The 55,951-nt window shown below is 72.1% G+C and carries 48 protein-coding genes, 8 tRNA genes and 1 CRISPR repeat array (2 of these 57 only partly in view); of the genes, 32 read left to right on the top strand and 24 right to left on the bottom strand.

The features are described 5' to 3' along the window. Both FHS13_RS05830 and FHS13_RS05825 read right to left on the bottom strand, forming a co-directional pair. Nucleotides 1-574: the 5' portion of a DUF4126 domain-containing protein gene (locus tag FHS13_RS05830; RefSeq protein WP_184288640.1), read on the bottom strand. 59 nt of this gene lie to the left of the window's left edge; the window shows 574 of its 633 coding nt (coding positions 1-574); its start codon is at nt 572-574; its stop codon lies off the left edge, out of view. Nucleotides 575-693: 119 nt separating this feature from the next. Next, a complete protein-coding gene (locus FHS13_RS05825; protein WP_184288637.1) occupies nt 694-939 on the bottom strand; it encodes a DUF2630 family protein in 246 nt (81 codons plus the stop codon). A gap of 353 nt (nt 940-1,292) precedes the next feature. Here FHS13_RS05825 and FHS13_RS05820 point away from each other — a divergent pair, with 353 nt between their 5' ends. Then, nucleotides 1,293-1,583, top strand: coding sequence for a metal-sensitive transcriptional regulator (locus FHS13_RS05820; protein ID WP_184288634.1), 291 nt, complete (start codon nt 1,293-1,295; stop codon nt 1,581-1,583). A gap of 33 nt (nt 1,584-1,616) precedes the next feature. On the opposite strand, the gene FHS13_RS05815 is transcribed toward FHS13_RS05820, so the two are convergent. Together FHS13_RS05815 and FHS13_RS05810 are read right to left on the bottom strand one after the other, a co-directional pair. Beyond that, entirely contained in the window at nt 1,617-2,990 is a 1,374-nt protein-coding gene (locus FHS13_RS05815; RefSeq protein WP_184288631.1) for an NAD(P)/FAD-dependent oxidoreductase, read from the bottom strand. Between the two features lie 65 nt (nt 2,991-3,055). After that, the gene (locus FHS13_RS05810) at nt 3,056-3,688 is read right to left on the bottom strand and encodes an SACE_7040 family transcriptional regulator (RefSeq protein ID WP_184288628.1); all 633 of its coding nucleotides are present in this window, start codon (nt 3,686-3,688) and stop codon (nt 3,056-3,058) included. A 120-nt stretch (nt 3,689-3,808) separates the two neighbouring features. Between FHS13_RS05810 and FHS13_RS05805 the strand changes: the two genes are divergently transcribed. The 5 genes from FHS13_RS05805 (at nt 3,809) to FHS13_RS05785 (ending at nt 9,957) form a co-directional block, all read left to right on the top strand. After that, the gene (locus FHS13_RS05805; protein ID WP_184289189.1) at nt 3,809-5,419 is read left to right on the top strand and encodes a carboxyl transferase domain-containing protein; all 1,611 of its coding nucleotides are present in this window, start codon (nt 3,809-3,811) and stop codon (nt 5,417-5,419) included. A gap of 8 nt (nt 5,420-5,427) precedes the next feature. Further along, nucleotides 5,428-7,485, top strand: coding sequence for an acetyl/propionyl/methylcrotonyl-CoA carboxylase subunit alpha (locus tag FHS13_RS05800; RefSeq protein ID WP_425491138.1), 2,058 nt, complete (start codon nt 5,428-5,430; stop codon nt 7,483-7,485). After that, nucleotides 7,482-8,639, top strand: coding sequence for an acyl-CoA dehydrogenase family protein (locus FHS13_RS05795; RefSeq protein WP_184288625.1), 1,158 nt, complete (start codon nt 7,482-7,484; stop codon nt 8,637-8,639). Before FHS13_RS05800 ends, FHS13_RS05795 begins: the two co-directional genes overlap by 4 nt. A gap of 430 nt (nt 8,640-9,069) precedes the next feature. Beyond that, on the top strand, nt 9,070-9,759 hold the full coding sequence (locus tag FHS13_RS05790; protein ID WP_184288622.1) for a hypothetical protein: 690 nt from the start codon (nt 9,070-9,072) through the stop codon (nt 9,757-9,759). Nucleotides 9,760-9,798: 39 nt separating this feature from the next. Beyond that, complete coding sequence (locus FHS13_RS05785; RefSeq protein WP_184288619.1) at nt 9,799-9,957, top strand: hypothetical protein; 159 nt, start codon at nt 9,799-9,801, stop codon at nt 9,955-9,957. A 66-nt stretch (nt 9,958-10,023) separates the two neighbouring features. Here FHS13_RS05785 and thrS read toward each other — a convergent pair whose 3' ends face one another. After that, nucleotides 10,024-11,997, bottom strand: coding sequence for a threonine--tRNA ligase (gene thrS / locus FHS13_RS05780; RefSeq protein WP_184288617.1), 1,974 nt, complete (start codon nt 11,995-11,997; stop codon nt 10,024-10,026). Nucleotides 11,998-12,505: 508 nt separating this feature from the next. Between thrS and FHS13_RS05775 the strand changes: the two genes are divergently transcribed. Next, nucleotides 12,506-12,805, top strand: coding sequence for a PGPGW domain-containing protein (locus FHS13_RS05775; RefSeq protein WP_184289183.1), 300 nt, complete (start codon nt 12,506-12,508; stop codon nt 12,803-12,805). Between the two features lie 79 nt (nt 12,806-12,884). Here the strand turns inward: FHS13_RS05775 and FHS13_RS05770 are convergent. Next, nucleotides 12,885-12,958 (bottom strand) — tRNA-Val (locus FHS13_RS05770). 479 nt (nt 12,959-13,437) lie between these two features. On the opposite strand from FHS13_RS05770, the gene FHS13_RS05765 reads away from it, so the two are divergent. Next, nucleotides 13,438-13,860: an SsgA family sporulation/cell division regulator gene (locus tag FHS13_RS05765; RefSeq protein ID WP_184288614.1), complete on the top strand. Its 423-nt coding sequence runs from the start codon at nt 13,438-13,440 to the stop codon at nt 13,858-13,860. 70 nt (nt 13,861-13,930) lie between these two features. On the opposite strand, the gene FHS13_RS05760 is transcribed toward FHS13_RS05765, so the two are convergent. Continuing rightward, nucleotides 13,931-14,773 carry an aminotransferase class IV gene (locus FHS13_RS05760; RefSeq protein WP_184288611.1) on the bottom strand — a complete coding sequence of 281 codons (843 nt, stop codon included), beginning with the start codon at nt 14,771-14,773 and terminating at the stop codon, nt 13,931-13,933. A gap of 361 nt (nt 14,774-15,134) precedes the next feature. On the opposite strand from FHS13_RS05760, the gene FHS13_RS05755 reads away from it, so the two are divergent. From FHS13_RS05755 to FHS13_RS05735, 5 genes are all read left to right on the top strand, one after another. Then, entirely contained in the window at nt 15,135-15,566 is a 432-nt protein-coding gene (locus FHS13_RS05755; RefSeq protein WP_184288608.1) for a roadblock/LC7 domain-containing protein, read from the top strand. A 155-nt stretch (nt 15,567-15,721) separates the two neighbouring features. Next, nucleotides 15,722-15,794, top strand: a tRNA-Gly gene (locus FHS13_RS05750). Between the two features lie 69 nt (nt 15,795-15,863). Continuing rightward, nucleotides 15,864-15,936: transfer RNA gene (locus tag FHS13_RS05745), tRNA-Gly, on the top strand. Between the two features lie 50 nt (nt 15,937-15,986). Further along, nucleotides 15,987-16,061, top strand: a tRNA-Cys gene (locus FHS13_RS05740). A gap of 17 nt (nt 16,062-16,078) precedes the next feature. Beyond that, nucleotides 16,079-16,155, top strand: a tRNA-Val gene (locus FHS13_RS05735). 90 nt (nt 16,156-16,245) lie between these two features. Here the strand turns inward: FHS13_RS05735 and FHS13_RS05730 are convergent. Together FHS13_RS05730 and lhgO are read right to left on the bottom strand one after the other, a co-directional pair. Continuing rightward, nucleotides 16,246-17,094, bottom strand: a complete 849-nt coding sequence (locus FHS13_RS05730) for a siderophore-interacting protein (protein WP_184288605.1) — start codon at nt 17,092-17,094, stop codon at nt 16,246-16,248. Nucleotides 17,095-17,326: 232 nt separating this feature from the next. Next, nucleotides 17,327-18,532: an L-2-hydroxyglutarate oxidase gene (lhgO, locus tag FHS13_RS05725; RefSeq protein ID WP_184288602.1), complete on the bottom strand. Its 1,206-nt coding sequence runs from the start codon at nt 18,530-18,532 to the stop codon at nt 17,327-17,329. Nucleotides 18,533-18,740: 208 nt separating this feature from the next. Here lhgO and FHS13_RS05720 point away from each other — a divergent pair, with 208 nt between their 5' ends. Further along, nucleotides 18,741-19,337 (top strand): HD domain-containing protein, encoded by a 597-nt coding sequence (locus FHS13_RS05720; RefSeq protein WP_184288598.1) that lies wholly within the window; start codon nt 18,741-18,743, stop codon nt 19,335-19,337. Between the two features lie 268 nt (nt 19,338-19,605). Here the strand turns inward: FHS13_RS05720 and FHS13_RS05715 are convergent, their stop codons facing one another. Both FHS13_RS05715 and FHS13_RS05710 read right to left on the bottom strand, forming a co-directional pair. Continuing rightward, nucleotides 19,606-20,322: a response regulator gene (locus FHS13_RS05715; protein WP_184288596.1), complete on the bottom strand. Its 717-nt coding sequence runs from the start codon at nt 20,320-20,322 to the stop codon at nt 19,606-19,608. A 667-nt stretch (nt 20,323-20,989) separates the two neighbouring features. Beyond that, the gene (locus tag FHS13_RS05710) at nt 20,990-21,334 is read right to left on the bottom strand and encodes a hypothetical protein (RefSeq protein ID WP_184288593.1); all 345 of its coding nucleotides are present in this window, start codon (nt 21,332-21,334) and stop codon (nt 20,990-20,992) included. 270 nt (nt 21,335-21,604) lie between these two features. Between FHS13_RS05710 and FHS13_RS05705 the strand changes: the two genes are divergently transcribed. The 3 genes from FHS13_RS05705 (at nt 21,605) to FHS13_RS05695 (ending at nt 28,763) form a co-directional block, all read left to right on the top strand. Next, nucleotides 21,605-22,426 carry a transposase family protein gene (locus tag FHS13_RS05705; protein WP_184288591.1) on the top strand — a complete coding sequence of 274 codons (822 nt, stop codon included), beginning with the start codon at nt 21,605-21,607 and terminating at the stop codon, nt 22,424-22,426. Between the two features lie 555 nt (nt 22,427-22,981). Then, nucleotides 22,982-23,376: a CRISPR direct-repeat array (repeat unit 29 nt; unit sequence GGACTCACCCCCGCCTGTGCGGGGAGCAC). A 413-nt stretch (nt 23,377-23,789) separates the two neighbouring features. Next, nucleotides 23,790-24,899, top strand: a complete 1,110-nt coding sequence (locus tag FHS13_RS05700) for a DUF6183 family protein (RefSeq protein ID WP_184288589.1) — start codon at nt 23,790-23,792, stop codon at nt 24,897-24,899. Between the two features lie 144 nt (nt 24,900-25,043). Then, the gene (locus FHS13_RS05695) at nt 25,044-28,763 is read left to right on the top strand and encodes an AAA family ATPase (RefSeq protein WP_184288585.1); all 3,720 of its coding nucleotides are present in this window, start codon (nt 25,044-25,046) and stop codon (nt 28,761-28,763) included. 186 nt (nt 28,764-28,949) lie between these two features. Here the strand turns inward: FHS13_RS05695 and FHS13_RS05690 are convergent, their stop codons facing one another. Then, nucleotides 28,950-29,132, bottom strand: coding sequence for a DUF397 domain-containing protein (locus tag FHS13_RS05690; RefSeq protein ID WP_184288582.1), 183 nt, complete (start codon nt 29,130-29,132; stop codon nt 28,950-28,952). Further along, nucleotides 29,129-29,938 carry a helix-turn-helix domain-containing protein gene (locus tag FHS13_RS05685; RefSeq protein WP_184288579.1) on the bottom strand — a complete coding sequence of 270 codons (810 nt, stop codon included), beginning with the start codon at nt 29,936-29,938 and terminating at the stop codon, nt 29,129-29,131. Before FHS13_RS05685 ends, FHS13_RS05690 begins: the two co-directional genes overlap by 4 nt. A 207-nt stretch (nt 29,939-30,145) precedes the next feature. Between FHS13_RS05685 and FHS13_RS05680 the strand changes: the two genes are divergently transcribed. From FHS13_RS05680 to FHS13_RS05650, 7 genes are all read left to right on the top strand, one after another. After that, nucleotides 30,146-30,616 carry an ATP-binding protein gene (locus tag FHS13_RS05680; RefSeq protein WP_184288576.1) on the top strand — a complete coding sequence of 157 codons (471 nt, stop codon included), beginning with the start codon at nt 30,146-30,148 and terminating at the stop codon, nt 30,614-30,616. A 252-nt stretch (nt 30,617-30,868) separates the two neighbouring features. Next, nucleotides 30,869-32,002: a methyltransferase domain-containing protein gene (locus FHS13_RS05675; RefSeq protein ID WP_184288573.1), complete on the top strand. Its 1,134-nt coding sequence runs from the start codon at nt 30,869-30,871 to the stop codon at nt 32,000-32,002. Between the two features lie 145 nt (nt 32,003-32,147). Continuing rightward, nucleotides 32,148-33,398, top strand: a complete 1,251-nt coding sequence (locus tag FHS13_RS05670; protein WP_184288570.1) for a metallophosphoesterase — start codon at nt 32,148-32,150, stop codon at nt 33,396-33,398. Then, nucleotides 33,395-36,892 (top strand): YhaN family protein, encoded by a 3,498-nt coding sequence (locus FHS13_RS05665; protein WP_184288567.1) that lies wholly within the window; start codon nt 33,395-33,397, stop codon nt 36,890-36,892. The genes FHS13_RS05670 and FHS13_RS05665 overlap by 4 nt, the downstream gene beginning before the upstream one ends. Nucleotides 36,893-37,043: 151 nt before the next feature. After that, nucleotides 37,044-37,910, top strand: a complete 867-nt coding sequence (locus FHS13_RS05660) for an NAD-dependent protein deacetylase (RefSeq protein WP_184288564.1) — start codon at nt 37,044-37,046, stop codon at nt 37,908-37,910. Nucleotides 37,911-37,970: 60 nt separating this feature from the next. Next, the gene (locus FHS13_RS05655; protein WP_184288561.1) at nt 37,971-38,552 is read left to right on the top strand and encodes an RNA polymerase sigma factor; all 582 of its coding nucleotides are present in this window, start codon (nt 37,971-37,973) and stop codon (nt 38,550-38,552) included. Next, entirely contained in the window at nt 38,552-39,634 is a 1,083-nt protein-coding gene (locus FHS13_RS05650) for a CU044_5270 family protein (protein WP_184288558.1), read from the top strand. Before FHS13_RS05655 ends, FHS13_RS05650 begins: the two co-directional genes overlap by 1 nt. Before the next feature lie 65 nt (nt 39,635-39,699). On the opposite strand, the gene FHS13_RS05645 is transcribed toward FHS13_RS05650, so the two are convergent. The 5 genes from FHS13_RS05645 to FHS13_RS05625 form a co-directional block, all read right to left on the bottom strand. Further along, a complete protein-coding gene (locus tag FHS13_RS05645; RefSeq protein ID WP_221442415.1) occupies nt 39,700-40,944 on the bottom strand; it encodes a cytochrome P450 family protein in 1,245 nt (414 codons plus the stop codon). Further along, nucleotides 40,941-42,344: a sensor histidine kinase gene (locus FHS13_RS05640; RefSeq protein WP_184288553.1), complete on the bottom strand. Its 1,404-nt coding sequence runs from the start codon at nt 42,342-42,344 to the stop codon at nt 40,941-40,943. The genes FHS13_RS05645 and FHS13_RS05640 overlap by 4 nt, the downstream gene beginning before the upstream one ends. Before the next feature lie 203 nt (nt 42,345-42,547). Next, nucleotides 42,548-42,925: a hypothetical protein gene (locus tag FHS13_RS05635; protein WP_184288550.1), complete on the bottom strand. Its 378-nt coding sequence runs from the start codon at nt 42,923-42,925 to the stop codon at nt 42,548-42,550. After that, entirely contained in the window at nt 42,922-43,995 is a 1,074-nt protein-coding gene (locus FHS13_RS05630; RefSeq protein ID WP_343064918.1) for a serine hydrolase domain-containing protein, read from the bottom strand. Before FHS13_RS05630 ends, FHS13_RS05635 begins: the two co-directional genes overlap by 4 nt. A gap of 62 nt (nt 43,996-44,057) precedes the next feature. Then, on the bottom strand, nt 44,058-44,573 hold the full coding sequence (locus tag FHS13_RS05625; RefSeq protein ID WP_184288546.1) for a helix-turn-helix domain-containing protein: 516 nt from the start codon (nt 44,571-44,573) through the stop codon (nt 44,058-44,060). 202 nt (nt 44,574-44,775) lie between these two features. On the opposite strand from FHS13_RS05625, the gene FHS13_RS05620 reads away from it, so the two are divergent. After that, nucleotides 44,776-45,300, top strand: a complete 525-nt coding sequence (locus FHS13_RS05620; RefSeq protein WP_184288543.1) for a DUF7144 family membrane protein — start codon at nt 44,776-44,778, stop codon at nt 45,298-45,300. A gap of 64 nt (nt 45,301-45,364) precedes the next feature. Here the strand turns inward: FHS13_RS05620 and FHS13_RS05615 are convergent, their stop codons facing one another. Beyond that, nucleotides 45,365-45,814, bottom strand: a complete 450-nt coding sequence (locus FHS13_RS05615; RefSeq protein WP_184288540.1) for a carboxymuconolactone decarboxylase family protein — start codon at nt 45,812-45,814, stop codon at nt 45,365-45,367. A gap of 99 nt (nt 45,815-45,913) precedes the next feature. Further along, nucleotides 45,914-46,549, bottom strand: a complete 636-nt coding sequence (locus tag FHS13_RS05610; protein WP_184288537.1) for a TetR/AcrR family transcriptional regulator C-terminal domain-containing protein — start codon at nt 46,547-46,549, stop codon at nt 45,914-45,916. Nucleotides 46,550-46,681: 132 nt separating this feature from the next. On the opposite strand from FHS13_RS05610, the gene FHS13_RS05605 reads away from it, so the two are divergent. Then, the gene (locus tag FHS13_RS05605) at nt 46,682-47,857 is read left to right on the top strand and encodes an acyl-CoA dehydrogenase family protein (protein WP_184288534.1); all 1,176 of its coding nucleotides are present in this window, start codon (nt 46,682-46,684) and stop codon (nt 47,855-47,857) included. 357 nt (nt 47,858-48,214) lie between these two features. Here the strand turns inward: FHS13_RS05605 and FHS13_RS05600 are convergent, their stop codons facing one another. From FHS13_RS05600 to FHS13_RS05590, 3 genes are all read right to left on the bottom strand, one after another. Continuing rightward, entirely contained in the window at nt 48,215-48,589 is a 375-nt protein-coding gene (locus FHS13_RS05600; RefSeq protein WP_184288532.1) for an FKBP-type peptidyl-prolyl cis-trans isomerase, read from the bottom strand. Between the two features lie 58 nt (nt 48,590-48,647). After that, entirely contained in the window at nt 48,648-49,841 is a 1,194-nt protein-coding gene (manA, locus tag FHS13_RS05595) for a mannose-6-phosphate isomerase, class I (protein WP_184289180.1), read from the bottom strand. Nucleotides 49,842-50,112: 271 nt separating this feature from the next. Next, on the bottom strand, nt 50,113-50,664 hold the full coding sequence (locus FHS13_RS05590) for a TetR family transcriptional regulator (protein WP_184288529.1): 552 nt from the start codon (nt 50,662-50,664) through the stop codon (nt 50,113-50,115). Nucleotides 50,665-50,855: 191 nt separating this feature from the next. On the opposite strand from FHS13_RS05590, the gene FHS13_RS05585 reads away from it, so the two are divergent. Further along, nucleotides 50,856-52,433 (top strand): MFS transporter, encoded by a 1,578-nt coding sequence (locus FHS13_RS05585; RefSeq protein ID WP_184288527.1) that lies wholly within the window; start codon nt 50,856-50,858, stop codon nt 52,431-52,433. A 69-nt stretch (nt 52,434-52,502) separates the two neighbouring features. On the opposite strand, the gene FHS13_RS05580 is transcribed toward FHS13_RS05585, so the two are convergent. Next, complete coding sequence (locus FHS13_RS05580; RefSeq protein ID WP_184288524.1) at nt 52,503-53,675, bottom strand: molybdopterin molybdotransferase MoeA; 1,173 nt, start codon at nt 53,673-53,675, stop codon at nt 52,503-52,505. 219 nt (nt 53,676-53,894) lie between these two features. Here FHS13_RS05580 and FHS13_RS05575 point away from each other — a divergent pair. The 5 genes from FHS13_RS05575 to FHS13_RS05555 form a co-directional block, all read left to right on the top strand. Further along, nucleotides 53,895-53,967 (top strand) — tRNA-Gly (locus tag FHS13_RS05575). A 41-nt stretch (nt 53,968-54,008) separates the two neighbouring features. After that, nucleotides 54,009-54,079 (top strand) — tRNA-Cys (locus FHS13_RS05570). Nucleotides 54,080-54,094: 15 nt separating this feature from the next. After that, nucleotides 54,095-54,171, top strand: a tRNA-Val gene (locus tag FHS13_RS05565). Between the two features lie 540 nt (nt 54,172-54,711). After that, a complete protein-coding gene (locus tag FHS13_RS05560; RefSeq protein ID WP_184288522.1) occupies nt 54,712-54,915 on the top strand; it encodes a cold-shock protein in 204 nt (67 codons plus the stop codon). Nucleotides 54,916-55,150: 235 nt separating this feature from the next. Beyond that, nucleotides 55,151-55,951, top strand: partial view of a DEAD/DEAH box helicase gene (locus FHS13_RS05555; protein WP_184288519.1) — the 5' portion only. Its footprint extends 594 nt past the window's final position; the window shows 801 of its 1,395 coding nt (coding positions 1-801); it begins with the start codon at nt 55,151-55,153; its stop codon lies off the right edge, out of view.

Raw genomic sequence — 55,951 nt, 5'->3', positions numbered from 1 at the left:
TGCGCCGGGCCGCCCACACCCCGGCGCCGACCATGAGCGGGACCACCACGAGGACGAGGACCGGCACCAGGATCGCCAGCAGCGCGGTGAGGAGGCTGACCGCGTCCTCCAGGAAGGAGAGCACCGGCGCCGCACAGCCCCCCGAGACGGTGTTGCCCACGACCCGGCCCAGCGACTTGAGCACGTGGAAGGCCAGTGCGACGAGGACGCCCGCCGCCACCGCGCCCCAGGAGACGCCGCTCCCCGCCTCCGCGCCGGAGGCGGCACCGGTGATCTCGGCCAGTTCGACGGTGGAGGCGCCGGCTCCGAAGGTGATGCCGCCCGCGGTGGGGCGGACCACGGTCTGGAGCACGTCGTTGACGCTGTCGACGACGGGGAACTTGTCGGCCAGGAACTCGACGACGAGCAGCACCGCCAGGGTGACGAGGGTGGCCGGGTGCTCCAGCCACGTCCACGCCTCGCCGAGGGGGAGGAGGTCGGTGAAGCGGGCGACGAGGCCGACCAGCAGCAGGGGGATGTAGGCGTTCAGGCCGGCGGCGGAGGACAGGCCGATACCGGTGAGGGCGGAGAGCATGGGGGTTCCTTCCGTGTTCCCGGGCGCGGAGCGGGAACCGTGCGTGCGCACAGTCCTGCACTCCGGTACCGGTCACCCCCGTTGACGCTCTCCCCGCCCCCGCGGTTCCGGATCGGGGCTCACTGGGGGTAGTCCTCCACCTGGGAGGCGGGCCGGACCTCGGCCTCGTCGGGATCCCGCCCCTGCTCTGCCCGGGCCCTCCGCTGCCGCAGCAGGTCCCAGCACTGGTCGAGGGACCGCTCCACCTCCCTCATCCGGGAGCCCTCCTGCGGGGACAGTCCCCCGGGCGTGGCGCGCAGGGCGCGCTCCTCCTCCATCAGGCTCTCGATGGTGGCCAGGATGTCCTTCTCGGCTCTGTCGCTCATGACGCCATGGTGGGCGCGCCGCGGGAGCCGGACAAGCACCCGGGCCCCGCGATTCGCACCGGGCCCCCGGCGCCCGCGCGGCCGACCGCGGCCCGCCCGCCTCCGGCGCGGGGCCGCGGGAACCGTCCCGGCCGGGGATCACCGCAGGCCAGGGCGGTCCGGTACGCGGCGGGGCCGCAGGAGGGGGCCGAGGAGCCGCACCCGCAAGGCTTGTGCCCCTTTTCGTCTGGGAAAATCCTGCTACGGCCGCCCTCCGGACGGGACGCCGGAATGCGCCGCGACCCTCCGGCGCTCCATACCTGGAGGGGGTATCTTTGACGGCAACCGGGCAGGAACGACAGGGAAGCAGGGCCATGGCCGGGACCCACGGTTACAGCGACGACAAGCAGCGCCACATCAACCGGCTCCGCCGTATCGAGGGACAGGTCCGCGGCCTCCAGCGCATGGTCGAGGACGACCAGTACTGCATCGACGTCCTCACCCAGACCTCCGCGGTCAACAGCGCGCTGCGCTCCTTCGCGCTGTCCATCCTCGACGAGCACCTCAAGCACTGCGTCGCCCATGCCGTGGCGAGCGGCGGCGAGGAGGCCGACGCGAAGGTCAAGGAGGCCTCCGAGGCCATCGCCCGCCTCGTGCGCTCCTGAGGGCTCCGGGCCGGCCCCGCCGGGTCCCGGCCGTCAGTCCCGGCCGTAGCGCTCCTCGAGGTTCTCCATCAGGCGGCGGCCCTCCCGGGCGGCGGACTCGGCGTCCATGTAGTCGACCGCCTCGTTGGAGACGAACGAGGCGGCCTTGACCGCCTCGGCGAACCCCAGCCGCGACGTCTCCCCTCCCGTGAACATCCGGATGCCCCAGTTGGCCAGCACCCGGGCGCGCGCCGTCGGCGACGGTATCGCGGCGAGGTGGTAACCCCGTGTGATCCCCAGCGCGGTCAGTCCGTTGAGCTCGTGGTCCATGACCCTGGCCAGGGCGTCGTTGCCGCTCAGGTCCACCACCAGTCCCATGTCCTTGTGCCGGAACTCCTTCAGCGGCCGGCCGAGGATCGAGGCGATCACGTTCTGGGCCGCCGTGGCCGCCTCCCGGGTCGCGTACTGGGCGGTCGGCGGGCAGTACGGGCTCTCCCCCACGAGATCGGGCACCGCCGCCGCGTCCCCGAGCGCGAACACGTCCGGGATGCCGGGCACCCGCAGTTCGGCGTCGACCTCCAGCCGACCCCTCTGGGTGGGCTTGCCCAGCGTCTCCATGAGCGGGCTGGGCGTCACGCCCGCCGCCCAGATCAGGGTGCGGCAGGGCAGGACCCGGCCGTCGGTGAGGACCACCTTGTCGTCGGTCACCTCGCGCACCGACACCTTGAGCTTGACCTCGATGCCCATGGAGCGCAGCAGGTCGAGCGCCTTGCGGCCGAGCCGGTCCCCGAGTTCGGGCAGGACCTTGGGCGCGATGTCCACCAGATGCCAGCGGATCACCGAGCGCAGCTCGGGGTAGCGCTTGGCGGCCTCCTCGCACAGCCTCATGAGCGAGGCCGCGGTCTCCACCCCGGTGTAGCCGCCGCCGACCACGACGAAGCGGCAGCGCTCCTCCCGCTCGACCGGGTCCCGAGTGTCGTTGGCCAGTTCCAGCTGGGCCAGCACGTGGTCGCGCAGGAGCACGGCGTCGGCCAGGGTCTTGGCCCCGAAGGCGTGCTCGGTCAGACCGGGGATGTCGAAGGCCCGGGTGAGCCCGCCCGGGGCGAGCACCAGCCGGTCGTAGGGCACCGGCGACAGTTCCCCCGTGGGACGTCGCACCACCACGACGCGGTCCGCAGGGTCGACGCCGACCGCGTGTCCGGGAATGAGCCGGGTCCGCTTCATGAGCCGGTGCACGGACATCGCCACCGACTGGGGTGTGAGCAGTCCGGAGGCCACCTGCGGCACCAGCGGACTGTAGAGCATGTAGTCGTTAGGCGCGACGAGGGCTATGTCGGCCATCCCCGCCGGAATACGGCGTTCGAGGTGGCGCAGGGTGTGGATACCGCCGAATCCCGCGCCGACCACCACGATCCGAGGCTGAGCCATGGGTGCACCGCTCCTTCTCCGTGTCAGGTCGCCATCGGAGGCAGCACTACCCAGGACGGTCGGATCTAGGGGCGGGAGTCCGGCGCCTCCCCGCCTTTCCGACCAAGACCTTCCCCGTCCTTTGCCCCCGATTGACCTGTCAGGGCGGCCCGCCCCATGTCCAGCAGCAGCTCCGCCATCTGCCGGCGGGGCAGCGCGCCCCGGCTGTGCGGAGTGGAGTTGAGCAGGCCGAACACGGCGTGCACCGAGGCACGCAGGACCGCGGAGGGGACCGCGGGGCTCAGCTGGGCGAGCACGCCCACCCACTCCTCGACGTAGCCGCGCTGCAGGCGCCGCACCCGGCGCCGGTCGGCATCGGTGAGGTTGCCCAGTTCCCGGTCGTGGACGGTGATGAGCGCCGGCTCGTCGAGGGCGAAGGCGATGTGCCCCCGCAGCAGTGCCTCCAGGGCGGCCTCGGCGCCCGGAGCCGCCCCGACCAGCGTGCGCCCCCGGTCCGCCAGCCTCTCGCTGACGTCGATCAGCACCGCGCCCAGCAGGGCCTGCTTGCCGGCGAAGTGCCGGTAGAGGGCCGGGCCGGTGGTGCCCACGGCCCGGCCCAGGTCGTCGATGGACACGCCCCGGTAGCCGCGCTCCGCGAAGAGCACGGCCGCAGCGCCCAGAATGGCGTCCCTTCGCTCACCTGCCGGTCTGGCTCCCATCGGCCCCTCCCCTTTCGGCCCGCCCGTGACCCTGGACACCCATGTTAGTAGTCACTAACATCGCTGGAGTTAGTGAGTATTAACATCCCTCCACGAGAGGACAGCATGAGCAGGGCACCCGTGCTCGGCTCGGCGGTGGACACCGCCGGGCCCGCCTTCGCCGCCAACGACGCGGCGAACCGCGCCCTCGCCCGGCAGCTGCGCGAGCGGATCGCCGCCGCGGCGCTGGGCGGCCCGGAGAAGACCCGGGCACGACACGTCGAACGCGGCAAACTCCTGCCGCGCGACCGCGTCGACCTTCTCCTGGACCCCGGCTCCCCCTTCCTGGAGATCGCCCCGCTGGCCGCCTACGGGCTCTACGGCGAGGACGGCCAGGACGCGCCCGGCGCCGGGATGATCGCCGGTGTGGGCCGGGTGGCGGGCCGCCCGGTCGTCGTGGTGGCCAACGACGCCACGGTCAAGGGCGGCAGCTACTACCCCATGACCGTCAAGAAGCACCTGCGCGCGCAGGAGGTGGCGCTGCACAACCGCCTGCCGTGCATCTACCTCGCCGACTCCGGCGGCGCCTTCCTGCCCATGCAGGACGAGGTGTTCCCCGACCGCGAGCACTTCGGCCGCATCTTCTACAACCAGGCGACGATGTCGAGGCTGGGCATCCCCCAGATCGCCGCCGTGCTGGGCTCGTGCACCGCGGGCGGCGCCTACGTCCCCGCGATGAGCGACGAGGCGGTCATCGTCCGCGACCAGGGCACCGTGTTCCTGGGCGGCCCCCCGCTGGTCAAGGCGGCCACCGGCGAGGTCGTCACGGCCGAGGAGCTCGGCGGCGGCGACCTGCACTCGCGCGTGTCCGGCGTCACCGACCACCTGGCCGACGACGACGCGCACGCGCTCACCGTCGTGCGCCGCATCGCCGACACCCTGGGGCCGCAGGAGGAACCGGCGTGGGAGGTGCGCGAGCCGCGCCCGCCCGCGCTGGACCCCGAGGAGCTGTACGGCGTGGTGCCCGCCGACACCCGCACCCCCTACGACGTGCGCGAGGTCATCGGCCGCGTCGTCGACGGCAGCGAGTTCACCGAGTTCAAGGCCGAGTACGGAACCACCCTGGTCACCGGGTTCGCGCACATCCACGGCCACCCGGTGGGGATCGTCGCCAACAACGGCATCCTCTTCTCGGAGTCCGCGCTCAAGGGCGCCCACTTCATCGAGCTGTGCGACCGGCGCAGCATCCCGCTGGTGTTCCTCCAGAACATCTCCGGATTCATGGTGGGCCGCAACTACGAGGCCGGCGGCATCGCCAAGCACGGCGCCAAGATGGTCACCGCCGTGGCCTGCGCCCGCGTCCCCAAGTTCACCGTGGTCATCGGCGGCTCCTTCGGCGCGGGCAACTACAGCATGTGCGGCCGGGCCTACTCCCCCCGCTTCCTGTGGATGTGGCCCAACGCCCGCATCTCCGTCATGGGCGGCGAGCAGGCCGCCTCGGTCCTGTCCACCGTGCGCCGCGACCAGATGGCCGCGCGCGGCCAGGAGTGGCCCGCCGAGGACGAGGAGGCCTTCAAGGCCCCCATCCGCGACCTGTACGAGGAGCAGGGCAGCCCCTACTACTCCACGGCGCGCCTGTGGGACGACGGCGTCATCGACCCCGCCGACACCCGCGACGTGCTCGCCATGGCCCTGTCCGCCGCCCGCCACGCCCCGCTGGAGCCGGTGGGCTACGGCGTCTTCCGGATGTGAGGAGCCCCGTGACCGCACCCCAGAACCCCGCACCGCCCGGCAACGGCGCCGCGACCGTGCTCGTCGCCAACCGCGGCGAGATCGCCCTGCGCGTCATCCGCACCCTGCGCCGCATGGGCCTGGGCTCGGTGGCCGTGTACACCGACGCCGACGCCGCCTCCCCGCACGTGGCCGCCGCCGACCTGGCGGTGCGCGTGGACAGCTACCTGGACGCCGAGGCCGTCGCGTCGGCCGCCGCCGAGCACGGCGCGGACATGGTCCACCCCGGCTACGGCTTCCTGTCGGAGAACGCCGCCTTCGCCCGGGCCTGCGCCCGCGCCGGGGTGGTCTTCATCGGCCCGCCGCCCGAGGCCGTCGAGGCGATGGGCGACAAGATCCGCGCCAAGGAGACCGTGGCCGCGGCGGGGGTCCCCGTCCTGGGCGGGTTCACCGAGAAGCCCGGCAGCCCCCTGGACGACGACGCGCTCGCCAAGGCAGCCGAGGCCACCGGGTACCCGCTGCTGATCAAGCCCTCCGCCGGGGGCGGCGGCAAGGGCATGCGCGCCGTGCGCTCCCCCGAGGAGCTGCCCGCGGCGGCCGCCGCCGCCCGCCGCGAGGCCGCGGCCGCCTTCGGCGACCCGACCCTGCTGGTGGAACGGCTCGTGGAGCGGCCCCGCCACATCGAGGTGCAGGTGCTCGCCGACACCCACGGCAACGTCGTCCACCTGGGCGAACGCGAGTGCAGCCTCCAGCGCCGCCACCAGAAGGTGGTCGAGGAGGCGCCCTCCCCGCTGCTCACCGACGCCCTGCGCACCGAGATGGGCCGGGCGGCCGTGGCCGCCGCCCGCTCCTGCGGCTACGTGGGCGCGGGCACGGTCGAGTTCATCGCCGAGACCGGACCCGACGGCGAGCTGTCCTTCTCCTTCCTGGAGATGAACACCCGCCTGCAGGTCGAGCACCCCGTCACCGAGGAGGTCGTGGCGATCCGCGGAGAGCGCGGCATCGACCTGGTGGAACTCCAGGTGCGCGTGGCCCGCGGAGAACCGCTGCCCTTCGGCCAGGACGACATCTCCTGGACCGGCCACTCGGTGGAGGCCCGCGTCTACGCCGAGGACGCCGACCGGGGCTTCCTGCCCAGCGGGGGCCCGGTACTGGCCCTGGCCGAACCCGCGCACGCGCGGGTGGACTCGGGCATCGCCGCGGGCGGCGAGGTCACCTCGGCGTTCGACCCGATGCTCGCCAAGGTCGTCGTCTGGGGACCCGACCGGGCCGAGGCGCTGCGGCGGCTCGACAGCGCCCTGGGCGAGTACCTGCTGCTGGGGTGCGTCACCAACACCGCGTTCCTGCGCCGCCTGCTGCGCCACCCGCGCGTGCTGTCCGGCGACCTGAGCACCGACCTCGTCGAGAACGACCCGCCCGAGGCCGCACCCGAGCAGGTGCCCGACGAGGTGTACGCGGCGGCCGCGCTGGACCACCAGCTCGACCTGGTGCCTCCGGCACCCTCCGCCGACCGCTTCGCCGTCCCCGACGGCTGGCGCATGGGCGGCCCCGCGTGGACGCCGTGGCGCCTGCGCGCACCCGGCCGCGACTCCGCCGTGGTCCGCGTCCGGGCCGACGGCCCCGGCGCCTACCTCGTCCGGATCGGCGAGGGCGGGCCGGTGGCCGCCCGCGCCCGGCGCGACGGCCCGCGCCTGACCGTCACCTACGCGGGCCGCACCCGCACCTACCTGCGGGCCCACGACCCGGCCACCGGATACCGGTGGCTGGGTGCCGGCGGCACCGTGTGGAGCCTGCACGAGGAGCCCGCGGCCGCCGTGCGCCGCGACGGCGACGCGGCCGCCGACGGCACCGTGCGCAGCCCCATGCCGGGCACCGTGCTCGCCGTCCCCGTGGCGGTGGGCGAACAGGTCTCGGCGGGCCAGGCGCTCGCCGTCGTCGAGGCCATGAAGATGGAGCACACCGTCACCTCACCCGTCGACGGGACCGTGGCCGCCGTCGCGGTCCGCCCGGGCGCGTCCGTACCCATGGACGCCGTCCTCGTCACCGTCGAGCCCACCTCCGCCACCAGCGAGGAGAACCCGTCTTGAACCGTCATGAGCTGTCGACCGAGCACGCCGACCTGCGGGCCGCCGTGGAGGAATTCGCCCGGTCCGAGATCGCCCCCGTCATCGGCGAGTACTACGAGAACAACGCCTTCCCCTACGACATCGTCGCCAAGATGGGCCGCATGGGCCTGTTCGGGCTGCCCTTCCCCGAGGAGCACGGCGGCATGGGCGGCGACTACTTCGCGCTGTGCCTGGCCCTGGAGGAGCTGGCCCGGGTCGACTCCTCGGTGGCGATCACCCTGGAGGCGGGGGTGTCCCTGGGAGCGATGCCCCTGTACCGGTTCGGCACCGAGGAGCAGAAGAAGACCTACCTGCCGAAGCTGTGCGCGGGCGAGGCCCTCGGCGCCTTCGGGCTGACCGAGCCCGGCGGCGGCTCCGACGCGGGCGCCACCCGCACCACCGCCCGCCTGGAGGACGGGGAGTGGGTGATCAACGGGACCAAGTCCTTCATCACCAACTCGGGCACCGACATCACGGCGCTGGTCACCGTCACCGCCGTCACCGGCCGCCGCGAGGACGGGCGCCCGGAGATCTCCTCGATCCTCGTGCCCAGGGGCACGCCGGGCTTCTCCGTGGGCCAGAAGTACTCGAAGGTGGGCTGGAACGCCTCCGACACCAACGAGCTGGTCTTCGAGGACTGCCGGGTGCCCGAGGCCAACCTCGTTGGTGAGCGCGGCCGCGGCTACGCCCAGTTCCTGCGCATCCTCGACGAGGGCCGCATCGCCATCGCCGCCCTCTCGGTCGGCCTGGCCCAGGGTTGCGTGGACGAGAGCGTGCGCTACGCCGAGGAGCGCCACGCCTTCGGCAGCGCGATCGGCACCTACCAGGCGATCCAGTTCAAGATCGCCGAGATGGAGGCCCGCGCGCACACGGCCCGCCTGGCCTACTACGACGCGGCCTCGCGCATGCTGGCGGGCGAGCCGTTCAAGAAGGAGGCCGCGATCGCCAAGCTGGTCGCCTCCAACGCCGCCATGGACAACGCCCGCGACGCCACCCAGGTCTTCGGCGGCTACGGGTTCATGAACGACTACGCGGTGGGCCGCTTCTACCGCGACGCCAAGATCCTGGAGATCGGCGAGGGCACCAGCGAGGTCCAGAAGATGCTCATCGCCCGGGAGCTGGGCCTCCCCGCCTGATCCGGGGACGGGAGCCGGGAGCACCGCTCCGCGGCCGCGGGAGGGAACCCCCCTCCCGCGGCCGGAACCGGCCATGTGCGCGGCGGGCGGTGTCCCCGCTGCTCAGCGGCGCGGACACCCCCGCCCCTGCCGGAGGACCGCCCTCGCCCGGACCTCTTCTCCCACCGCTCACGCCGCCTTCCTCCCGGGCAGAACTGCTGGTGGGAACCCTGGAACCGGCACTGCAAAGAGCATTCTTGGTGCTGGAGGGGACGGTGGTTCCTGAGTGTCACAGGGGAGCGACAGCAAGGGATGACAAGCGCTCCCGATCGTCACAGAATGGACTTCCAGGGCCCGTGGATCTCCGGGCCCGGCGACCCGGCCCGCCCCGACGGGCCTCCCCCGCCACGGGTCCGCTGCCGCCCACATTCCCCGCCGGAGGAGTCACCGGATGGAAGGCACCCTGTCCGTCGTCGCCCTGGTCGCCGTGGTAGCGTCCGCCGGTGCGATCACGTTCTCCTCGCACTTCCGCCAGGAGCGCGCCGCCGAGATCCGGTCGTGGGCCCGCGAGCGGGGCTGGAGCTACGCGGCGAGCCGCACCTGGCAGCCGGCCCGGGCCGCCCTGCCCCTGGGCCCCGGCGGCGACCCGGTCCTCTCGCACGTCCTCACGGGCCGGCACCGGAGCCGCGAGGTGACCGCCTTCGAGTTCACACGTTCCGCACCCGGGTCCTCCCGGGGCACCGGTGAGGCGAGCCGCCCCACCTACTGCGCCGTGGCCGTGCGCGCCCCCGGCCCCTGCCCGGACCTGAGGATCCACCACCGGGGGCCCGCGGACCCCGGCCCCGCCGCGACCGCGTTCGAACGCGCCTTCGCCTCCAGCGGCGGCGACCCCGACTTCACCCGGGCGGTCCTGTCCTCCGGGACCGTCGCGTGGCTGCTGGCCGATCCGCGGTCGCGCTCCCTGCCCGTGCGCTTCAGCGGCGAGTACGTGTTCACCTGGACGTCCATGCGGCTCCGGCCCCGTCGCGTGCTCACCGCCGCCGACTACCTCGTCGAACTCGTCGACCACATCCCCGCCGAGGCCTGGCAGAGGAGGTCCCCGGCTCCCGACCCGGGCCGCCGCGGCGGCGATGCCCGATAAGATCCGGCATGCCCCGAAGCACCAAGGAGTGGTATCCCCGTGAACGACCCCAACGCGACGCACCGCATCTCCCGTGCCGACCTGTTCGCCGACGACGACGAGAAGCAGGAGCAGGCACCGGACCCCAACGCGACGCACCGCATCTCGCGCGCCGACCTGTTCGCCGACGACGACGAGAAGCAGGGCCCGAAGGCCTGACGCGTTCCCGACGCGAAGGAGCGCCCGTCCCCGCGGGGACGGGCGCTCCTGTCGCCGTGCCGGAGATCAGCGGCGCTCGCGGACCGCGGCGACGATCTCGGCGACCGCCTCGTCGACCGGGACGCCGTTGTTCTGGGAGCCGTCGCGGTAGCGGAAGGACACCGCGCCCTTGCTGATGTCCTCGTCACCGGCCAGCAGCATGAAGGGCACCTTCTGCTTCTGGGCGTTGCGGATCTTCTTCTGCATGCGGTCGTCGCCGGCGTCGACCTCCACGCGGATGCCCTCGGCGCGCAGCTTGGCCGCGACCTCCTGCAGGTAGGGCACGTGCTCGTCGGCGATCGGGATGCCCACCGCCTGGACCGGCGCGAGCCAGGCGGGGAAGGCGCCCGCGTAGTGCTCCAGGAGCACGGCGAAGAACCGCTCGATGGAGCCGAACAGGGCGCGGTGGATCATCACCGGGCGCTGCCGGGAGCCGTCGGCGGCGGTGTACTCCAGGTCGAAGCGCTCGGGCAGGTTGAAGTCCAGCTGGACGGTGGACATCTGCCAGGTCCGGCCGATGGCGTCCTTGGCCTGCACCGAGATCTTGGGGCCGTAGAAGGCCGCGCCCCCCGGGTCCAGGACGAGCTCCAGGCCCTGCTTCTCCGCCGCCTGGCGCAGGGTCTCGGTGGCCTCCTCCCACACCTCGTCGGAGCCGATGTACTTCTCCGGGTCCTTGGTGGACAGCTCCAGGTAGAAGTCGGTGAGGCCGTAGTCGCGCAGCAGGTCCAGCACGAAGGTGAGCAGCGAGTCGAGCTCGTCCGCCATCTGCTCCTTGGTGCAGTAGATGTGCGCGTCGTCCTGGGTGAAGCCGCGGGCGCGGGTCAGGCCGTGGACCACACCGGACTTCTCGTACCGGTACACGGTGCCGAACTCGAACAGGCGCAGCGGCAGCTCCCGGTAGGAGCGCCCGCGCGCGTCGAAGATCAGGTTGTGCATCGGGCAGTTCATCGGCTTGAGGTAGTAGTCCTGGCCGGCGTCGAGCTGCATGGGGGGGTACATGCCGTCCGCGTACCAGTCCAGGTGCCCCGACTTCTCGAAGAGGGTGCTCTTGGTGGCGTGCGGGGTGTAGACGAACTCGTAGCCGCCCTCCTCGTGGCGCCTGCGCGAGTAGTCCTCCATCACCCGGCGGATGATGCCGCCCTTGGGGTGGAAGACGGCCAGGCCCGAGCCGATCTCGTCGGGGACGGAGAACAGGTCCAGCTCGCTGCCGAGCTTGCGGTGGTCGCGCTTCTCGGCCTCCTCCAGGAAGGTGAGGTGGGCCTTGAGGGCGTCCTTGCTCTCCCAGGCGGTGCCGTAGATGCGCTGGAGCTGCGGGTTGCTCTCCTTGCCGCGCCAGTAGGCGGCGGCGGTGCGCATGAGCTTGAAGGCCGGCACCACGCGGGTGGTGGGCAGGTGCGGGCCCCGGCACAGGTCCTTCCAGCACAGCTCGCCGCTGCGCGGGTCGACGTTGTCGTAGATGGTGAGCTCGCCCGCGCCGACCTCGGCGGAAGCGCCCTCGGCGGCCTCGGCCGCGCCGCCCTTGAGGCCGATCAGCTCCAGCTTGTAGGGCTCGGCGGCCAGCTCGGCGCGGGCCTCCTCGTCGCTGACGGCACGGCGCTCGAAGCGCTGCCCCTGCTTGATGATCTGCTGCATCTTCTTCTCGATGCTCTTGAGATCGGCGGGGGTGAAGGGCTCGGCGACGTCGAAGTCGTAGTAGAAGCCGTTCTCCACGGGCGGGCCGATGCCCAGCTTGGCCTCGGGGAAGAGCTCCTGGACGGCCTGGGCCAGCACGTGCGCGGTGGAGTGGCGCAGGATCGCCCGGCCCTCCTCGGAGTCGATGGTGATCGGCTCGACGGAGTCGCCCTCGTGCAGCTCCCGGAAGAGGTCGCGCGGCTCTCCGTTGACCATGGCCGCGATGACGGTCCTGCCGTCGGCCTCCAGTGCCTGGCCCGCCGTGGTGGCGGCCGCCACCACACGCGGAGTTCCGGCGATGGTGATGTGCAGCTCTGGCGCGGCGGACACGGTGACTCCCTGGTGGGTCGTGGTCGGATGCGGTGGCGCCGGCGGCCCGTCGGGGCGGTCGGCGTCCTCGGTCGATGCTATCGGCTCCGCGGCAGGGGCACCTCCGGGTTTTCCGCCGGCCCGGGCGCGGGGGCGCGACCGCACCGGTGCGGTCTTTTCGGTTCGGTGGATCGGGGAAGAGGGACCAAGAGCCCGGAATGCGAAGATCCCTCAACCCGTTGGACTGTTATGTAGCTACTTGTCGCTTTTTTGGCGCTGTATGCACAGCACTACCTGAGGGCGTTGATCCTCGGTTCGGGATCGGTGACAATCAGCAGACGCCCGATCGCCGCCCCAGTGGACCTGAATGCACCCACTCGTTTCGACCGAATACTGTGAGCGCATGTCACCGAGCCCACCACCAGACCCGCCGGCACCGGAGACACTCCCCGCACCTCGGAAGCGGCGTTCCCGCCGTGTCCGCATGTGGCGCCGCACGCGCGCCCGACTGCGCCTCTTCCGCAGGTACATGCACGCGCACCCGGTGCTCCGCCTGCCCTGGGTGGTCCTGGTGGGCGTGGTCGGCGTCCTCATCATCCTGGCCGGCCTGGTCATGATGGTCACGCCCGGACCGGGTGTGGCCGCGGTCATCCTCGGACTGATCGTGCTCAGCACCGAGTTCCCCTGGGCCCGCCGCGTGGTCAGCCCCGCACGGAGGTGGTTCCGCCGCGCCGAACGCTACGGGCAGCGCCTGCGCACCGAGCTCCTGCGCCGCCACCGCTCCCGCCGCGCCCTGCGGCGCCGGACCGCCCCGGGAACCGTCGACTGAACAGGGCTCGGGCCGTCGACCCGGGAACCGGAACGACAGAAGGGGATCCATCCTGGATGGATCCCCTTCTGCTTCGATGTGGGCGATACTGGACTCGAACCAGTGACCTCGTCGGTGTGAACGACGCGCTCTAACCAACTGAGCTAATCGCCCCCGGCGGCCTGCGGGCCACCCGGTGTCCGCCCTGTCGTTCGGACAAGGAAAACTCTAGCGCATGTTTCGGAGTGATCGCTCCGCCTCCGATTCCGCGGCCGGACATCCTGGCGTGACCGAGCTCACAGTATACTTGCGGCGTGTTCGTGGGAGAGTTCTCCGTCGGACATGATCCCCCCAGTGAGTAGGAGTTCCCGGCCCCCGCGGACCCCCGCACGGCACCAAGACATTACCTGCGCGTGACGTGGGCCACTCAGTATTGGGAAATCTTTGGTTTGTCCTGGTCATTACAGTGACGAAGGATCGTGGAGCCGCCCTGCGGCGCGCCGGCCCCGCTGGGCGGGCGGCGAGACCTCCGGTCCTCCCGAAGAAAGTCTCCGTACTCACGTCATAGTCCGCGGGGAACCGCGTTGGAGCGAGTGAGACGGCAACCGACCGCACCGCGCCGGCAGGGCCGGACGAGAAAAGGTTTGGCGAACATGAACAGTAGCGACACCACTGCCACCGCCGAGCTGGGCCTCCGGCTCGTGGTTCCCGAACGCGCCGCGGTCCCCCTGGCCGCACGCGTCAAGTACAGCTCGAACGATCCCTACGCGATCCGCATCGCCTTCCACACCGGCGAGGAGGACCCCGTCGAGTGGATCTTCGCCCGGGAGCTCCTGACGGTCGGCATCGTCCGCCCGGTCGGCGAGGGCGACGTGCGCGTGTGGCCCTCCAAGGACGAGAACGGTGAGCGCAACGTCAGCATCGCCCTGTCCTCCCCCTTCGGCCAGGCCGAGTTCGACACCCAGGTCTCCCCGCTGGCCGAGTTCCTGCACCGGACCTACGAGATCGTCCCGGCCGGGCAGGAGGCCCAGTTCGTGGACCTCGACGACGAGATCCAGCAGCACCTCCACTCCTGAGCCCTCCGGGGCAGGGAGAAACGGGGGACGGCGCCGGCGCGCCGTCCCCCGTTCGCGTCTCCGGTGCCCGTCAGGGATCGATGTCGGCGGCGGAGCGCTCGGCGAACACCTTCATCGCCTCCAGCGTGATCGGGCCCGGCCCGTCCGACACCCGCTTCCCGTCGACGTGCAGGACCGCCTGGACGTCGCGGCCGGTCGAGGTCAGGAACATCTCGCTCACCTCGGGCAGGCGCTCCATGGGCACGTCCTCCTCCGCGGCGCCGTACCACTCCAGGACCAGTTCGCGGGTGATGCCCGCCAGCGGCCCCGCCGACAGCGGCGGGGTGACCAGGCGCCCGTCCAGCACCACGAAGACGTTGCTGCCGGTGCCCTCGCACAGATTCCCGCTCACGTTGCGGAAGAGGGCCTCACTCGCGCCCCGGGCCTTGGCGTGGGCCAGCGCGCGCACGTTGTCGGCGTACGAGGTGGTCTTGAGCCCGGCCAGGGCCCCGAACTCGTTGCGCGGCCACGGGGCCAGCGCCACGTCGGTCTGCGGGGGAACCCCCGGGAAGGAGCCCATGGCGACGATCATCGTCTGCTCGCCCGGGGAGCGGTCGGACCCCAGCGGCCCCGCCCCGTCGGTCACCGTGATGCGCACCCGGGCATCGGGCAGCTCCCGGTTGGCGGCCACGGCCTGCGCGACCCCCTCGGCGATCAGGTCCAGGTCCGGCGCGGCCATGCCCAGGCCCTCCGCCGAGCGGGCCAGCCGGCGCAGGTGCCGGGTGAGCGCGAACGGGCGGCCGCTCCTGGAGAGCACGGTCTCGAAGACCCCGTCGCCCACGGTGATGCCGTGGTCCGACACGGGAATCCTCGCCTCCGACACGTCGACGACGGCGCCGCGTCCGTATCCGGCTCCGGCGATCCAGACCTTCATCTCTCCACCCCCACGTTCCTCAGGTCGCCCGTGCAGGGCGGCACACCGATACTCCCACGCCCCGTACCCGGGAGCGCCGCGCTTGGCAAGGACCTGACCGGCACCGGCCGCGGCACGGGATCCGATACCGGCCGATGGACCCGTCGACGCTGGTCACAAGCCTCTGACGGAAACAGGAAGCATCAGACACGCGAGCAGGGGCCCAGACAGATAGATTACGAATGACTATCATCTGGGCAACGCTTGTGCGGGACCCGCCGGTAGCCGACCTGTGCCCCCCTGTTCGCACTGGCCGGTCACACCCCGTGGGCGCGGGCCCCCGCCTGTCACGCCCGTCCCCGACGACAGAACAAAGAGAGACATGACTCCACCGAGCACTGCCCGCGGCGAGCTCAGCTGGCTGCTGGACGATCTCCTCACCCGCGCCTCCGGAACGCAGCACGCCATCGTCCTGTCCACCGACGGGCTCCTCATGGCCACCTCCAGCGGCCTGGACCGCCCCGCCGCCGAACACCTGTCCGCGATCGCCTCGGGGCTGCACAGCCTCGCCGGCGGGGCCAGCAAGCAGTTCTCCGCCGGCGGCATCCGCCAGAGCATCATCGAGATGGACCAGGCGTTCCTCTTCGTCGCCGCGGCGGGCGAGGGTGCCTGCATGGCCCTGATGTCCGACTCCGACAGCGACGTGGGCCTCATCGCCTACGAGATGAACAAGGTGATCGAACGGGTCGGGCAGTATCTGTCGGCGCCTCCCCGGCCGGACATGCCCTCCACCCCCGCCCACGTGGAGAGTTAGGAACATGTCCGGCCCCTGCCGCCGCGGCGGGCCGCCCCGCTGGGCCTGCCACGGCAGGGCTCGGACCACCGATTTCGCGCTTGGCCCGGAATCCGCTAAAGTTCTGAATGCAGCGAGGGGGCGCCCCGGACCGGGAAGCCCCGCACCATCGCCGCGCGGACGTGGCTCAGTTGGTAGAGCATCACCTTGCCAAGGTGAGGGTCGCGGGTTCGAATCCCGTCGTCCGCTCGAAGGTTTCCTCCCCTGTCCATCGGTGGCAGAATGGGGACCGCATCGGGGAGAACCCCCGGCGCACACGCGGACGTGGCTCAGTTGGTAGAGCATCACCTTGCCAAGGTGAGGGTCGCGGGTTCGAATCCCGTCGTCCGCTCGGAGAGGCCCTGCATGGGTGTCACTCGACAGCTCCCCCATGCTGTTCCTGGCGGAGTGGCCGAGTGGTTGAGGCAAGGGACTGCAAATCCCTGCACACGGGTTCGATTCCCGTCTCCGCCTCCAATACCTCATCTCCATGAGGGCGGTTAGCTCAGTTGGTTAGAGCGCTACCTTGACACGGTAGAGGTCACAGGTTCGAATCCTGTATCGCCCACCAGCGTCACCGGAAACGGACCCCTGCGGGGGTCTTTTTCTTTTTCCGCACGCGGTGCGCCGGAGCGGGAGGCCCCGCCCCGGCCCCGGCGGGTCAGGCCTTGTCCTGCTCCTCCTCCACCTGCCGGTTCCACTCGCGCTTGCCGGCCTGCCACCCGTCCTCGTTCATGCCCAGGCGCCAGTAGCCCGAGATGGACACGCGCTCGCGGGGCACCCCGCGCTCACGCAGCAGCACCCGGCGCAGCTCCTTGACCGCGCCCGCCTCGCCGTGGACGAAGGCGTGCACGTCGCCCTCGGGGAAGTCCAGGGCCTCCACCGCACCGACGAGCCCGGCACCGGGAGCGTCGGCGCCGCGGTGGATCCAGGTGATCGCGGCGTTCGCGGCCGTCACCAGCTCCTGCTCCTCCTCCGGTCCGGCGACCTCCAGGAAGACATGTGCGACGGCGCCCTGCGGCAGGCGTTCGAGGGCGGCGGCGACGGCCGGGAGCGCGCTCTCGTCACCGACCAGCAGGTGCCAGTCCGCCTCGGGGTCCGGCGCGTAGGCGCCGCCGGGGCCGACGAAGCAGATCTCGTCGCCGGGCTTCGCCCCGGCCGCCCACACCCCGGCCAGCCCCTCGTCCCCGTGGGTGACGACATCGACGAACAGCTCCTTCCTCTCCGCGTCCCAACCGCGCACCGTGTAGGTGCGCATGGCCGGCCACAGCTCGCGCGGCAGCTCCTCGCGGATCTTTCCGAGGTCGAAGGGCACCGAGTAGGGCGCACCCTCCGGAGGGAACAGCAGCTTGATGTAGTGGTCGGTGTACTCGCCGGCGGTGAACTCCGCCATTCCGGGCCCGCCCAGCACGAGGCGGACCATGTGGGGGGTGAGCCGCTCGACCCTCTCCACCCGCGCGTGCGTGACCTGCGGCGCCCTGCGTCCGGGGCGTCCGGAGCGTTCAGACATGTCTTCGTTCCCTCCTCCGGACGCGGGGCGTCCGTTCACAGAAAAACGGCGGGGCGGGGTTCCCGGCTCACTGCTTCGGGGAACCCCGCCCTGCCGGGCCGCGCAAGAGCGCGGCCCGCAGCTCGGAAAGCGGCGCGTCCGGCCGCTCGGCGCTGCGGTGACGTCCCTCCCCACCTTGCCAGACACCGGAGCCACACCCTCCGACCGGGCCTCGGCCGCCGCACGCGGGAGCTCAGCCCGCGCTCCTCCCGTCGACGACGTCCATGACGTGTTCGGCGATCGCCATCGAGGAGGTGGCCGCGGGCGAGGGCGCGTTGCGCACGGCCGTCACGCGCCCCATCTGGCTGATCCGGAAGTCGTCGACGAGGTTGCCCCTGCGGTCGAGCGCCTGGGCGCGCACACCGGCACCGCCCGGCACGACGTCGCCGGGCCCGATCCCGGGCACGTACCGGCGGGCCGGCCTCAGATACGCACGCCTGGACAGGGACCCGTGCATCTCCTGGATCCCCGTTCTCCAGTGCCGGAACCCCATGGCCCAGAAACCCGGCCAGGAAAGGCACTCAGCCAGGTCCCCCGGCCGGACGTCGGAGAACTTGTAGCCCTCGCGGGAGAAGGCGAGGACGGCGTTGGGACCGACCTCGACCTCCCCCGACACCCGGCGGGTGAAGTGCACCCCGAGGAAGGGGTACCGGGGGTCGGGCACGGGGTAGACGAGCCCGCGCACCATGTGCGCCTTCTCCGGGCGCAGCAGCATGTACTCGCCCCGGAACGGGGTGATCCTGGGGTCGGACCTGTCGCCCGCCAGGCGGGCGAGCCGGTCCGTCATGAGACCGCCCGCGACGACGAGGCCGTCCACCCGGACGATCTCGCCGCCGGCGGTGACGTGTACGGCATCTCCGGTCTCCTCGATCGCGGTGACCGGGGAGTGGAACCGGATCTCCCCGCCCGCGGCGACGATGTCCTCGGCGAAGGCCTCGGCGATGCGCGTGTAGTCGGTGATGGCCGTGTGCGGCGAATACAGGGCGGCCAGGCCCGCCGCGTACGGCTCGATGTCGCGGATCCCGTCGGGCCCCACCCGGCGCAGACCCGGGACGGCGTTCGTGTCGGCCCTGGCGTGGATGCCGTCGAGCCGCGCCACGTCGTCCTCGTCCACCGCGACGACGAGCTTGCCGCACTCGTCGTAGGGCAGACCGCGGTCGGCACAGTACTCCCGCAGCATCCCCTTGCCGCGCGTGCACAGGCGCGCCTTGAGGCTGCCCGGCCGGTAGTAGAGGCCGGCGTGGACGACCCCGGAGTTGCGGCCGGTCTGGTGCACGGCCACGCGGTCCTCCTTCTCCAGCACCACGACCCGCGTGCCCGGCCGGCGAAGGGTGACCTCCCGGCCGATCGCGAGCCCGACGATGCCGGCACCGACGATGCCGATGACCTCGTCAGCCATGGTGGCCTCCTCGATTCAGGTTCTCCGCAACGGCCCTCGGGACCGGCGCCGGCCCGGACGCGGCGGCACAGCGCCTCCGGTCCCGGCCCGCGCCGTACAGGCCCCGAAGGAATGATGCACGCCCCGGCACCACCGCCGCACCGCGCCCCCTGGCCGCCGCGCCTCCCGGAGTCGGCGGCACCCTCCTTCCGGTACTACGGTCGAAGGCATGGTCATCCCCACCGACGCAGAGATCCGCGCCCTCCACGAGCGGTACGCGCCCACACCCGAGGCACTGGCGCTCGTCCACACGCACTGCGAGATCGTGTGCGCGATCGCCGAGCAGCTGCTCGACCGGTACGGCCACGACCTGGACCGCGACCTGGTCAGGGCGGGATGCCTGCTCCACGACCTGGGGGTGTACCGCCTCTACGACGCCTCGGGCCGCCTCGACCACCGGAACTACGTGAGCCACGGGCTGCTGGGACAGGAGATCCTCACCTCGGAGGGGTTCCCCGAGGAGCTGTCGCGGTTCTGCTCCCACCACACCGGCGTGGGCATCACCCGCGAGGACATCCGGGTGCAGGGGCTTCCCCTCCCCGAGGGCGACTACGTGGCCGAGTCCGCGGAGGAGCAGCTGGTGATGTACGCGGACAAGTTCCACAGCAAGAAGAACCCGCCGGTGTTCGTCTCCGCGGACACCTACGCCGTGTCCGTGTCCCGCTTCGGCGAGGACAAGGTGACCAGGTTCAAGGAGCTGCGCCGGCACTTCGGCGACCCCGACCTGGCCTCTCTCGTGGACACCTACGGCCACGCCCTGATCTAGGCCCGCACCACCGGCACCTGCGGCGTCCTCACCGGCGCCCGCACGTAGGAGCGGAGGCCACGGGCGGGGACGCCGCCGGGCATCCGCCAGGGCCTGTTTTTGGATGCTCTCGCCGTATCGGCGGAGCCGATCCTCCGGCGAACGGCCGACCAGGTGTTCCCTTGCGAGGTGGGGAGCGCAGCTCAGCCTGGTTGGCTTCGCAAGCTCTCCGACGCGGCAAGGGGGCGCCTGGCGGCCGTGCAGCCCGAGATGATCTACACAACAGGGCCTAGCCGACGTACTGGGACCGCACGGCGTAGATGGCCGCCTCCGTACGCGAATGGACCTGGAGCTTCTCCAGGATGCTGCGGACGTGGTTCTTCACGGTGTTCTCGGTGATGAACAGACGCTCGCCGATCTCCCGGTTGTTGAGCGAGCGGGCCAGCAGTTTGAGCACCTCAGTCTCGCGCGGGGTGAGCTGGGGGATGATCCGCTGCTCGGACGTGCTGCTCTCCTGCTTGGCCAGCTCGGCGAACTCCCCGATGAGCTTGGTCGCCATCGCCGGATTGACGAAGGTCTGCCCGCCGACGATGGCGCGGATGGCGCGCGCGATGTCGGTGACCGCGATCTCCTTGAGCAGGTAGCCGCTCGCACCGACCTTGAGGGCGTCGAAGAGGTCGGACTCCTCGTCGCTCATGGTCAGCATGACGAACTTGGTGTGCGGCACCGCCTTGCGGATGCGCGGGCAGGCCTCGATACCGCGCGAGTTGGGCATGCACACGTCCATGAGGACCACGTCGGGCTGGGTCTCGGCGGCGAGCCGGACCGCTTCGTCGCCGTCACCGGCCTCGCTGACGACGACGATGTCGTCCTCGTCCTCCAGCACGGACACCAGTCCGCGCCGGAACAGCGCGTGGTCGTCCACGACCATGACGCGGATCGGTCCTGCGACGCACTCCTTGCGCGGATGCAGCACGCGGGCGGGAGGATGGGGATGGGGGGACACGGCAAGGACGCCTTCCTTCTCGGAAAACCTGACATCTCTCCTGGGCAGGGGGCTACCCGCGGCCCCCGCTGCCGCACGGGGGGCACCGCCTTCTGCTCGCGCGAGGTCGGACGGCCGATCGAAGACGCGGAAACATGTGCCGCTCCTTGTCTGAGAACTGCCACTCATATTGACACGAGGCGCGCAGGCCTAGCCGGGAATCGAGGTTTCCGGTGAGCACGAGACGGACCCGGACCATGCGTCGGCATTTCAGGAGCGGTGGACACACCGGCCCCCGCAGGTCACGCCCGCCGGGCTGTGCCGGCTGGGAAAGCCCACCGTGTCGACGGGGTGGACCCCGACTCCCGAGTGCCCCACTGCTGCCGGGCCCGCTCCGGCCCGGCCGGGGACGGGTCAGCGCCCAGGCGGCCTTGGCTCCCCAGTAAGCGGGAGCGAGCTGCACACCCGTGATCCCAGGGGATCAGGAGGTTCGCTTCTTCCCATGAGGTGACCTGATGGTGTACGCGCAAGCGGACCCTGGTCGAGACCGCCCCGAACGAGGTCCCCGCGGAGTACACGGCGCGTGCTCAGACGGCGCAGCGGTCGCACTGAGCCCACATTTCCAGGCTGACGCACGGAGTGCCCTTGCCGACCGTACGTGGCAAGGGCACTCCGTTCTTCACTGGTTTCAAGCGTCTACCAGTCCTACCCGGCCAGGGCTCATAGGAGTCGAAGGCGCGAACGTCGGCCAGTTGGGCGTAGCGCTCTCTGCCGCGTGCAGTGCGCACCGAACGTTGGCAAAAAACAGACGTGCCCCGTCTTCGACGGTGCCTGCTTCCACGCCCATGGTCACTGTGATGGTTCGCTGGGCAAGGCTTCCGGCTACATCAGGATCCACAATGCCCGGGTCTGATTCCACCAGATTGTCAAGCTCGTCGAGGAACCGATCGACAAAATCGTCAAAGTCCTCATCTGTGGCAAGCCCCGAGGGATTTTCGAACGCTAGATCGACGGTCAGATGGTAGATGCTCACGCCCTCACTCCTCCCAGCAAGTCGCTCGTCGCAGTTGCCCGAGAAGGTTCTTCAGGTAGCTTGCCCCGGATGGCGACACATGAACAGTCTTGAAATGTTTTTCTTCACACGGACAGTGAGGTGATCTCAGCAATCGGGAAGCAGTAGAAAACCGGCAATAAAGACGAGAAGTGCATCCATGGGTGAATTTCCGTTCCCCTGACACAGACGTGGAGCCCCAGGTAGAAGGCGAGGTGTCGAATCTCCACCGGACCACCTGAAAGGCTCCACGTGGTTCCCTATACTGCCACCCTCGACGTGGACCAGACCACCGTTTGGCACCTTTCAGCCCTGCTGAACGCCGAACGCCAACGCCGCGGCACCCGCACAGGCACCCGCGCCCTGACCTGCTACAAACAGGCAGTCCTGGTCTTGCGGTGGTTTCGCGACGGCACCGCCATCGACGCCCTGGCCAGGGACAACCACATCTCCCGAGCCACCGGCTACCGCTACGTCGACGAGGGCATCGACGTGCTCGCCGACCAAGCCCCCGACCTGCACCAGGTCCTCGAACACGCCCGCACCACCCCCAACGACCCCCTGATCCTGGACGGAAAACTGTTTCCTTCCGACCGCTGTTCGGAGCCTGGCCCCTCCGGTCGAAGCAACCTCTGGTACAGCGGCCACAAACACCGCCACGGCGGCAACATCCAGTTCCTTTCCGATGCCCGAGGAGAACCGCTATGGGTATCCGACGTCGAGCCCGGGTCCACGCCCGACATCACCGCCGCACGCCGGCACGTGTTTCCGCTTGTGCACAAGGCCACGGCCGACGGGGTGGTAGTGCTGGCCGATCCCGGCTACGACGGCGCTGGTGTGGGGGTGCGCACGCCGATCAAACGTCCGCCCGAGGTCGACGAGCATCGCTGGCATGCCGATGACCGGGCCTACAACCGGCTGCTACGCGGCCTGCGGTGCATCGGCGAGCGCGCGATGGCGGTCCTGACCGGACGGTGGAGAGTGCTGCGCCACACCACGATGAGCCCGTCCAAAATCGGCGCGATCGTGCAAGCCGCGTTGGCTCTGACCAATATCGAGAAGCAAACTCACTGAGATCACCTCAGTACATCTTGAAGTACTTCTTGTTGCGAGTGACCCGCCAGCCTTGCCCCTCTGCTGCCCGCAGCACAGCTTCGAGATCTTTGTCGGGGTGACGCGTTCGCTCCATGCGAAGTCCCAGCTGGTCGCGCTCGAGGGGTACTGCGCTTGTGCTGTGCGAAGCACTAGCGTAGGTCAAAGCTACCCAAGCAACTGGTCCGGGGGGATGGTTTTCAAGTTCTTGCGGACAGGGCCGAGCTCCTCACCACCCTCTGCCCCTGATTCGGGATTCCTTCTTGGAATCGCGAGGCCTGAGTTGATAGCCTTGAGGAATCACAGCATGAGGTTTTCGAAACTGTTTGCGGCTACTAAACCATCCCGGTCATAACCAGACTTCTTACTCAGCAAGGCTGATCGCACGTTCCCTCGCGAAGGCCCCTCAACCAGAACAGTACGGTTCGTTCCCGTACGCAGCCCCGTAAGGGCGTCACCCGGACGGCCTTGTTTGGTGGATTCACCCCGCCTGTGCGGGGGGCACTGGAGCCGGTCCGCCTGAGCGCGGGTGGCCGGGGACTCACCCCCGCCTGTGCGGGGAGCACGCCCGCAGGATGCACGCTGACGGCCGTCCATGGGACTCACCCCCGCCTGTGCGGGGAGCACATCTCCACCCACCGGCCGCCCATCCCGGCCAAGGACTCACCCCCGCCTGTGCGGGGAGCACGCGGCTGTCGGTGACGCCCTGGCCCTGGCCCCCGACTCACCCCCGCCTGTGCGGGGAGCACCTCTTCGGAGACCGACGCCATGGAGTGCAGGAGGACTCACCCCCGCCTGTGCGGGGAGCACCTCTTCGGAGACCGACGCCATGGAGTGCAGGAGGACTCACCCCCGCCTGTGCGGGGAGCACGCCCGCAGGATGCACGCTGACGGCCGTCCATGGGACTCACCCCCGCCTGTGCGGGGAGCACCCTTGCTGTACTGGGGAAACGTGACGCGTTATCGATATGAGATGCAAAGTGCGCGAGCCCCAGGCCACCCCATGACACGGATCCACACGGGATGAAGCACCGGACCTCGCTCGCCTGGTCTCCTCGACAGGTCGAGAATACTCCCGGGACCGTGCCGGGGAAACCTGTCACCGGGGCGCCTCGGTGCAGACAGGGCGCCGGGCGCGGAAAAACGGGCTCGGCCCATCGCGGCCAGGTGGTGTGTGCGGACGACCACGGCGTGGGTGCGCGCTGTCGCTCCGGTATCGGGACACGGGTTTTCCCGCGAGGCGAAAGCGCGCATGGCACCGGTGACTCGGCTGCATCGCCCACCTCCACAGCGCCTCCACCTTCCTCCTCCGTCCGGAACCGAACACCTGTGTAGGGTCGGTGCCGTGAGACACCGACCCGAGAGGATCGCGGCAGAGCTCCTCCGGAGCCGCGACACCGGCCCGCTCCACACCGAGCTGGAGCGCCGTATGGCCGACGGTGACGCCGTCTTCCTCGGGGACCTGGGCGCGGAACTGCTCCGCCTGACCGCCGCCTCCTCCGTTCCCGCATGGCAGCACAGGAGCGTCCTGGACACCGTGGTACGGCTCCTGGCGCTGACACCGGGACGGCGCAGTGTCGAGCAGCTTCTCCGACTCACCTCCGGCCAGGACCGGGCCGCACGGAAGCGGGCCCGGTACGCGGCTTCCCTCCTCACATCGGCGCAGGACCCCGACGGCCTCCGGCCGGTCTTTCGCGGCAGTGGTTCGGGCAGCGGCGGCTCCGACGAGCTGCGGGCCTGTACGCTCCACGAACTGCTGGTCCGAGGCGCCGACCTCCGCGATCTGCCCGAGGCGCAGAGGTGGTCCGGTGTCCTTCGGCGCGGTCAGCATCCGCTCGCCTGGCTGCCGGCACGGCGCTCGGCGCTGGAGTCCGGTGCCGTACTTCCCAGCCACTCGTTGCGGGGAAGCATGTCACCACGGCCTTCCTCCGGAGGCGGTGCACCGGTTCGCCGCCGTACCGGCGGGGTCGCTGTTCAGGAAGTGACCGCTCCGGCGGCGCTGTCCGCCGCGACCGCCGGATGGGTCGAGGAGTCCAACGGCCTGGTCGAGGCCCGTGCCTTCGAGCCGGCACAGCCCCTGGAGGAGGGCGACCTTCCCGGAACTCTGCTCGGCCTCGCGTGTTCGGGGGGCGGCAGGAACTTCTCCGTGTACCGGTCCGACGCCGGGGCGGTGTGGGCCGAGCTGTTCGCCGCGGCCTGCGGCGGCGGCGCCTACGGCGGTGCCCTGTACGGCGCCTACAGGCGACTTGCCGCTTGGCGGTCCCTCGGCGGGCTCACCGGAGCGGCGGAGGAGGCTTCCTTCGAGGAGGTCGAGGGGCGCGCCGCCTCGTGCGGCTGGTACCACCTCGGCACCTCCACCTCCTGGTATCACCGGCTCATCTGGGACATCGGGGTGGCCGCGCTGTCTCCGGGGCGCCGCCGGCTGACGGTTCTGGCGGCCACCGACACGGACTGACTCGGCCCTCTGCCTCCGCGCCCCTCCTCCCGGGGAGGTTCTCCGACGTGGGGAAAGAGGAAAATATCCGATGCCTCTGATATCCCCGACATATCCTCGCAAGACATACGTGTTTGCGCCCCTCCCCCTCGAAGGAGCCCCGGCTTGTCGGCGATCCGTCTGCCTGAGCACCTGGAACTGCTTCTCACCGATGAGCCGGTTCTCGACATCTACGAGTACGGTCCCTGGCGGGTGCCCCACCGGCTCGTCGACGACCTGGTCGAGCTGTTCGACACCGTGATCGAGGATCCGCGGGCCCGCGATTTCCCTCCCGGTCGCGCCTCCGGTTCCGACCAGCAGCGGCACAAGCGCCTGCGCGGCGACGTCGTCGACCACCTGATCGCCCTCCAGGGCCCCCTGCGGGTGGTCGGCGGCAGCAGCGCGCGGATGCCTTCGATCGCGATCGGCCGCCACACCTCGGTGTCCAACCTGGTGTCGGAGCCCCACCAGTGGCTCCTGGACACGCTCACCATGCCTCCCTGCTACGGGTTGATCGAGGTGTCCAAGGAGCGCGCCGACCGCGAGATCGCCTTCTCCGTCATCGGCGACATCCTGGACGCGGCCGAGGGGGTCGAGCCGTGGGAGGAGCGCCGCCGGGCCTGGCGCGCCCTGTTGGACCGGCGCGCCGCGAATCCGGTCGATCGCGAGTTCGACATGTCGGCGAGCCCGCGTGACCTGCGGGTGGCCTGGGCTGCGGCGATCGACGCCGAGCACTTCCCGTCCGTTCCCGAGTTCGCGCCGCCGGCGCGGTTCCTGGCGTGGGCCCACGAGAGGTTCGCCGCCGCGCACGAGCGGCTCGCCGCGGTGGCCCACGACGTGCCGTCGCTGCCGGACGTGCTGGTGGACATCTGCCTGGGTGCGGGTCTGAGCAACCTGCCGCCCGTTTCCAGCGCCCTGTTCGAGGCGGGGCAGTTCCGGGCGCTGTCGGACGAGTTCCGCACCCGTAAGAAGGGGTTCGACCTGGTGGCGTGGCAGGACCGGGCCCGCACGTGGTTGTGGCAGGGCGTGGTGGCGGGCGAGGCCGATGTCTCCCGGGCCTGGCTGGACATGGGGACGCGCTGTGCGCTGGCGCTGACCTCGTCGGGGAACGAGGTGCACAAGTCTCCCCGGTACGGGACTCCGCTGCCGGTGAGCGGTTTCCAGACCGATCTGCGCCGCTACTGTCGGCCGCCGGCCGTGCCCGTGCTCGTTCCCGGTCTGGCGGGTGCGGACGGGGTGGTGGAGCAGGAGCAGGCGGCGAGGGCGCGCGAGGCCGATCCGGTCCTGGGTCCCACGCCGCTGGAGCGGCTGGACGCGTTGGTGGGTCTGGCCGAGGTCAAGAGGCAGGTGCGTGCCGTGGCCGCGGAGGCGGAGGCCGCGCGCCGGCGGGTGCAGGCGGGGTTGTCGGTGGCGGGTCCGGGGCGGCACATGGTGTTCACCGGCCGTCCCGGCACGGGGAAGTCGGCGGTGGCGCGGATCGTGGGCGAGGTCTACGCGGAGGCGGGGCTGCTGCGCACGGGCCGGGTGACGGAGGTGAGCCGGGCCAATCTGGTGGCCGATCACACCGGTGGGGTGGCCGAGCGGGTGGCGCAGGTGGTGCGCGGTGCGCTGGGCGGGGTGCTGCTGGTGGACGACGCGTCCGCTCTGACGGAGGCGGAGAACAGCCGCGGTCTGGGTGCGGACGCGCTGTCGGTGCTGGTGCGCAAGATGGACGAGCACGCCGACGAGCTGGTGGTGGTGCTGGCCGACGAGACCGAGGAGCGGGTGGGTCGGCTGCTGTCGGCGTCTCCGCGGTTGGCGGCGCGGATCTCGCGGCGGCTGCGCTTTCCCGATCCGAGCGGTGAGGAGCTGACGGCGGTCTTCGCCGCGATGGTGGAGGAGTCGGGTCTGGAGGCCGACCCGGAGGCCGTCGCCAAGGCGGGTCGGCTGCTGGGGCGTGCGTCGCGCGGTCAGGGGTTCGGCGGTGCGCGGTCGGCCCGGGTGCTGCTGGACCGGACGCTGTCGCGGCAGGCGGCCCGGTTGGCGGCGGCGCCGGCGGGGTCGTCGCCGGGTCTGGGTTCGGGTGCGGAGGCGACCGAGGGCGAGGCCGACCGGTTGGGTCGGCTGCTGGCCGAGGACGTTCCCGACACCCTGGAGACGGCGGCGGTGGGCCCGGTCGGGTGGCGCGGTGCGGTGCCGGAGGATCCGCTGGCGGAGCTGGACGCCCTGGTGGGTCTGGAGGCGGTCAAGCGGGAGGTGCGGCTGTACGTGGCGGAGGCCGAGGCCGAGCGGTTGCGTGCGGGGGCGGGGGTCCCGGTGTCCGCGCCGGCCCGGCACCTGGTGTTCACGGGCAGCCCGGGGACGGCCAAGACGATGGTGGCGCGGATGCTGGGTGCGGTGTACGCCGAGCTGGGTCTGCTGTCGTCGGGCCATCTGGTGGACGTCTCGCGCGGTGACCTGGTGGGTCGCTACATCGGGCAGACGGCGCCGAAGGTGGAGCAGGTGGTGCGCAGTGCGCTGGGCGGGGTGCTGTTCATCGACGAGGCGTATTCGCTGACCGCGTCGGAGTCGGCCAACGACTACGGGCCCGAGGCGATCGCGACGCTGCTGCGCATGATGGAGGACCACCGCGAGGACCTCGTGGTGGTGGTTGCCGGATATCCGCAGGAGATGGCGGGTTTCCTGGCGTCGAACCCGGGTCTGGCCTCGCGTTTCCCCCGGCATCTGTCGTTTCCGGACTACACGGACCGGGAGCTGGTGGAGATCTTCGGGGTGATGGCGCGCGAGGCGGGGTTCACGCTCGGGGAGGGCACGGAGGCGCGGGTGCGCCAGCTGCTGCGGGCGGCGCCGCGCGACCGGGCGTTCGGCAACGCGCGGCTGATGCGCAACCTGCTGGAGCGTGCGACGGCGCTGCAGGCCGAGCGGATCACCGGTGCCGGGGAGCGGTCGGCGGACCGGTTGTGCGAGCTGCTGCCGTCCGACGTCCCGGCGGCTCTGGGGGCGCGTACGGGGGTGCCGGCGCCGGAGGATCCGCTGGAGGCGGCGGAGAGGCTGGTGGGGCAGGAGGAGGCGCGGCGGGAGCTGCGCGCCCTGGATGCGCGCGCCCGGGTGGAGCAGGCCCGCCGGGGGGCGGGGATCAGTGTGTCGGGGGCTCTGGAGCACATGGTGCTGCTGGGTTCTCCCGGTACGGGTCGGGCGACGTTCGCCGAGCTGGCGGGGCAGGTGTGCGGTCGGCGCGGGGTGCTGTCGTCGGGGCATGTGGTGACGGTGGGGCGCAAGGACCTGGTGGGGCTGCTGCCGGGGCAGAGTGCCGAGCTGGTGGACGCGGCGGTGCGGTCCGCGGCGGGCGGGGTGCTGTTCCTGGCGGAGGCGCACGCGGTGCTGGTGCGGCCGGGGGCGGATCCTTCGGTGGACGAGGCGGTGCGGGAGCTGGTGCGTCTGGTGGAGCTGCACCGCCACGATCTGCTGGTGGTCCTGTCGGGGGCGCCGGAGGACCTGCCTGCGCTCCTGGAGGCGCGTCCGGAGCTGGATGCGCTGTTCACGCGGCGGCTCCGCTTCGCCGACCTGTCGGAGGAGGACCTGGCGCAGGTGTTCGCCGAGCGGGCGCGCGAGGCGGGGTTCCGGGCGGCGCCCGAGACCGTGGCGGCGGTGCGGGCGCTGCTGCTGGACCGGCCGCGGCCGGAGTCGCCGGCCAATGCCCGCCTGGCCGAGATGCTGTTCGAACGGGCGGCCCGTGCGCAGGCCGTGCGGGTGGCGGAGCTGGACCTGGACGACGAGGAGGTTCTGCGCACGCTCGCGCCGGCGGACGTTCCTGTCTCCCTGCCCGATGGCGGGGGCGCGCGCGTGGGGACGGGGCTGTACCTCTGAGGCCTCGGCAGCTTTCGGTGTCTGTCCGGAACGGAGTCGCTTTTCCGACACGTGGGCCGAAGGACGTAGTTCACACGTTTCTTTGGTCTTTGGTCCCGTTCGTCTTCCGTGTCCGACGGGTAGCCTGAGTGCCGACGAGTCCGGCCCCGCCCACCTATCCTGGGCGGGACCGGCCGTCGTACCAGGTCAGCCGCGCAGCAGCCCCAGCAGGGAGACCCACTCCCGGGCGGGCAGGTCCAGGTGTCCCAGCTCGCGGTTGCGGGTGTCGCGGAGACCGGTCACCGGCCCCTCGGACACCTCCACGCAGTCACCTCCGTTGCCGCCGCTGTACGACGACTTGTGCCACTTCTCGTGCGCCACATTGCTCATGCCGCCATTTCCTTTCCGATTTCACGGATGCGTCGCACCGATTCCGCTGGTGGCAGCGCATCGGCCTGCATCGACCCGAACAGAGTACGCATCTGGGATACTTCCCGGGAGTCGCTACGTGCTACATCCCCCAGTGCGTGCTCCACGAACACCACAGCGCGCTCATCTCGCAAAAACATGATCCGGAACGGCGGGCACAGGCCGGGGTGCAGCATTCGCTGGGGCAGCACCTGGAAGCGAATGCTTCCGGAGTCGGCGAGGGCGGCGATGTGTTCCAGCTGGTCGGCCATGACCCTGAGTGACCCTATCGGCCGTGTCACCACCACCTCGTCCACCACGAACCACAATGTGGGACGCTGTTCCAGTAAATTCGGCAGCCTTCCTGTCCGAGTTCGTACGAGTTGCTCTATTTTTTCCTCCGTTGCCCTCGGCTGCCACGACCTCATCAGAACCTCGGCATAGCGTTCCGTCTGCAGCAGTCCGGGAACCAGTATGGACTGATATTGGCAGATGAGCTCGGCCTGCCCCTCGGTGGCGAGCGCATTCTGAAACCAATCGGGAACACTTCTTGTTTTCATGGTCTCCGACCACCGGCGGAGCAGGTCGCCGTTTGTAGCGAAAACAGCCTCCAGGGCGTCCACTTGCTCCCTGTTTGGGATACGGACGGCCCGTTCGAGATGACCCACCATGGCACCGCTCACCCGGATGCGTTTACCGAGCTCCGCCTGGGAAAGCCCCAGCTCAACACGGAGACGGCGCATCTCTTTCCCGAAAAGCACCCAAGGCTTGTGTGGTTTCGCAGCCATACAACCATTCAACTACAGGGCGACAACAACCGCTACAGGATTCACCAGGAAGCGACAGTTCACCTGTAGCGCTTCCCGGCCCGGTGCGCGTTGTGGATAGTTGTGACCCGAGCGGCACAAATCCTGCGCACGGGAAAAGCCCCGGTCTCCACTGCCCCGGCTTCCGAGGCGTGCCTCACCTGAGACGAAACAAGATTGGTGAGACAAATGCAGTCTACTGTTACACGAGTTCTTCGGGAGGCCTCTCTGCTCCCCCGCCGTCGCCCCACCGGCAACCCGAACTCCTCGGCCCTCGTCCTCGGCCCCGCCGACACCGCGGACCCCGCGCGCTACGGCGACTCCGTCTGCTCCTGGGCCTACCAGGCCTCCCGCTCCGGCCAGGCCTGCGCCGACCGGATCGCCCGCCTCGCCGCCGTACTGGTCGACAACGCCCACCGCCACACCCGCTCCGGCCTCCCCGGCGGCGCCGTGGAGATCGCCCTCACCCGCAGCCGCTTCCAGATCGAGCTCGCCGTCACCGACGACGGCGCCGACCAGGGGGCCGACGGCTGGTACCCCTTCCCCCGGCTGCGGCCGCGCGGCGGCGGACTGCACCTGGTCGACCGGCTCAGCCTGTACTGGGACTGGATCGGCAGCGCGGGGCTGCCGATCACCGTGCGCGCCCTCATCAGCCGCTGAGAGGGCCCCGCACCCCCGGCCGCGGCCGGAACCGGCGCCCACGGCGGGCCGGCGCCGAAGAACCCGCCGCTCGCGGAGCGGACGGAAACGCACTCCGTCCCCGCCGGGCACCCGAGCCGGACCCGGCGGACGGACACAGAGCAGTCGAGCAGAAGGAGAACACATGCCATTCCCCGCACCGAGCGCCCGCACCGGGCACGGAACGGGCCGGGGAGCCGCCGGCAGCCGCTTCCCGGGCGGGGAGGCGCGGAGGTGACCTCGCCCGAGCGGCTCGCCGGGGAGCTCGCCGCGCGGCTGCGCGCCGACGGCACCCCCGGGCACATCGCCGACCTGTTCGCCCGCGTGCCCCGCCACCTGTTCCTGCCCGCCGCGGTGTGGACCGAGGGCCGCCTGCGCGTCGACCGGGACACCGACCCCGGCCTGTGGCTGCGCACCGCCTACAGCGACCGGTCCCTGGCCGTCCAGTGCGACGACGGGCGCCCCGGCGGGCCCGGTGCGGTCTCCTCCGCGTCGCCCGCGCCCTCGGTGGCGGCGCGCATGCTCGTCGCGGCCGGTGTCGAGCCGGGCATGCGGGTGCTGGAGGTCGGCACCGGGACCGGCTGGTTCGCCGCCCTGCTGTGCGAGCTGGTGGGCGACGACCGCGTGACCACGGTCGAGATCGACCCGTTCGTCGCCGTTGCCGCGCGCACCGCCCTGCACGGCGCGGGCTACGCCCCCGAGACCGTCGTCGGCGACGGCGAGCACACGCGCGCCGGAGGCGCGGGCCACGACCTGGTGCTCTCGGCCTGCACCGTCTCCCGCGTTCCCGAGTCCTGGCCGTCCCGGGTGCGCCGCCCCGGCAGGGTCGTCACCCCGTGGGCGCCCGCGCGAGGGTCCGCCCGCGGCGTGCTCGCCGTCCTGGACACGGTCAGGAGCGGCTACGCCGAGGGCCGCTTCGAGGGCGCCCTGGCGTCGGTGTGGTCGCGCTCCCAGAGATGGCACGGCCGGGTCCCGCCGGCCCCCGGCCGGCGCGGTGAGCACAGGAGCAGTACGGGCGAAGATCCCCGCGAACCGTGGCTGGACAGGGAGACCCGGCTCCTGCTGTCGCTGCTCGTCCCCGCCTGGGCGCACGGCACCGGCGGCGGCGAGGAGCCGTACGTGTGGCTGGTGTCCACCCGCTGCGGGTCGTGGGCGCGCCTGCACGCGGACGGCCGGATCGAGCAGAGCGGTCCCCGCATGCTCGCCAACGAGTCCCTGACCGCGCTGCGGTGGTGGCGGTCCCGGGGCCGGCCGGGGGTGGACCGGTTCGGGCTGAGCGTGGACCTCACCGCCCGGCGGCAGACCGTGTGGCTGGAGGATCCCGGGCAGCCGCTGTGGACGGCGTCCCGCCCGTACGGCAGCGCCTGAGAACATGGGGGCCTGCCCTCCCGGCGCCTCCGGCCTCCTCCGGGCCGGTCGGAGGAGCCCGTGTCCTGGCGGAACACCGCACGCCGGTGCCTCCGGCGTGGGATGCTGGGGGGCTTTGTTCGTCCCCGAGAACGGAGAGACCCCCGTGAGACTCCTCCATGCCGCGGATCTGCACATCGACAGCCCCATGCGCGGCCTGGTGCGCTATCCCGGTGCGCCGGACGAGCAGCTGCGCACGGCGGCCCGCGACGCGCTGCGCAACCTGGTGGACCTGGCGCTGGAGGAGCAGGTCACGGCGGTCCTCCTGGCCGGGGACGTCTACGACGGCACCTGGCGCGACGTCAGCACGGGGTTGTTCTTCACCGCGCAGATGGAGCGGTTGCAGGAGGCCGATGTCCCGGTGTTCATGATCTCGGGCAACCACGACGCCGAGAACAAGATGACCATGTCGCTGCGGCTGCCCGCCAACGTGCACCGGTTCGGCAGCCGTGAGGCGGCCACGGTGGTGCGCGAGGACCTGGGGCTCGCGGTGCACGGGCAGAGCTTCGGGCAGGCCGACGTGCGCGACAACCTCGCCGCCTCCTACCCGGGGGCGCACTCGGGGCTGTTCAACGTGGGTCTCCTGCACACGGCCCTGGAGGGCGACCGCAACCACTCCCCCTACGCCCCCTGCTCCCTGGAGCAGCTGGTCAACCACGGCTACGACTACTGGGCGCTGGGCCACATCCACAAGCGCTCGGTCGAGCACGGCGACGGCGTCCACGTGGTCTTCCCCGGCAACCTCCAGGGCCGGCACGCCCAGGAGACCGGCGCCAAGGGCTGCACCCTCGTCACGGTCGACGGCGCCTCCGGGGCGGCGGCCCTGGAGCACCGCGACCTGGACAGCTCGGCGCGCTGGCACGAGGTGCGGGTGGACATGGGCGGCGCCGCCGACATGGACGACGCCTGTGTCCTGGTGGAGAAGGCCCTGGCCGAGGAGGTCGCCGACTCCGCCCGCGAGGGGCGGGTGGACGCGGTGCGGGTGGTGGCGACCGGAGCCAGCGAGGCCCATCCCGTGCTGTCGGGCCGGCGTGAGGAGTTCACCGCCAACGTCCGCCAGATCAGCCAGCAGGGCCACTTCGCGTCGGTGTGGGTGGAGAAGGTGCGGGTGGCCACCCGGCGCCCCGACCGGTGGCTGCCGCCCGAGCAGGTCGCCGACCTGGTCGAGGACCTGCGGGAGGAGGGCGCGCGGCTGGGGTCCGACAGCGACCGGGTGCGGCGGCTGGTGGAGTCCACCCGGCTGCGCACCAAGCTGCCGCGCGAGCTGACCGACGTGTTCGACGACGGCGCCTGGGCCGAGGGCACCGCCCGCGAGGCCGTGGAGGCCCTGACCGTGCTGCTGGAGGGGAACCGATGAGGATCAAGCGCCTGGACCTGTCCGCGTTCGGGCCGTTCACCGACCTGTCGCTGGACCTGTCGGGGCCCGGCGTGCACGTGGTGTACGGGCCCAACGAGGCGGGCAAGAGCTCGGCCCTGGCCTCCCTGGCCGACCTGCTGTACGGCTTCGGGCACAGCTCCCCCTACGGCTTCCTGCACAAGCAGTCCCACCTGCGGCTGGGTGCGCTGCTGGAGGACGGGACCGGCGAACTGGAGGTGGTCCGGCACAAGCGCCGCCGCGACTCCCTGACCTCGCCCGGGGGCGCACCGATCCCCGAGGAGCGCATGGCCGCGCTGCTGCACCAGATCTCGCGGGAGGAGTTCACCGGCACGTTCGCGCTCACCCTCGCCGAGCTGCAGAACGGCGGGCGCCGGCTGCTGGAGGGCCGCGGCGACCTGGGCCAGGCGCTGTACTCGGCGCGTTCGGGCCGGGACCTGCGCGCGGTGCGCGAGCGGTTGGAGGCGCGCCAGCGCGAGCTGTTCCTGCCCACCGGGTCCAACCCCTCCCTCAACCGGCTGCTGCGGCGACGCAAGGAGCTGGGTGAGGAGCTCAAGCGGGCCCAGACCTCCGCGGAGGCCTTCGAGTCCCTGCACCGGGAGGCCGAAATCGCCGAAAAGCGGGCGGACGAGCTGGATCAGCAGTGGGGTGAGGCCGACCGCGAGCACCGGCGCTGGGAGCGGCTGGCGCGCGTGCTGCCCGACCTGCGGGAGCGGCACGTCCTGCGGGAACGCCTGGAGGCCCTGCGCGGGCAGGGCCCGCTCGCCCCGGCGGACGCGCGCGGCCGGTTGGAGGAGCTGGAGCGGGCCCGGGAGGGCCATCGCACCGCCCGCGACACCGCCGCGAGCGCCCTGGAGCGCGACCGGGCCCGGGCTGCCGGCGTGCACGTGGACACGCACCTGTCGGCGGTGGCCGAGGAGGCCGAGGCCCTGGTCGCGGAACTGGCCGGGGTCGCCGCGAGCATCCGGGCCTGGGAGGACGGCGAGCGCGACGAGGCGCGGCTGCGCGAGCAGGCCCGGCAGCTGTGGGCGCGGGCGGGTTCCGGGGAGATGGGGGCGGAGGGGCCCGAGCGGGTGGCTGCCCCGGTGCGCGAGCGCATCGTCGGACTCACCGAGGAGCTTCCCGCTGCGGAGGCCGCCGCGGAGAGCGCGCGCGGCCAGGTCCGGGCCAAGGAGGAGGCCGCCGAGCGGGCGCTGGCCGACCTGGAGGCCCTGCCCGAACCCGAGGACAGCGCGCTCCTCCAGGCCGTGCTCGGCGAGGCCCCGGCCTCTCTGGAGGCGTCCCTGCGGGAGGCCCGGGAGGAGGCCGGCGAGCTGTCGGCGCGCCTGGAGGCGGCGCTGTCGGAGGCCGGGTGGGCCGGCCGGTGGGCCGATACCGACGAGGCCTGCGCGGCCCTGCTGGCGGCGGTGGTGCCGGACGCCTCCCAGGTGGCCGGCCACCGCGACCGGCTCACCGACCTGCGTGCGCGCACCAAGGCCAAGCGGGAGGAGCACAGGAGCGCGCTCCGGGGCCTGGAGCGCGAGCGCGGCGAACTGGAGGCGCTGCGTTCGCGGGTGGACCCGCCCTCCGAGGACGACCTGCGCGAGGCGCGGCTGGCGCGCGACACCCTGTGGAAGCGCGTCCGTGCCGGGAAGGAGGGGCTGTCCGAGGAGTTCGAGGCGGCTCTGGCCCGGGCCGACGAGGTCGCCGACCGGCTGCGCCGCGAGGCGGACGCGGTGGCCGAGCGCCTCACCCGGGAGACGCGGGTGCGGGAGCTGGAGCAGGAGCTGGCCCACACCGCGCAGGACCTGGAGGAGCTGGAGACCGAGCGCGCCGGGCTGGACCGGGCCTGGGAGGCGCTGTGGCCCGGTGAGGACGTGCCCGCGCCCGAGGTCGGCCGGGCCGACGCGGTCCTGCGGCACCTGCGCGACCTGCGCGACCTCCACGAGGAGCGGCAGGTGGCGCGGGGCCGGGCCGAGGAGGCCGAGCGGTCCGCGCGTACCGTCGCCGACCAGCTGGGTGCCCTCCTCACCGGGACGGACCTGGAACCGGTCCTGGTCCCCGGCGCCGATCCGGCGGTGCTGCTGCCGCAGCTGCGCACCCTGGCCCGCGAGGAGCTCGAGCGGCGCGAGAAGGCCGCCGCGGAGCGCACCGAGGCCCGGCACCGGCGGCAGACCCACGAGCAGGACCTGGAGCGGCTGCGCCGGGATCTGGAGGCGGCCGAGAACGGGCTGCGGGAGTGGTCGCGGCAGTGGGACGAGGCCGTCGCCGAGGCGGGATTCGACGCCGGGGCCCGGCCGCGGTCGGTGCGGGCCGACCTGGACCTGCGGGAGCAGGCCGCCGACCTGTGGCAGGAGGCGTGCGGGGCCGGGGAGCGGGCCCGGGCGGCCCTGGCCCGGGTCGAGGAGTTCGACCGGGAGCTGGCGGAGGTGTTCTCCGCCTGCGGCGAGGACCTGCCCGAGGACCGGGAGGAGCGCGCCTCGGCCCTGCGGGACCTGCACGAGCGGGCCAAGGCCAACGCCAGGGCCGAGCAGGACCTCGCGCGCCTGGAGGAGTCCGCCGCCGAGCACGAGGCCGAGCTGGCCGAGGCCCGCAGCAGGTCCGAGCAGGTCGCCGAGGGCCTGGACGCCCTGCTGGCGGAGGCGGGGGCGGCCGACACCGCCCAGCTGCGCGCCGCGATCGAACGTACCGAGCAGGTCGCGGACCTGGAGCGGCAGCTGCGCACCCTGGAGCAGAAGCTCGCCCGCGAGGGCGACCTCGCCCGGTTGGAGGAGGAGGCCCGGGGCCTGGACGACGCCGAGGTCGACCGCCGGGTGCGGGAGGCGGAGCTGCGCCGGGAGGAGCTCGACGGGGAACGGGGGCCGGCCCGGGAGCGCAGCGCGCGGGCCCGGAGCGAGTTCGAGCGCGTGGACGGATCGGCGCGTGCCGCCGAGATCGCCGAGGAGCTGGCGGCGGTCGGCGCCGAGATCGAGGAGCAGACGGCCGAGTACATGAGGCTGGCCTTCGCCCGCGAGATCCTGTCCGCGCAGGTGGAGGACTACCGGCAGCGCAACCAGGACCCGGTGCTGCTGCGCGCCCAGGAGCTGTTCTCGTTCCTGACCCTGGAGCGGTTCACCGGGTTGAGCCCCGACACCGACGAGCGCGGCAACCACCTGCTGCGCGTGGTGCGCCGCACCGGGCAGCTGGAGGAGGTCGCCTCGCTGAGCGAGGGCACCGCCGACCAGCTGTACCTGGCGCTGCGCCTGGCCTCGCTGGAACGCTACGCCGAGGCGGGCAGGACGATGCCGTTCGTGGTCGACGACGTGTTCCTGGCCTTCGACGACGAGCGCTCCGAGGCGGCGCTGCGGGTGCTGGGCGGCATGGCCGACAGGTTCCAGGTGGTGGTCTTCACCCACCACGGCCATCTCGCCGACCTGGCCCGCGAGACGCTGCCGGACCGCTCCCACGTGCACACGCTGCCGCGCTTCGACCCGCCGCCGGTGGCGGGGACGGCGTAGGGCCCGCTCCCTCGGACCGTGCGGCCCGGACCGCTGCGGCCGGGCGGCCTCTCCGGGCACTCCCGGGGCGGCCGCCCGTCGGGGTCGCGTCCGGTCGGGGGCGGCCGGCCGCAGGCGCGGCCCGGTCGCCGCGGGCGCATAACCTCGGATCATGACCGACACGTTCGACGCGGACGCGGTGCGGGAGGTGCTCGGGGACGGTCCGGTGCTGGTGCTCACCGGCGCCGGGATCTCCACCGATTCGGGCATCCCCGACTACCGGGGGCCGGACTCGCCTCCGCGCACGCCCATGACCTATCAGCAGTTCGTCGGCGACGCCGCCTTCCGGCGCCACTACTGGGCCCGCAACCACGTGGGCTGGCGGCACGTGCACCGGACCCGCCCCAACGACGGGCACCGCGCGCTGGCGTCGCTGGAGGCGGCGGGGGTGGTCTCCGCCGTCGTCACCCAGAACGTCGACGCCCTGCACCAGGCGGCGGGCAGCCGCCGGGTGGTCGACCTGCACGGCCGCTACGACCGGGTGGTGTGCCTGGGCTGCGGCGAGGTGATCCCGCGTGCGGCGCTGGCCGAGCGGCTGACCGCGCTCAACCCGGACTTCGCCGACGAGGTGGACGACGTCGAGGTCGCTCCGGACGCCGACGCCGTCCTGGCGTCCACCGAGGGTTTCCGGCCGGCCGACTGCGCCTCCTGCGGCGGCATGCTCAAGCCCGACATCGTCTATTTCGGCGAGAACGTGCCCAAGGAGCGGGTGCTCCGGTGCCACCGGCTCGTCGAGGAGGCCTCCGCCCTCCTGGTGGCGGGTTCCTCGCTGACGGTGCTGAGCGGGCGCAGGTTCGTCAAGAGCGCGGCCGGCCAGGGCAAGCCCGTGGTGATCGTCAACCGCGGCGCCACCCGGGGGGACGCGATGGCCGCGCTCACCGTCGACGGCGGCTGCTCCCAGGTGCTCACCGCCCTGGCCCGCTCCTACGGCGCCGCCGCTCCGGCTCCGGTTTCGGGGAAAATCACGCCGGTGCCGTAAGAAACGCACCCCGGCCCGGGACTACCTCCACAGGAAGCGAGACGACGCCCGAGGAGTTCCATGGAGGCCGAGAGGTCTTCCGCCGACCGACTGGCGGACCTCTACGACAGATACCACGCCAGGGTGCTGGCGTTCTGTCTGCTGCGCGCCGAGGAGTCCGCGGCGGAGGAGGTGGCCGGCGAGACGTTCCTGATCGCCTGGCGCAAGCTGTCCTCCCTGCCGGACCCGCCGCTGCCCTGGCTGCTGGGTGTGGCACGCAACCTGCTGCGCAAGCAGTACGGGGCTCAGATGCGCAGGAACCTGCTGGAGCAGCGGCTGGCCGTGCTCAGCGACCACAGGGACCAGCAGGAGTGGGACGTGGCGGAGCACGTCGTGGCGCGCGAGGCCGCGGTGGCCGCGCTGGCCCAGCTGCCCGAGCGCCACACCGAGGCGCTCGTCCTCGTCGCCTGGCACGGGCTCTCCCCCGCCGAGGCGGGAAAGGTGGTCGGCTGCTCGGCGACGACGTTCTCGGTGCGTCTGCACCGGGCCCGCAAGGCCCTGGCCAAGAAGCTGGAGTCCCTGGAGAGAACGTCCGCCCCGGCGCACCGCGAGAACGCGGTGTCGCCGGTCGCCGGCCGCCGCGCAGCACGCCAGGAGGTGTGATGAGACACGAGACCGATCCGCTGGAGACCGTGGCCGCGCTGAGGCCGAGGGCGGTGGACGAACACGTGGAGCGCATCCACCGCAGGAACCGGGAGGGTGTCCTGGAGCGGGCCCGCACGCAGGGCGCGGCCGGGAGCGGGCGGGCAGGGGCGCGCGGCCGGTTCCGGCACCTGCTCATGGTGTCGGGGGCCGTGCTCACCGCGGTGTCGGCCGCGGCCGCCGGGGCTCTGCTGTTCACCCCCTCAGCGAGCGTGGTCGTCGAGTCCCCGTCTCCCCCCGCCGCCGAGAGCGGTGGTCCGCCGCAGTACGCGGATGCGCGCGAGTTCCTGATGGCGGCCTCGGCGGCCGCCGCCGAGGGCGAGGACCCGCAGGAGGGCGACATCTGGTACGTGCGCAGCCACCAGTACCAGTCCGCCTCCTTCTGGGGTGACGGCTTCGAGGCCCACCAGCAGTTCGTGGAGGAGGCGTGGTGGACCGCCTCCACCACCGAACCCTCGACCCTCGGCAACTACTGCCTGGACGCCGAGGAGCACTTTCCCACCGAGGAGGACCGCGCGGCCTGGGAGCGCGACGGCTCTCCCCCGCTGGTGTGCGAAGAGCCCAGGAGCAACAGGGCGTCGGGGAACATCGACTTCGTGTCGGGGCTGGCGGCGGACGAGCTGCTGGAGCTGCCCGGTGAGCCCGGGGAGCTGGAGGACCTGCTGCGCGAGCGGCGCAGGGAGTACAGCGGCAGCGGCTCCGATCTCGCGGAGGAGGACTTCGACGAGTTCCTCGTCTGGGCGGCCCCGATCACGGTCACCCTGTACCTTCCGGCCGACACCCGGGCCGCCTACTACGAGATCCTCGCCGGCATCGACGGCATGCGGCTGGCCGGAGAGGCCGTCGACCCGCTCGGCCGTACCGGAATCAAGGTGGAGGTGCCCGGCCGCGTCGGCGAGGACGGGGAGAGCAGCCACTACTGGATCATGGACGCCCGCACGGGGGAGCTGCTCAGCAGGCACCTGGGGGAGAACTGGATCGCCTTCGAGGAGTACGGCCTGGTGGAGGAGGTCGGAGAACCCGCCGCTCCCCTGGGCGGTTGATTCCCGCCCGGCTCCGCGGGCACCTCCCGCCGCGGTCGGCGCCCGTCCCGGGGCGGGCGCCACCGTCATGTGCGGGGCGGGGCGATCACCACGGGCACGCCTCGCACCGGGGTGAAGTGCACGGGGAGGGAGCCGGGGCCGCGCGTCCACGGCGAGGGGCGCCAGCGCAGTTCTCCGGCGGGCCGCAGGTCGGGCAGCCGGTCCATCAGGGCCTCCACCGCGGCGGCGGCGACCGTGCCGGCCATGGCGGGGGCCGGAGGGGGGCAGCCGTGCCCGGTGCGGCCGAACGATACGTGGGCGCGGCTGGCGTGGGCGCGGCCGGCCTCCGGGGCCAGGAGGGGGTCGGTGTTGGCCGCGGCCAGGCCCAGGACGAGCAGGTCCCCTCTGCCGATGCGGCGCCCGCCCAGCTCGCAGTCCTGGACCGCGAAGCGGCCGAGGAGGTTCTGCACGGGGGTGTGGTGCCACAGCACCTCGTCCAGGACCTGGGAGACGGTGCTGCGGCCGGCGGCCAGGTCCGCCGCGCGTGAGCGGTCCGCCAGGAGCAACCGCAGCGTGCCCGAGACCCAGTCCCCCGTCGCCGTCGGCGCCGTGGCCAGGACCGAGGTGAGATCCGCGATCACCTCGGGGTCCGTGAGGCCGTACGGGTGGGCGAGCAGGCGGGAGGGTACGTCGTGGCGGGGGCGCTTCCGGCGGTCGGCGACCAGGGTCTCCACCAGGGAGCGGATGCGGCGGTGGGCGGCCGCCGCGTCCTTCGACCCGTCCATGACCTGGGCGGCCTCGCGGACCAGGGGGCCGGCGTGGCCCTCGGGAAGCCCGTAGAGCCGCACGAACACCCCGGCGGGGACGAGGTGGGCGTACTGCGTGGCGAGGTCGGCCCGGCCCCGGGGGGCGAGGGTGTCGATCAGCCGGTCGGCCACCCGCAGGGACAGGGAGCGCAGGTCGCTCCAGCAGGTGGCGGCCAGTGCGTCGCCGAGCGCCTCCGCGCGGCGGCGGCGCTCGGGTTCCTCGGCCGGCGGCTGTGTCCACAGCGGATGGGGCGTCGGCGGCCGGTCCGCGCCCGCCCGGCCCCGCCGGTTCCAGACGCGGGGGTCGCGGGTGAACCACGCGGGTCGGCCCAGAACCCGGTGGACCTCCCGGTAGCCGGTGACGAACCATGCGGGGACATCGCCCTCCAGGAGGATCGGCGCCACCGGGCCCAGGCTGCGCGCCCTGGTGCAGAAGGCGGCGGGGTTCCCGGCCACGTCGGGCCCGTGGAAGACGAGTGCGCCGGCGGGGCCGGGCCGGGACGGACCGGCCGGGGCCGCACTCACGCGGTGTCCTCGCACACGGGCGCGAAGGCCGGGGCGGCCGCCGAGGGCACGGAGAGAGGTGCGGCCGGGGCGACCGCCGGAGGGGCGGGCGGGGGAAGGGGCGGGGACATGAACCGCGGAACCGGCGAAGGCGCGGCCGTGGGCGGGACGGCGGCGCGGTGCCGACGGGACCGGGTCTGCTGCGTGTGCTCACGGATGATCAGATGCGGCGGGACGAGGACGGACGCGCTGGTGCCGCCCAGGGGCGAGGGCCGGAGGTCCACGGTCAGGCCGTGCCGGTCCGCGAGGCGGGCGACGACGGCCAGACCGGTGCGCTCGTCCTCCAGCGAGGCCAGGCCGGGGGGTTCGGCGAGCAGCCGCTGGGCGCGTTCGTGCTCGCTGCGCCGCAGCCCGGGTCCGCTGTCCTCGACGGAGACGGTCAGGCCGGTGTGCTCGTCCTCCGCGGCGAGAACGTGGACCTCGCTGCCGGGGTCGGAGAAGCGCAGGGCGTTGTCGAGCAGTTCGGCGAGGACCTGGGTGAGGGCCTCGGCGGCGTGGCCGTCGACCAGCGCGCCGTCCGGGGCGCGGTGGCGCACCCGGTGCGCGTCGCCGATCCTGTGGGCGGCGTCGCGCAGGAGGTCCCGGACCGGTACGGGCCGGGTGCGGCGGCGGGTGGCGCGGCCCTCGGCGAGGGTGAGGAGGTTGTCGGCGAGGTGGGCGGCGCGGGCGGTGTCCGGCCCCGGGGGGAGGCCGGAGCGGATGCGGCTGCCGAGGACCGCCGCGGCGGCCGCGGCCGTGCCGGCGCGGCGGTCGGCCGCCACGAGTTCCTCCTGGAGGTGTTCGCGCAGGGAGGCGACCGTGTCGTGGACCTCGGGGTACTCGGCCGCCAGGCGCTCGGGGGCGCTGACGCGGTCTTCTCGGATCCGGGCGGTGACGAGGGGAAGCCAGAAGCGGTCCAGGTCGGCGACCTGCTGCTCGATGCGGACGGCCCGTTCTCCGGCGGCCAGGAGTTCGGTGCCGAGGGCGCGGGCCAGGCGGTCGAGGGCGGGGTGTCCGGGCCGGGGCTGCTCGGCGAGGACCTCGTCGAGGGAGCGCCCGCCGCGGGCCCCCTCGACGAGGGCGGGCAGGAGGTGGTCGGTGAGCAGTCCGACCTCTTGTTCGAGGGTGCGGTCGCCGGTCCGTCCGCCGTGTTCGCGGGCGCCTCGGGCCGCGCCCGCGCGGTAGGCGGTGACGGCGCCCGCCGCGCACAGGGCGAGGGCGAGGGCCCCGGTGACGGCGGCCAGGACCGGCCGGTCCTGGACCGGTGCGACGGCCGCGGTCCACGCGCAGGCCAGGGAGACCGGCGCGGTCACGGTGAGAAGTGCGGTGGCGGCCTGCCGCCCCGGCCCGGTCCGGTTTCTGGACGGCTCGTGTACTGGCATGGCGCAGATCCTCGCGGGTGGTGTCCGTGGAACAGCGGGATGCGCTCCCCGCTGCCCGGCGGCAGGATTTCGGGAGAGGGATGCCACCCGTTCAGGGAAAAGCGCAGGTGGACGGGGTTCACGTTAGTCCACGGCAATTCGCGGCGGGGGCCGTACGGAGAGATCGGCAGTTTTCTCCCGAATTCTCCCGGCGCGGAAAGGAATCAGGGCACCACCGCGATCAGGGCGGTGAATCCGGCCAGGAGCGCCAGGTTCCCGAGGGCGGAGAGGCGCCGCCGGGAGGCCTTGGCGTCGTCGGCGCGCGCGGGCAGGTCGGGCAGGCGCAGCACGGCGGCGCCCGCGGCGGCGGCCGTCAGCGCGGTGAGCACGTACCACACGGCGACGGGGAAGACCGTCCACACGACCACCGCCAGGGAGACGGCCATGAGGAAGCCGGTCTCGAACAGCCGGGCGAGCGCGTCCCAGCGGTCCGCGAGGCCGGAGGGCCCGCGCAGGGAGAGCAGGAGGAGTTTTCCTGCGGGAAGGGCCCAGATCAGGGCGAGGACCGTGCCGACGGTCCAGGCGATGGCTGTCGTGGTCATGCCGCCTCTTCTCCGGTGAGCAGTTCCAGTGCCTGTGCCTCGACCCCGGTGGTCGTGTCGGCGAGCACGACCACCGCGCGGCCGGCCTCCCGGTCCAGGGCGATCATGGCGCTGAAGCCTCCTGTGCCTCCGTTGTGCCAGGTCACGTCGGTTCCGTCGGTGTCGGTGAGCATCCAGGCGTAGCCGATGCAGCCGCCCGGTGCCTCCCAGCGCGGCTCCAGGGCCGCCGTGCCGGGGGCCGTGCCGTCGAGCAGTGCGCGGGCGTAGTGCTCCATGTCTGCGGGTGTGGAGCGGACCCCGCCCGCGGGGGCGTAGGCGCGGGCCAGCCACGGGGCGGCGGTCCGGCCCTGGCCGGTGAGGCCGGCGGTGGCGTCCTCGGGCAGGTCGTCCTCGGTGGCGGGCAGGAGGGTGGTGTCCATGCCGAGGGGGTCGAGGAGCCTCTCTCTCAGCAGGGAGGGGTAGTCGGTCCCGGCCGCCCGGGCCAGGGCCAGGCCCAGGAGTGCGTGGCCCAGGTTGGAGTACCGGGACTCGCCCCGGCCGTCGAGTTCGGCGGCGGCGGCCTGGGCGAGCAGGGTGTCGGGGCCGACCCGGTAGGGGTCCCCGCCCCGGTAGACCTCCAAGGTGCCGGACACCATGTCCCGGAGGCGGGGGGAGAGGCGGGGCAGGCCGGAGCGGTGGGAGGCGAGCTCGGCCAGGGTGACCTCGGCGGCGGGGGTGCCGTCGAGGTCGAGGAGGTCGCCGAGGCGGGTGTCCTCGGTGACCTCGCCGCGTTCGACCGCGTCGGCGAGCAGCAGCGCGGTCATGGTCTTGGTCACCGATCCGATCTCGTAGTCGGTGCCCTCGTCGGCCCCGAAGTGGGCGTGGCGGGTGGTGTCGCCGTCGATCTCGACGATTCCGACCCTGTTGTAGGTTCCGTCGGCGAACAGGGGGCGGGCCCGGTCGCGCAGTCCGGGGTCGCCGGTCTCCTCGGCGGACAGGCCGGGGGCCCGGGGCGCCACCGCGATGCCGAGGGCGGCGACCAGGGCGGCGACCAGACAGGCCGCCGCGACGGTCAGGGTTCTTCTGCTCACGTTCTCCTCCTGGGGATCGGTCGGGAGCGCTGCCGGAGCGGCGGGCCCTGCTGTCCGCCGCGTCAGGTGTGTCTGCCCGCCGCGGTGAGGATGACCAGGAGCGGCACGAGTCTCTCCGGGGGGATCCCGTAGTGCCCGCGCCGGACACTGGTGAGCCATCCGGCCGCGACGAGCTGGTTGACGTGGTGGTAGATCTGGCCGGTGGTGCCGAAGTCGGCGCGTTCGGCCAGGGCGGCGACGGTGTCGGTGCCGCGCCACACGGCGTGGAGCAGGTGGAGCCGTACCGGGTGGCCGAGGGCGTCCAGGGTTCCGGCGCAGCGGGACCAGTCGGCCTCCTCCAGGCGCTCGGCGGGCAGCCCGTACTGCCATTCCAGGACACCTTCGCCCTGCCGGAGCGTTCCGGCGAAGACCACTCCCCCGCGCCCCTCGACGTTCTGCTTCAGGGCGTTGAGGGCGAAGAAGGGGTCCCCGCCCGACTCGGCGGGCGCGGGGGGAGCGTCTCCGCGCCCCGCCCGCGCCTCCAGCTCGGCGACCCGGGCCTCCAGGTCGGCCAGCCGTTCCTCCGTCGTGCGTTCCATCACGCCTCCATAGTACTTGAGTTTCCGTAGTTACGTAATTTCATAGAAAGCCGACATGAGAATGCCTGATTTGCCCTATATGTGGACTCTCCTGGGTGCATGCTGACCAGCCCCGGCCGATGATGGATGGGGGACGCGATTCCTTCCGATCCATCCAAAGACCCGACCGGCCGAGGGCCGGGGTGTCCAGTGAGGAGACGACATGCGCGCCAAGACAGCCAACGGCTGGCAGTTCTTCACCGCAACGCTGCTGATCGTCACCGGTGCGATCAACATCATCCAGGGGCTGGTGTCGTTCTTCACCCCGGAGTTCTACCTGGTTCCGGGGTCGGAGGCCCTCTTCCTCGGCACGGGGGGCTGGGGCTTCCTGCTGGGCGTGTGGGGTGTCCTGCTGGTGATCGCCGGTCTGGGGGTCCTGTCCAGGGGCGTGTGGGCCCGCACCCTCGGTATCTTCCTGGCCGCCGTCAACGTGATCGCGCAGCTGGCCTTCTTCGGCATGCCGATGTGGACGATGACGGCCATCGCCATCGACCTGCTGGTGATCTACGGCCTCACCGCCGGCTGGCCCGACCGCGCGGACGAGGGCACCTCCGCCGAGGAGGAAGAGGCCGTCTACCGCAGCGGCCGCCAGGACGCACAGGAGGCACCGCAGGCGCCGCGCCCGCGCCGGCACGGCACGGCCGAGGACGGAGCCACCGCTCCCGGGCGCCGGCACACCACGGGCTGACCCTCCCGAAGAGTCCCTCTCCGGCCGCCCCCGCGCCCACCCGCGGGGGCGGTTTCCCCTGTGCTCAGGCCCGGGGGCGCGGGTGCAGGTGGCCCGCGACGGCGAGGCGGTTGTAGAGGTTCATCATCGCGATCGCCGCCATCAACGCGGCCGTCCGCTGCTCGTCGAAGTGCTCGGCCACCGCGGCGTAGACCTCGTCGGAGACGCCGTGCTCGCCCAGGCGCGTCATCTCGTCCGTGAGCGCCAGGGCGGCGCGCTCGGCGGGGGTGAAGATCTCCCCGGCCTCGTACCAGGCCGACACCAGGAAGAGCCGCTGCTGGGTCTCCCCCGCCTTCAGGGCCGCACGGGTGTGCAGGTCGACGCAGAACGAGCAGCCGTTGAGGACCGAGGCGCGCAGCTTGACCAGTTCGAGCAGGAGGGCGTCGAGGTGGCCGGCGACGATCTCGTCGACCTCCCCGAGCTTGGCGTAGACGTCGGGAAGCTTCTTGGACCAGATCACCCGGTTCGAGGACAAGGGAACCGCCTCCTTCACGTGCCGGGCCGCAGGCCCGGGGTCGGTGTCAGGAGAACGCTACCAACACGGCCGGCTTCCTCCCTGGCACCTTGCGTCAGCTCACCCCTCGGCCCGCACCCGCCGGTAGAGGGCGGAGAGGCCGTCGAGGAAGGCCGCCAGCGCCAGCTCGAAGCTGTCGCGGTCGATCTCCGCGGCGTGCTCGGGCAGCCGGTGGGCCTGGGACAGGTTGGGGTAGCGGTCGAGGTAGACGCGCACGTCGTCGTCGAAGCCGCGGGCGAAGGACTGGGTGGCGGCACCCACGACCAGGTACTTGGTGGAGGCGCCGATCATCGTCGCGTAGCGCGGCGGCCATCCCGCGCCCACCAGGCCGCCGTGGACGGCGTCGGCGCGGCGCAGCGCCTCCTCGCGGCGGCCGGGCCCGGCGGCGACGACCGGCAGGAGGTGGGGGTGAGCGGCCAGGGCGTCCCGGTAGGAACGCGCCCAGACCGTGAGGCCCTCGCGCCAGTCGCCCCCCGCGAAACCGGAGACGTCGATCCCCGCGGTGGCCTCGTCGGCGACCTCGGTGAGCAGTTCGTCCTTGGTCCGGTAGTGGCTGTACAGGGACGCCGCCTGGACGTCGAGCTCCTGGGCGAGCCTGCGCATCGACAGCTTCTCGAGCCCGTCCCGGTCGATGAGGGTGAGTGCGGCCTCCCGGATGGCCGGTTTGCTCAGGATCGGCGTCTTGGGTCGGGCCACGGACGGCTCCCCTCCTCCACTCGGCGGTTGTCCGGCCCCGATCATCGCACGAGGCGGAAGAGCCCCTTGCACGAGCCGGGTCGCGGCCGTACCCTCGAATAACCGAACACTGTTAGGTTATTGGGAGCAGCCGTGATCGATTTCTCGTTGAGCGAAGAGCAGCGCGCCGTCCGGGACTGGGTCCGGACCTTCGTCGAGCGGGAGCTGATACCGCTGGAGAACGAGGTGCTGCGCCGCGAGCGCGAGGGCCACCCTCCGGGCCTGAACAAGGAGGAGCGCACCAGACTGCGCGAACTGGCCCGCAAGTCCGACTTCTGGGGCGTGGAGACGCCGGTGGAGTACGGCGGCATGGGGCTGGACCCGGTCACCGCGGCCGTCATCGAGACGGAGCTGGGCAGGAGCTTCCTGACCTTCAAGTTCGGCGGCGAGGCCGACAACATCCTCTACCACTGCAACGAGGAGCAGAAGAAGCGCTACCTGCTGCCCACCATCGCCGGGGAGAAGCGCTCCTGCTTCGCCATCACCGAGCCGGGCGCGGGCTCCGACGCCAAGGCCATCCGCGCCCGCGCCGTGCGCGAGGGCGACGAGTGGGTGATCAACGGCGAGAAGACCTTCATCACCGGCGGCAACGAGGCCGACTTCGCCATGGTCTTCGCGGTCACCGACCCGGAGAAGGGCGCCAACGGCGGGGTGACCTGCTTCCTGGTGGACCGCGACATGGGCTGGACCTCCGAGCCCATCGACACCATGGGCGAGCGCCGCCCGGCCGCGCTGGTCTTCCAGGACGTGCGCGTGCCCCACGAGAACATCCTCGGCGAGGAGGGCAAGGGCTTCGCGCTGGCCATGCAGTGGATCGGCAAGGGCCGCTACCTGCTGCCCGCCCGCGCCCTCGGCGGCTGCGAGCGCCTGCTCACCATGGCCATCGAGTACTCCAAGACCCGCGAGACCTTCGGCGCCCCGATCGCCGACCGCCAGGCCATCCAGTGGATGATCGCCGACTCCCAGGTGGAGATCGAGGCGCTGCGCCTGCTGGTGCTGCACGCCGCCTGGCAGGTGAGCGTGGGCCGCGACTCCCGCCACGCCCAGTCCATCGCCAAGCTCTTCGGCGGTGTGAAGGCCAACGAGATCGTCGACCGCGTGATGCAGATCCACGGCGGCATGGGCTACACCCGCGAGCTGCCCGTCGAGCGCTTCTACCGCGACCTGCGGCTGCTGCGCATCTTCGAGGGCACCGACGAGATCCAGCGGCGCACGATCGCCCGCGACCTGCTCAAGGGCCACGTGAAGGTGGGCGCAACCCTGGGCTAGGAGCGGTGGCGAAAGGGGCCCGCGCCGAAAGGCACGGGCCCCTTCTCGCTCAACTCCGCAGGAGCTCAGAAGCTGGGGCTCCCGCCCCAAGACGCCCGAACCGGATCGAACTCCACCCGCGCCTCAGGGGGTGTGCCGTGAGGGCGCCGGCGGGGTTCTGCAGGAGCGGAGCGAACATCCGAGGAACGAGGATGTGAGCGCAGCGACGAAGAACCCCGCCCCGAAGGCGCCCGAACCGGGGCCGAAGCGAAGCGGAGGCCCCCAAGCAAGCACAGTGAGCGCAGCGACGAAGAACCCCGCCCGAAAGGCGCCCGAGCAGGGGCCAAAGCGAAGCGGAGGCCCCCAAGCAAACAGGCCCTAGCTCACGCCCACCAGGTCGCAGACGAAGATCAGCGTCTCGCCCGGCTTGATGAGGCCCCCGGCGCCGCGGTCGCCGTAGGCCAGGTGCGGCGGGATGACCAGCTTGCGGCGGCCGCCCACGCGCATGCCCAGGACGCCCTGGTCCCAGCCCGAGATGACCTGTCCGGCGCCCAGGCGGAAGCTCAGCGGGGCGCCCCGGTTCCAGCTGGCGTCGAACTCCTCGCCGGTGGAGAAGGCAACACCGACGTAGTGGACGCTGACCGTTTTGCCGTGGCCGGCCTGTGCGCCCTCGCCGACCACGATGTCGGTGATCTCCAGGTCCGCGGGCGGCGGGCCCTCGATGAAGTCGATCTCCGGACGCTCCAGAGCCATGGTGGCACCTCTCGTTGTCTGAATGAGCAGAGAGGGCCAGGCTATCGGCGCGCGGCGCTCATTCGCGCCCGAGCGCACCGACGGTGGCGGCGACCACGTGTCCGCGGCCCTCCGCCTTGACCGGTCCGCTGTCGGCCTGGACGAACACCGACTCCCCCTGTCGGAGGGCGATGCTCTCACCGACCTCGGGCACCAGCTCGACGCGGCCGTCCAGCACCAGCACGACGGCCGGCCCCTCGGCGGGCAGGTGCGCGGTGATCGCGCCGGGTCCCAGTTCGTGCAGGGCGAACTCGGGGGCGCCCGGGCGGAACTCGCGCCGACCCTCCCGCACGGTCGGCTGCGAGTAGGGGATGGGCAGGACCGAGAAGTCCACCACGTCCAGCAGTTCGGCGGGATCGACGTGCTTGCAGGTCAGTCCGGCACGCAGCACGTTGTCGGAGCCGGACATCACCTCGATCGCCGTGCCCTGGAGGTAGGCGTGCATGTTGCCCGCGGGCAGGAAGAGGGCCTGGCCGGGCCACAGGGTGATCTTGTTGAGCAGCAGGGCCGCCACTGCGCCGGGATCGCCCGGGTAGCGGGCGGCGAGGTCGCCGAGGATGTCGGTGTGGGCGCAGCTCGGCCGGACCCGCTCCCACTCCTCGGTGAACTCGGAGATGAGCCGTTCGCGCTTCCCGTCGGGCAGGGTGAGCAGCCGGGTGAGGGCGGCGCGCAGCGCGGTGTGGTCGTCGGGCCCGGACAGGTCGGCGCGCAGCGCGGTGGCGAGTTCGCCGGTGAGGCCGCGCAGGTCGTGGCGGGTGTCGGCGGGTTCGCGGAAGCCGCACAGTGCTTCGAAGGGCTCCAGCGCCAGCAGCAGTTCCGGCTTGTGGTGGGGGTCGCGGTAGTTGCGGTGCGGTGCGTCCAGCGGGATGCCCAGCCGCTCCTCCGCCTCGAACCCGGCCCGGGCCCGGTCCGCGTGCGGGTGGACCTGCAGGGACAGCGGTGCTTCTGCGGCGAGGTACTTGAGGAGGAAGGGCAGGCGCCCGCCGAAGCGGTCGACGACGCCGGGGCCCAGGATGCGGTGGGGGTTCTCCGCGATCAGTTCCGGGAGGGAGCGGACGCCGTCCTCTCCGTGCACGGCGCTGGGGGCGGCGTGGTGGGCGCCCAGCCACAGTTCTGCCTGCGGTGTGCCGTCCGGCTCGGTGCCCAGCAGGCGGGGAATGGCCGCACGTGCGCCCCAGGCGTACGGACGTACCTGGTTGGTGAGCCTGTGCATCCGCTTCCCGCTTTCCCGTCTGCGTTCTCTCACCCCGTGGACGCTCCGGTGAGGTGGGAACAGTCTCGCGAAGGGACCTCTCCCCGTCGACCCGGCACGCGCCACATCCCAAGGTGGGGCACACTTCACCTCGCGTGGTGGGCAGGCACCCGATCGCGAGGGGCCTGACAGCGGCAATAAAGTTACCGGGAAGTAAACCATGTTCCGCAGCACGGGAACAGCACCGGAAGGTCACCGTCCGGCGAAGCGCGAACGCGTGCGGGCGGGCGTCTCAGCGTCGGCGCCGGACCCGGTCCGAGTCCTCCACCAGGCGTTTCAGGGCGCGTTCGGTGAGCTCGGGATCGGTCGGCTCCAGCCCGGCGAGCGCGGACATGTACAGCCCGTCACCGGCGCGCAGGATGATCTCGGCCAGGACGGGGTCCTCCAGCTCCTCGTGCAGCAGCTCCCCCCAGCGCGTGAACAGGTAGCGGACGCGCTCGGCCGCCTCGGGCGGCATGTCCTCCTGGCTGCGCAGGGCGGCGATGACCGCCCAGTAGAGCTCGCGCTCCTGCACGCTGCGGGGCAGTGACGTGCGCAGGAAGACGCGGACCACGCCCTCCTCCCCCTCCGCCGCCTCCCGGAACTCCTGCTCCGCCAGTTCGGCGAGCCGGTCGATGAGGCCGGTCAGCATGGCGGCCTTGGAGGGGAAGTGGTAGAGCAGCCCGCCCTTGGAGACCGAGGCGGCGCGGGCCACCGCCTCCAGGGTGACGGACGAGTAGCCGTCGCGGACGAGGATCTCCTGGAGGGCGTCCAGGATGCGGTCGCGGGTGGTGGAAGCAGTCACGATTGACACTGTACCGGCTGGACGGTACTGTACCGGCTGGACGGTTGAAGAGTCCCGGGAGTCCCCTCCCGGTCGACCAGACTTCCCGTCCATTCCGCCTGGCCCAGAGCCTCTTCCGCCTCCCGCCGGGCCGTCTTCCGCGACTCCCGCCGGGGGAAGCGCTACCTGCCATACGCACGTAACGAGGAAAGATGACTTCCGCCACGGCCGGAAACGGCCACGACCGCACCTCCGCGGACCCGGCGCCGGCCCTCGCAGGCCCTCGCGAATGGGCGGCACTCGCCGTCCTGGTCCTGCCGGTGATCCTGATCTCGGTCGACTCGACCGTGCTGGGGTTCGCCGTACCCGCCCTGAGCGAGCACCTGCGGCCCACCTCGGGCCAGCTGCTGTGGATCGTCGACGTCTACGGGTTCGTCCTGGCCGGCCTGCTGGTGGCCATGGGCTCGCTCGGCGACCGCATCGGCCGCCGGAAGATGCTGCTGATCGGATCGGCCGCCTTCGGCACGGCCTCCCTGATCGCCGCGTTCTCCCCCACCGCCGAGGTGCTCATCGCCGCCCGCGCCCTGCTCGCCGTCGCGGGCGCCTCGCTGATGCCCTCGACACTTTCCCTGCTGCGCAACATCTTCCTCGACCCGCGCCAGCGCCTGCTGGCCATCGCCCTGTGGGGGTCGGGCTTCTCCGGGGGCGCCGCCCTCGGCCCCATCCTGGGCGGCTGGCTGCTGGAGCACTTCTTCTGGGGCTCGGTCTTCCTCATCAACCTGCCGGTGATGGCGCTCATCCTCGTCCTGGTCCCGCTGCTGGTGCGCGAGTCCCGCAACCCCGAGCCGGGGCGCCTGGACCTGCTGAGCGTGGTGCTGTCGATGGCCGCGATGCTGCCCGCCGTGTACGGGATCAAGAAGCTGGCCACCGCGGGGATCTCCTTCTGGCCGCTGGCCTCGCTCGCCGCCGGACTGGCGCTGGGATGGCTGTTCGTGCGCAGGCAGCAGAAGCTGGATTCACCCCTCATCGACGTGGACCTGTTCCGCAACCGGGTGTTCAGCGTGGCGGTGGCCACCAACCTGATGGTGGTCTTCTCCCTGGTGTCCTCGCTGTACTTCCTCACGCAGTACCTCCAGCTGGTGCTGGACATCTCGCCCATGCGGGCCGGGCTCGCGCTGCTGCCGGGGCTGGTGCTGTCGATCGTGGCCGGCCTCGTGGCGGTGCGGCTCTCGCGCCGGCTGAGCCTGGCCACGGTGATCGGCGCCGCCCTGCTGGTGAGCGCCGCCGGGTTCGCGGTGCTGGTCCTCGCCCCCGTGGAGGGTGCCGTCACCGGCGTCTCCCTGGTGGCGGCGGGGTTCGCGCTGATCGCCATCGGCTCGGGCCTGGCCGAGACGCTCACCAACGGCGCCATCATGTCGGCGTGCCCGCCCGAGCGCGCCGGGGCCGCCTCGGCGATCTCCGAGACCGCCTACGAACTGGGCGCGGCCCTGGGTGTGGCGGTGCTGGGCAGCGTGCTGACCGCCTCCTACCGCTCGCAGCTCACCGAGGTCGAGGGTGTGCCCGCCGACTCGGTGTCCGCCGCCCGCGAGACGCTCGGGGGTGCCGCCGACGCCGCCTCCGACCTGGGCGGCTCGGCCGGGGAGGCGCTGATGTCGGCCGCACGCGAGGCGTTCACCGACAGCATGCACCTGACCGGCCTCATCGCGGCGGCCATCGTCCTGTACGCGTCCGTCCAGGCCTGGTACCTGCTGCGCGGCCTCGGCAACCCCGCGGTCTCCGAGGAGAGCTGAGCCCCGGCCTCGGCGGTCCCGTGTCTGCGGCCCGGTCCGCGGGCCGCAGACACGAGGAGGCGCGGGAGGTCAGGGCAGGCGCACGATCTCCACGTCCCCGCCGTCCCAGGCGGGGGGAAGCACGGCGTAGGCGTCGGCCAGGGCGGCCCCGCGCAGGCTGCCGGGGCGGTCGTGTCCGACGGGGACGGCCGCGCCCTCCTCCAGGCGCACCGCGACCAGGCGGGTGTCCACCGGGTGCGGGGACACCGCTCCCCGCAGGGGGAGGCGGGCCGTCTCGCGGGTCGGGTCGGGGCGGCCCGTGAGCGCGCTGAGCAGGGGGACCAGGAGGGTGAGGACCGCGACCAGGGCGGCTCCGGGGTTGCCGGGCAGCCCGACCACCGCCGTGTTGCCCACGCGGGCCAGCAGCTGCGGGTGGCCGGGGCGGCAGGCGACACCGTCGACCACGACCTCGGCGTCCAGCTCGGCCAGTACCGAGCGCAGGTGGTCGGCGGGCCCCTTGGAGGAGGACCCGCACACGGCGACCACGTCGGCGTCCCCGTCCGCCACCGCCTCGGCGAGGGCGCCGCGGTCGTCACTCAGGTGGCGGATCCGCTCCACCCGCCCTCCGGCCCGCTCGACCAGGCCGGGCAGCATGGGGCCGATGGCGTCGCGCACACGCCCCTCCCCCGGTATGCCCCCGGTGGTGACCTCGTCCCCGGTGACGACCACCGACACCCCCGGCAGCAGTACCGGCAGGGTCTCGTGGCCCAGGGACGCCGCCAGGCCCAGCGCGGCGGGTCCCACCGCGCTCCCCCGCGAGAGGACGGTCTCTCCCGGTGCGGTCTCCTCCCCCGCCCAGCGCACGTGGCGGCCCGGCTCGATCTCCCCCGCGACCCTGCCGCCGCCGCTCTCGGCCAGCTCGTAGGGCAGAACGCTCTCGGCCCCCTTGGGCACCCGCGCACCGGTGGCGATCTCGACGGCCTCCCCCGGGTGCAGCACCGCGCACGACTCGGGCGCGCCCGCCAGCTGGGACCCCACCAGGACCCAGGGGCCGGGGCCCGTCACCGCGTAGCCGTCCATGGCGGCGGCGTCGAAGGCAGGCAGCCCGACCAGGGCACGGACGTCCTCGGCCAGGACACCTCCCAGCGCCCGCTCCAGCGGAAGCTCACGCGGGACCGGGGCCAGCCGCGCGCCCAGACGCCCCGCGGCCTGCCGGGCCGACGGCCAGGTTCGGTGCGTTCCGTGCTCTGTGCCCCTGGCCATAACGCCTCCCCGTCGTCCGTGCCGGTACTTCCCTATTGTCCACCCGAGGCCCCGGGTGCGGCGCTACTGCCGGAGGTCCGCGCGCCCCGGCCCGGAGTGCGCCGGCGGGGAGTACCGGGAGGCCTGCCGGATTCCGATTTGCCGTCTGCCGACTTTCCGCTAAAGTTCTTACCAGCGGCAGGGGGAACGCCAAGGAGACGAGGCGGGACCCGGCAGCAAGCGGACGTGGCTCAGTTGGTAGAGCATCACCTTGCCAAGGTGAGGGTCGCGGGTTCGAATCCCGTCGTCCGCTCGGAGGAGACGCGGAGGCGCGCAGGCGCTTGCGTGCAACTCGGTGGAGTGGCCGAGAGGCGAGGCAGCGGCCTGCAAAGCCGTCAACACGGGTTCGAATCCCGTCTCCACCTCCCCTTGTTTCACACGGGCGGTTAGCTCAGTTGGTTAGAGCGCTACCTTGACACGGTAGAGGTCACAGGTTCGAATCCTGTATCGCCCACCAGCAGTACCGCGGTTCGCGAGGGTTGCACCCGAGCCGCGGGTGAACACCGGACGGGCCCCTGCGGGGGCCCGTTTCCGTTTCCCCGACAAGGGGCACACCCCGGCGGGCCGGCCGGAGGCGACGGTGCGACCGGAGGTGCCCGGTCCTCGGCGGCCTGCTCCCGGCGGTTCACCCGCCGCCTGTCTCGCCGGCGGCCATCGGCGGAGGTACCCGGCCCGGCAACCGGCAGACTCCATGCCCTTACGGCCACGACACGCACTGCCGAGCAGCAGCTCGAAGGATCACGGCAGCCCTGCCGGAAGCGGAAACCGGGCAGGTACGGAGGCTGCGGGCCCGCGGATACAGCAATTTTCGATTTCATACCATGTTTTCCGGTGCCATGAGACACACCTAATAACCGGGACATCAAGATTTTCGTGTGCTAGGTTCTAAGAAGTTGCAGTCGTGAGCCCCGATGGATCCATCTCGTCGGGAGATCACCGCGGTGACAGGAAAATCGTCATTTGCGGTTTTCTTCATTTTTGATCGAGAGGAGCCAACATGGCTACCGGTACCGTCAAGTGGTTCAACGGCGAAAAGGGCTTCGGCTTCATCGAGCAGGACGGCGGCGGCCCCGACGTCTTCGCCCACTACTCGAACATCCAGGCCACGGGCTACCGTGAGCTGTCCGAGGGCCAGGCTGTGCAGTTCGACACGACCCAGGGCGCCAAGGGCCCCCAGGCCGAGAACATCACCCTGATCTAGGGGAGCTGACGCTCCTCCAGCGGTTGGGGCCCGCCCTCAGGGTGTCGGCCCCACCGCTTTTCTTTTTCTCCGCCGGTTTCTCCGCCGTCGTTCTCCGATCGGCACCGGCACTTCGTGCCCCGGGATTCTCCCGAGCGGGCGCGCACAGATCTTCATTCCTCCGGCGTACCCCGGTTTCCCCCTGCGAGGCCGCAAGGCCTCCCGCCCGGCGAACGCCGTCGGCGAAAGGCCTCATATGAGTCACCCCTATCGCGCCAGTGCGACCCGCAGCCGCCCCGCGCGGTCCTACGGACGCCAGCGCCCCCGCACCAACGGACGCCCCCGCACCGGCGGCCCCTCCGGTGAGTTCGCGCTCCCCGTCACCGTCACCCCCGGCCTCCCGCCGGCGGAGTCCTTCGAGGCGCTGGACATGCCCGCGCCGCTGAAGCGCGTCCTGGCCCGCCAGGGCCTGACGACGCCGTCCGAGATCCAGGCGGCGACCCTGCCCAACTCCCTGGCCGGCCGCGACGTGCTCGGCCGCAGCCGCACCGGTTCCGGCAAGACCCTGGCCTTCGGGCTGGCCCTGCTCGCCCGCCTGAACGGGCGTACCGCCGAGCCCCGGCGCCCCCTGGCCGTGGTGTTGGCCCCCACCCGGGAACTGGCCCAGCAGGTCGCCGACTCCCTGGCTCCCTACGCCCGCTCGGTGGGGGTGCGCACGACCACCGTCGTGGGCGGCATGCCGATCCACCGCCAGGCCCGTGACCTGCGCCAGGGCGTCCACCTGGTCGTGGCCACCCCCGGGCGGCTGCGCGACCTGATGGAGCGCGGCGACTGCATCCTGGACCAGGTGGAGTGCGCCGTCCTGGACGAGGCCGACCAGATGACCGACATGGGCTTCATGCCGCAGGTCACCGCGATCCTCCAGGAGGTCCCCTCCGACGGGCAGCGCATGCTGTTCTCCGCCACCCTGGACCGCAACGTCGACACCCTGGTGCGCCGTTTCCTGAACGACCCCGTGGTCCACTCCGTCGACCTGTCCCAGGGCGCGGTCTCCACC

Source organism: Nocardiopsis algeriensis, assembly GCF_014203695.1.
In the GTDB taxonomy this organism is placed as follows: Bacteria; Actinomycetota; Actinomycetes; order Streptosporangiales; family Streptosporangiaceae; genus Nocardiopsis; species Nocardiopsis algeriensis.
This window is presented reverse-complemented; position numbering and strand designations above follow the sequence as displayed.

Bases quoted from the DNA above. Each gene is read 5' to 3' on its own strand.
- FHS13_RS05720 (WP_184288598.1), top strand. From the start codon at position 18,741: ATGGTCATCCCCACCGACGCAGAGATCCGCGCCCTCCACGAGCGGTAC.
- manA (WP_184289180.1), bottom strand. From the start codon at position 49,841: ATGCACAGGCTCACCAACCAGGTACGTCCGTACGCCTGGGGCGCACGT.
- FHS13_RS05690 (WP_184288582.1), bottom strand. From the start codon at position 29,132: ATGAGCAATGTGGCGCACGAGAAGTGGCACAAGTCGTCGTACAGCGGC.
- FHS13_RS05760 (WP_184288611.1), bottom strand. From the start codon at position 14,773: ATGAAGGTCTGGATCGCCGGAGCCGGATACGGACGCGGCGCCGTCGTC.
- FHS13_RS05655 (WP_184288561.1), top strand. From the start codon at position 37,971: ATGGAGGCCGAGAGGTCTTCCGCCGACCGACTGGCGGACCTCTACGAC.
- FHS13_RS05810 (WP_184288628.1), bottom strand. From the start codon at position 3,688: ATGGGAGCCAGACCGGCAGGTGAGCGAAGGGACGCCATTCTGGGCGCT.
- FHS13_RS05560 (WP_184288522.1), top strand. From the start codon at position 54,712: ATGGCTACCGGTACCGTCAAGTGGTTCAACGGCGAAAAGGGCTTCGGC.
- FHS13_RS05650 (WP_184288558.1), top strand. From the start codon at position 38,552: ATGAGACACGAGACCGATCCGCTGGAGACCGTGGCCGCGCTGAGGCCG.
- FHS13_RS05580 (WP_184288524.1), bottom strand. From the start codon at position 53,675: ATGGCCAGGGGCACAGAGCACGGAACGCACCGAACCTGGCCGTCGGCC.
- FHS13_RS05585 (WP_184288527.1), top strand. From the start codon at position 50,856: ATGACTTCCGCCACGGCCGGAAACGGCCACGACCGCACCTCCGCGGAC.
- FHS13_RS05640 (WP_184288553.1), bottom strand. From the start codon at position 42,344: ATGCCAGTACACGAGCCGTCCAGAAACCGGACCGGGCCGGGGCGGCAG.
- lhgO (WP_184288602.1), bottom strand. From the start codon at position 18,532: ATGGCTGACGAGGTCATCGGCATCGTCGGTGCCGGCATCGTCGGGCTC.
- FHS13_RS05765 (WP_184288614.1), top strand. From the start codon at position 13,438: ATGAACAGTAGCGACACCACTGCCACCGCCGAGCTGGGCCTCCGGCTC.
- FHS13_RS05755 (WP_184288608.1), top strand. From the start codon at position 15,135: ATGACTCCACCGAGCACTGCCCGCGGCGAGCTCAGCTGGCTGCTGGAC.
- FHS13_RS05685 (WP_184288579.1), bottom strand. From the start codon at position 29,938: ATGGCTGCGAAACCACACAAGCCTTGGGTGCTTTTCGGGAAAGAGATG.
- FHS13_RS05660 (WP_184288564.1), top strand. From the start codon at position 37,044: ATGACCGACACGTTCGACGCGGACGCGGTGCGGGAGGTGCTCGGGGAC.
- FHS13_RS05730 (WP_184288605.1), bottom strand. From the start codon at position 17,094: ATGTCTGAACGCTCCGGACGCCCCGGACGCAGGGCGCCGCAGGTCACG.
- FHS13_RS05815 (WP_184288631.1), bottom strand. From the start codon at position 2,990: ATGGCTCAGCCTCGGATCGTGGTGGTCGGCGCGGGATTCGGCGGTATC.
- FHS13_RS05665 (WP_184288567.1), top strand. From the start codon at position 33,395: ATGAGGATCAAGCGCCTGGACCTGTCCGCGTTCGGGCCGTTCACCGAC.
- FHS13_RS05635 (WP_184288550.1), bottom strand. From the start codon at position 42,925: ATGACCACGACAGCCATCGCCTGGACCGTCGGCACGGTCCTCGCCCTG.
- FHS13_RS05620 (WP_184288543.1), top strand. From the start codon at position 44,776: ATGCGCGCCAAGACAGCCAACGGCTGGCAGTTCTTCACCGCAACGCTG.
- FHS13_RS05820 (WP_184288634.1), top strand. From the start codon at position 1,293: ATGGCCGGGACCCACGGTTACAGCGACGACAAGCAGCGCCACATCAAC.
- FHS13_RS05790 (WP_184288622.1), top strand. From the start codon at position 9,070: ATGGAAGGCACCCTGTCCGTCGTCGCCCTGGTCGCCGTGGTAGCGTCC.
- FHS13_RS05775 (WP_184289183.1), top strand. From the start codon at position 12,506: ATGCACGCGCACCCGGTGCTCCGCCTGCCCTGGGTGGTCCTGGTGGGC.
- FHS13_RS05680 (WP_184288576.1), top strand. From the start codon at position 30,146: ATGCAGTCTACTGTTACACGAGTTCTTCGGGAGGCCTCTCTGCTCCCC.
- FHS13_RS05825 (WP_184288637.1), bottom strand. From the start codon at position 939: ATGAGCGACAGAGCCGAGAAGGACATCCTGGCCACCATCGAGAGCCTG.
- FHS13_RS05625 (WP_184288546.1), bottom strand. From the start codon at position 44,573: ATGGAACGCACGACGGAGGAACGGCTGGCCGACCTGGAGGCCCGGGTC.
- FHS13_RS05600 (WP_184288532.1), bottom strand. From the start codon at position 48,589: ATGGCTCTGGAGCGTCCGGAGATCGACTTCATCGAGGGCCCGCCGCCC.